The following is a 57,671-nucleotide window of genomic DNA, read 5'->3' on the forward strand; positions in this document are numbered from 1 at the left end:
GAACGACGTAGCGGCTACCACTTTTGCGTTTCCCCGCAAATCCCTTCGGAGCGGACAGTCCCAACCCTCAGCGGGACGGAGCACTGAGCCTAGACTGGAAATATTCTTCTCCCCACCGTAGCCACATCCAAAAGAACTCCATAAAAAAACCGCTAATCTCATCCTAAGTAGATTAGCGGTTCTATGTATCTAGAGCGAGTTATGGCAAACGCAATGTCTCTCCTGGCTTCAATGCCTTGCCTCTGATGTCTTTCTCAGCCAGCTCAGCTACGAACGCTTCCCCATCCTGTTTGATCGGTGGGAATGTATCGTAATGAATGGGCACAACAAAATCGGCTTGTACCCACTCGGCAGCCACGAGTGCATCCTCAGGTCCCATTGTGAACACGTCTCCAATTGGCAGGAACGCCAAATCGATGTTATGACGCTCTCCGATCAGCTTCATGTCACCGAACAGTCCTGTATCCCCTGCATGATAGATCGTTTTTCCACCCAGCTCGATCACAAAGCCTCCTGGCATCCCCATGTACACGATTTGTTTCTCATCATCCAGCACGACACCAGAGCTGTGGAACGCTTGTGTCATTTTCACTTTTCCAAATGGAAGTTTTACAGAGCCTCCCAGATTCATCGAGATGGTCTTGACTCCCTGCCAGCTCAAATAGGTAGCCAGCTCATGGGTTGCAACGATTGTCGCATCGTTTTTCTTGGCCAATTCTACTGCATCCAAAATATGATCCAGGTGTCCGTGTGTCAAAAGGATGTACTGAACCGAGATGTCTTCCAGCTTGGTTGCTGCCACTGGGCTTCCTGAAATAAATGGATCAATCATGATCGAATGCCCTTCACTTGTTACCTGCACGGAAGAATGTCCGTGAAATCGAATGTCCAACATAGTGGTACCCCCTCTATTCGCAGCGTTTTTTCAGTCCCTTTTATGTTACCATGCCGCAGGGTGTAAAGAATAGGAAAGGCCGTCGATCACTCGACAGCCTGAGAAACAAATCCTACTTTTCTACAATCACAACTTAGCAATCGTCGCCGTCATGCTCTGTAACGGCAACAATTTTCGAATCACGAATAATGGTGCGGCGATTACCATTTCGCTCTTCCAAAATAATGGTGGTCGATTTTACTTGTACCAGACGACCGAAAAAAGTACCGTCTACAGTGGCAACCCTAACATTTTTGCCTTCGAATTTTTTTACTTGGTCTTTAAATGCCATGGTTAATCCCTCCTTCTCATGCATCCTATGAACATTTGGCATAGCCCTACTGAGCAAAAGCGGAGTCAAAGAGAAAATGTACTTGTACCCGTCCGTCATTTGTCCTCATTTTGCCCAACAACTTTGTCGACTGGTGACAAATTGACGCCAAACCAGTACGTTGCTTACGAACACTGTGAGATTTTGTCGCACGATTCCAAAAGGAAAACCTTTTTCACGTACAGAAACGGTATAGCAAGAGATGAGCGGACTTACGCCAGAGGAGGGATTTCCATGGGAGAGGTTATCGAGTTATTGGCACGGGAGAGAACATACAGTGGCAGAGATGTGGCAGGACTGTTAGGGATTGGGGCTAGCACCTTGCGCAAGTGGAGCATGCTCTTAGAACAGCACGGCTACTGGTTTTTGCGGGATAGCCAGAATCGTCGGGAGTATCGACAGGCAGATATTACGTGTCTTCAGCGGTTTTATAGCTTAACAAAGGATCAGCTCATTCCGCAAGATGAAGCTGCCCGAATGGTTGCTACGCAGAGCTCACCTGAACCCGCCCGAAAGGAAACGGCCGTTGCGGTTGCATTCCCTCCTGCCCCTGTTTCCTCACATCCGGCTTTGAACCATCCTGTTGTCCTCGAAGAGCTGGATGAAAAGCTACATGCCTTAGCTTCCCATGTCCAGCAACAAGACGCCGCCTACTTAGCGCTGTTAGCGCGTGTAGAAAAGCAGGAAGCCTATATTACCAACAATCTGAAGGAACGAGATCGCCGCTTGACCAAGGCGATGAATGACATTATGGATGCCAAAATCGAGTTGGCAAAGATCAAGGATGCGAGTAGAAAAACTTCCTTTTGGCAAAAGCTGATTCGTCTGTACTAGTTGGGCTGCCACTAGCTATAAAGAAAAAAGTTATCCCCTATTACACCATGGTGGAATAAGGAATAACTGGTCTTTTTACTCGTTGTCTTGAAACAACCCTTCTGGTATTTTAGCATCCCAATTTTCAGGCAATTCCAACCGAAGCGCATGGGCTACTACGGCGGCAGTGTCTATGTTTCCTACCTCTGAGAGCTCTGTACCAGGCGTGATGGAGCCACCTTTTGCCGCCCAGAATATCGTCTGTTCTCCCGGTGAAGAACCCCCATGCCCTGTTCCTTTCCCACCGTGGTCAGTCGTAACGATAATCAGGCTATCCTCCATCAGTCCTTCCTCTTCTAGTGCCTCGAGGATATTCCCTACATACTCATCTGCTTTTTGGAGCTTTTTATAAAATGCCGGTGTGAAATAGCCTTGATTATGGCCAGCACCGTCCACTTCATCTAAATGAACGAAAATGTTACGAGTATTTTCACCCTCTTTTTTGATATAATCGACTACTTTTTTCGCAGTCTCTTCATCCGACTTGCTATTTTGCTTGTAAGAACCTGCTGAATCTTCAATGATACCGATATTGATCGGGCCCCATGTAGCGAAGGAAGCTTGCTGGAGCTTAGGACGCTCTTGTTTCAACAGCTTCAAATAGGAAGGATACTCGTTTTTCTCCGGATAAGGAGTAGCCGCTACGCTATCGTTAGTCAATTGATGCTTGTCAGGAGTGACGCCGTGCAGGATAGATCCCCAGTTTTGCGCACTGATCGTGGGCAGCTCTGCTTTCGCTTCAAATGTTCCAGCACCTTCTTCGATCAGTTTCAAGATATTCGTCGCTTTTGCTTCCGGATCTTTGACTGCATTCCCTGCACCATCGATGCCGATAACCACGACACGTCTGTAAAGGAAATCGTTCTGATAAGGAGCCAGCTTTTCTTTCATCATCTCCACATCGGCTTTGTCCACTTTCTTGTCATTGTTAATATCCGCATGTTGCGCTTTTTCCCAACGCCGATCACCGAAGCGGCTTTTCTGGTTGTCCATGATGACGTTCAAATCTTCCTCGGTTATGAGACCGTCTCCCGATACGTCAATCGAATTCGTAACGGTTACTTCCGCTTTCGCTGTTTTGCTTCCATCGACAGTTTTCACTGTGATTTTTGCTTTGCCCGGCTTGCCTGCTACAACAGTTGGGCGTCCATTGATCATTTCGACCTTCGCGACCTCTTTGTTGTTGGAACTCCATCTGACATCCTGATCGGACGCTTCTTTCGGAGAAATCTCGACTGTAAGAGGCATCGTTGCTCCAGCTTTCAATTTGAGCTCCTTCTGATCCAATGAAACGCTCTTCACTGGAAGTTTCGGAGCACTTGCGTAACTATCAGCTACTTCTTTATCTGTAACGGTGCGACTCAGAATCTGCAACTGGTCCAGCTGCACGTCATAGCGGTTTCCAAAATGGTTTCCAGCGCCATCTACTCCAATCTTGGTAGTAAAGCTAGTGTCGATTGTTCCCTTGGATTGGCTGATATCGATTGTTTTTGCTACCTTACCGTCGACGTAGATCGTTGCCAGTTCATCCCGATCATGAGAAACGACGACATAGTGCCATGCATTATCCGCAATGTTTGGAATCGTTGCATCGAGACGGGAGCTATCGGATGTGCGCCAATTCCACTTTAACGTAGACCCTTGCAATCCGATGAACCACCCCACGTTACCACCGCTTGACCAGTTTTTATTGGAGATAATGCCAGGATCAGCATCAACGCCAGGAGATTTCACCCAGAAGGCAATGGTGAAATCTTGTGTTTCCCCAAACTTCATCTCGTCATTTTCACCTAAATCTATCCAGGTTGCATTGTCTTTTGAAGTCGACTGGAAATGAATGGATTTCCCCAATCCTGCACGTCCTTCCACGAACGTTGGTGTTCCGGACACTTGCACAGGATGATGAGATTCTGAGCTATCCTCTATGCTATTTTCAAACAGGAAACGATAGAGTTGCTTTTCAGATGAGAGTTCTTTTGCCTCCTTTGCTGCGGCATAAACTGACGAATTCAGAAATGGAGCTTGTACGATGACTCCACCGGTAACGAGAGTTGTAGCTGTTAAAAGCGCAGCAATTCCTTTTGGGTTCAGGATTTTTTTCATGGTGTCTCTCCTCCTCGGATCTCAATTCATTTTCTTTTCATCGTCTTGATTTTGCTTCATCACTTGTTTACGTAATGATCTAGCCTCCCTTTTCTGTCCCGATCCCTATCACTTAGAAAGAATCCAGATCTGTTTGCATTCATTTTATAGCTGCATTGTTGAGGGTTTATTAAAATCAAAAGAAAAAACAATGAATTCCAGGTTAAATACACAAATCCTCAACCTTAAACACAACTAAATACACTTTACGTACCACAACTTGAGTCCCAGATTAGAGATAAACGTAAAAAAGCAGCTTGCCGCATTGACAAGCTGCCTTACTTTTGGATTAGTTTACGCCATTTTTCATTTTGCCTATTCCATCACGATTTTTCTTGCCGCGTTGACGAACATTTTGACGCCGACTTCGAGTGCATCCTCGTCGATTGTAAAACGTGGATGATGGTGCGGATATGTGATGCCTTTTTCTTTGTTTCCGGCAGCGATGTAGAAGAAGCAGCCTGGCGCTTTTTGCTGGAAGGCCGAGAAATCCTCGCCACCCATGGTTGGGCGCATATGCTCTACCCATTCTGCTCCCAGTGATTCCTCCACGACCTCTTCCATCCATTTCGTCACTTCGGCATCGTTGATAACTGGGCGATAGCCAAATTCGTATTTGAACTTATATTCCGCGCCATGTGCTTCTGTAATGCCTTTGATCACGCGTTCCATGAGTCCTGGAACAGACTCGCGCAAATTTTTGTCAAAGCTGCGGACTGTCCCGCAAATCTCTACCGTACCCGGAATGACGTTATGTGTCGTTCCCCCCACAAATTGCGTGACAGAGAGAACCAGATTATCGAGCGGATCGGCATTGCGGGATACGATGTGCTGGAGATTGGTCACCACTTGTGCCGCAATTGCGATGCTGTCGATCGTTTCATGTGGAAGCGCCGCATGCCCGCCTTTTCCAAGAACAGTGATCCAGAATGTATCAGGAGCGGCCATCATTGGACCTGGGCAGATACCTACTGTCCCAAACTCCATCGTCGACCACAGATGCGTACCAATTACCATGTCTACGCCGTCCATAACGCCTGCCTGTACCATTTCCTCCGCTCCGCCTGGGTATACTTCCTCTGCATGCTGAAAGAAGAAACGAACCTCTCCCTTGATCTGATCCTTCATCCCAGACAGTAGCTTTGCCGTTCCTAGCAGCATGGACGTGTGACCGTCGTGTCCGCATGCGTGCATGACACCAGGATTTTTCGATACGAATTCAAACGTATTCTCTTCCGTAATCGGCAATGCGTCCATGTCAGCGCGCATGGCGAGCACTTTCCCAGGCTGGGAACCGATCAATCTGGCCATCACACTGTTTTTCGTCGGTCTGGATATTTCCAGATTGCCAAAAGAAAGAAGTGTCTCGTATACAAACTGTGCAGTTTTTTCCTCATGGAAGGATAATTCAGGATTCTCGTGCAAATACCGTCTCCATGCGATTACCTGATCCTTGATTTCTTCGACCGCCTTATTAAGCGTTACCACTGCTGTTGCTGTCATGCCGCTCTCCTCCTGATTTACGTGGCTCCCCCACTTACTATTTCTTATGCCTATTTTGCTAAGGATAAAACGGTGCGGTACAGTACTTGTGCGCCGTTCGCACAATCCTCTTTTGTCGTGAACTCTGCCGGGTTGTGGCTAATGCCATCCTTGGACCTGGCGAAAATCATGCCAACCGGGCACAGCCCAACGAGCTGCATGCAATCATGCCCTGCGCCACTCGGCAGTCTAAATGCTTCCAAGCCTTCTGCCTCACACGCTTCGGCTACAGCATGCTGGATATCGTCCGAGCATACAGCAGGAGCTATGCGTTGCAGTAGCTCTACCTTCAACGTCACATTGCGCTTTGCACAGATCGCTTCTGCCCGTTCGTAAATGCGCTGTTCCACTTCATCGCGGATCGCTTCATCCACATCGCGCAAATCAAGCGAAAACTCGACTCGTCCCGGAATGACATTCACCCCGCCCGGGAAAGCTTGCAGCCTTCCAACCGTCCCTACACTGGTCCCTGTCCGTCCGGCTTCTTCCTCGATGACAAGCATCACTTGAGCGGCTGCTGCCATCGGATCACGGCGCAAATTCATCGGCGTTGCCCCGGCATGACCGGCTTCTCCCTCCAACACGAAATTCAACCAGAGCGGGCCCGCCACTCCTGTCACGATCCCAACAGATAGCCCACGGCTCTCCAGTACCTTGCCTTGCTCGATATGTAGCTCCACATACGCTTTCACACTTCCAGGCGTTCTCGCGGCGAGACTGGTGCGGTCCGGATCAAGCCCCGTTTGCCGCATTGCTTCGGCAATCGTGACCCCATTCTTGTCTGCTTGTTCCAGCTCGTCACGCTTGATCAGACCCGCGATACCACGACTGCCGATCATCCCGTAACCAAAACGCGTTCCTTCTTCATCCGTGAACGCGATGACTTCGATCGGATGCTCTGTTTCGATTCCCTGTTCCTGCATCGTCTGTAAAACTTCTACCCCAGCCAGTACGCCAAGGGGACCGTCATAATCGCCGCCATTTGGTACGGAGTCGATATGCGAGCCAACCAAAACGACAGGAGCGGCTGGATTTTTCCCTTCTTTTCGGCCAATCAAGTTCCCTACCTCATCTTCGCGAACGGTGAGACCCGCTTCCTTCATAAAGCCTGTGACGAGATCTTTTGCCGCCCGTTCCTCAGGCGTAAAAGACAACCGCGTAATGCCGCCCGCCTCTTGCTTCCCAATGTTGCCAAGCTGTCCCAATCGATCCCACAATCGATCCGAATTGATCATGACGCGTCACTCCCTCTTCTATGTAGAGCCAATAACGGTTGATTAACGGTTATGTCCTTAATTGTATAATAGTCTGTCTATTTTGAAAAGGAGGCATAACTCGTCAAGAAGTGCCACAAACCTCAACATTCTTCTACGTTATAATTGATTTCCTCCAAAGCCTCTGCGGCAGCTTGCCTGATATCTTCAGTAGTGGAATGTAAGTACGGCTCGATTACTTTTATAAATTTCCGGTTTTTTGAACAACCAAGAATGCTTAATGCATAATCAAGGATAGCGTCGTCTAGCGTTGGCAGAACGTTCGCTAATGGATCCCATTCTACATTTCTTGCGACTCCTTGAAATGTTACGGCATTCATAAGTAGATGAAACAAGCTTTCCTTTACTTCAAAGTCCTCTTCTGCAATCGCAAGTTCTAAGGCATACTGTGTAAATGCTATAACGTCCTGCCGATTAGGGTTTCCATACTCCAGCAAATCCCCCATATCACCCAACCTGAGATGTAAATCTTCCCTTCTATTTAGGAATAATCTTTTCAAATAAGTAACTTCGATCATGTTAATCTCCTATCAACCTTACTCAATTCCCCTTTCAAATGCCTAATCGTCCCTACTCGATCCTCTTCCTCTTGCTCATCAAACAAAAGCTGCTCTAGCAGTTCACATATATCTTCCAACCTACGCCGGATTTGATAGAATTCCAGGGCTTGTCGATTGACGACATAATTTGTATGTGTCTTCAGATAGGTAGCCATAAACTCCTCTAAAAACGGCTGATCTACCAAAAACATCAGATCTGCTTCAACCGGAGCCAGCTTCAATCCTTCCCAATCTATGAGAATGAGCTGTTGACCAGATTGTATTAGGTTCCAGTTGTGAATGTCCGTATGGCAGAGCTTCATTTCCACCTCACTGCCTCGCAATTTCTCGGCAATCATCTCCAAATCATTCATGCGAGTAGCCAGTATGCTGGCAAAAGGTTTGACGATTTCACTCACATCATCAGGCAGACGATGAATATCTTCGTTCAGCATTTCTCTAAACTGCTCGGCAAATGGGATGCGGAAATCTTCCTTAATCGCAGCCGTACTGACCGGGATTTCTTCCCCGTACAAATGCAACTGCGCGATGATTTCTGCTAGCTGGTGGACTTGCATCGTGCTTAATGCTTGGCTCCCAATGGTTTTCCCCTCCATATATTCAAACAGTTGATAAATGCCCATGTCGTCTTCATGTTTATACGCTGCATTTCTTGTCAACAGCGGCACTGGAAGTTTGCCTTGTAGTCCGGTCTGGCGTGATAGCCACTGGATAATGGGAACGTACTTATCGATCAGCGCTGTCCACTTGGGCGTAGATGCTCTGCTTTTTTCGTAGACCTTCAGGAAATAGGAATGCTGGTCGCTGATGACTTTATAAGCAAGTGCAGACCATCCTCCTTGTTGAGGGATAACATCAACAGCGTCAATATCATAATGGTGTTGCAATATAGTTTTGAAATGATCCATGAGCTACTCCTTTCTAACTCCATATTCACACGCGGTAAATTACCACTAACATACAAAAAATTGCCTTGCCCCACAAGGAGCAAGACAATTTTTAATAGTATGAAAATTGTTTCGCGTCACGAAATATCTCAGTAATTATTGCACGCCTACTGCATCATACGCAGCTTTTACTGATTTTACTTGTTGGGAATTAGCACCGAAAAGAGCTGTTGCGGATTGAATGGCTGCTTGTCGCATAGCGGAGAAATTAGAGTTTGGATTGAGGTAGTTTGTTAGGGCGTAGTAGTAGATTTTTGCTGTGTCATTGCGACCAATGCCTGTTACGGTTACACCGGTGTGTGTGCCACCCTCTGCGAGGAGATATGCTGCTTTGTTGTTGATACCGCTGTTCGTGTGTACGCCTCCGTTGTCATTTGGACCTGTGTATCGCTTGCTGTAGTGATCAGGATCACCAGCAACAGTTGGATCTTCGAGAGAGCGCAGTGCATCTCCAGGCGTTCCTGGCGTGTATACATCTTCACCCATGAGCCAATCGTCGTCGTCAATCATGGCCCCGAAGATATCAGAAATGGATTCGTTCAGTGCACCTGACTCGTATTGATAGATCAGATTGGCTGTTCGTTCTGTGACAGCATGAGTTAATTCATGAGCAACGACATCCAATCCAGCGGACAATGGGCGGAATACGCTTCCATCTCCATCCCCGTATACCATTTGCGTACCGTTCCAGAATGCGTTGTTATATCTGTTGCTGTAGTGGACTGTGGAGATCAATTTTGCACCATTGTTGTCAAAGCTGTTGCGGTTATGTGCGTTTTTGTAGTAATCGTAGGTTTTCTGTGCATACGCATGTGCGTCGACAAGCGCTCCATCTGTCCAATTGTTATCTGTGTCAGAACCAAGAGTACCTGGCAGGCTGGTTCTATTGCGTGCAGTGTACGTCTCAATTCCCTTGCCGCGAGTCGTGTCTTTCGCCGTGTAGTTGTTATTGCTTACTTTCGTTACTTCGAACGATTTGGTGTCACCCAGTACTCCTGTACCCGTTCCTGTAATCTCATGAAGCATATTGTATTTGTTAATGACTTCACCAGAATTTGCATCGATGAAATACTTCCAACGCCCTGGCAGCGGATCGAGGAAATTCAGTTCCACTTCGTAAGCCAAATACGATTCATCTTCGTGGATGTACACGTAGAGGTCCCCTTTTGGCTTTACTTCGAACTTCTCGATTTTTTCGTTAATCTCATCCTCCAAATCCTTGATGGCCTCTTTGACCGCCTTGTCTGCCTTGAGTTTTGGTTTTTCCGTCAGCGTATCATTATCTGACAGGTCAGGCGCGTAGTTTCCGAGGAATGCCGTTACATTTCCATCCTCGTTTACGTGAATCGTCTGCTGGTAACCATAGACCGGGATGCCCTCGTACATTTCTTGTACACGGTAGTGAGTCATGTCTGTCTCTTTGTCTGTCACTTCATCTAGCACTTTAAAGTGATCTTTCACATCTCCATCAATCCGGAAGGAGTCTTGATACTGCTCCAGGAATCCCCAAACTTTTTCTTCGCCATCCAGCTCTTCTGCTTCGAACTCTTCTCCGATAAATTCGGGGGTATCCCACTCAGCGCTATACACGATGCTTTCGGACGCGGCCTGCGTTGCCAACGGAAGGAATGTAGTGGTACCTAATGCGAAGCTGAGTGTTACTGCAAAAACCGATTTCTTCATACTTGTTAACTCCTCCTTGGAAAATATTGTTTTTTATGTAAGTTCATAGTTGTTTACATCTCTTATTATTTGTCATAAATGTGAATTTGAGAACAATTTTTTAACGACAAAAAAATCATTTCCTGAAAGAAATGATTAATTGGTAAATTTATTACAATTACGATTCCAAGATGATCCGATACACCTTGCGCGGTCTGCCCCGCGGGTGCGGATTTTCTTCTCGGATGACCTGCGCAAGGCCCTTTGACTCCAGCTCAATCAGTATGCGTCTGGCACTTCGTGGCAATATTTGTAGATGCGATGCCAATTCGTGGGCATGAATCTCCTGAGACCCGCGCTTTTTCAGGATGGATTCAAGCTTCGCCAGTGTCATGACGCTGAGTGAGGTAAGCTGGCTGAGCGCTTGCAGCTTCTCTGAGTCGTACCGATACGTGAGCTGTTCGTCTCTCCCGAGCGGCCCCACGACGCTTTTGTCATCGAAAAAGACCATCCAATTGCCGCTCCCTCGCTCTTTGGCGTGTAAGAGGGCCGCGCCACCGTGGATTTCTGCTTCATAAGCGGTCTTGCCAATCCCGATCCCGCATGTTACCAGATCAGCACGAATGTCGAACATCTCATCCAAGTCGGGAATTGTCGAATAATCACGAGTAACTTCTTGCAAATTCCCCCGCGTTGTAAAAATAACGTAGCGTCCGGGACCCGCTGTCTTCAATGAGCCCTGCAAATGCTTTGCGTAACGCAACAGCTTTTCCATCGTCTTGATCTCGGCATTTTGCCATTCATCTGTAGAAAAATTGCCACCAGCAAGTTCGCGAAAGGGATCAATCTCCATCATCTGTACGGCAATCTGGGTATCTTTGAAATGAAGCATTTCGTTTGTTCGCAAGAGCATGTGAATGACTGAATTCACGCCTGCACGTGTCGGCACGACACGATGTACAGGGACACCTCTGCGTGTCAGCTCTAACTCTGCTGTCCGCAAGCAGGTGACAGCCACCTTTGTCTTGCCTGCTTTCCAGAGCTGTTCGTGGTAATCCGCCAGTTCATCGGCTGAAATCGCTCCCTCGTAATGTTTGAGCCACTTGTAGCCGCCAGCGATGCCCGCTTCGTCCATAAAATGCTCCAGTTCTTCTGGTGAAAATGTATCAAAGCTCACTTCGTCCACCCGGACTCCCCATTGATGGGACAGATGAAGCAAGGTTCTGTACAAACTCGCACCGAGATGAGGCACATACGCCATCGGCACTTGAACCTTGCCTGACTCGCTCACCATGGCATAAGGGACCTGTCCGGAGAAAAGCCACATATCTACCTCATCCACATGTGGCATGACCAGATCAAGGATTTCCTCCTCTTTCCAATAGACAATCGGCAAGTATTCAATTTCAGGAAACTCTCGCATGACTGATTCGATGATGGCAAGTGAATCATCCGCGCCTATTACGCCTAGTCGCAGCTTCAACAAAACTCCCTCTTTCACACCAATCTCTTCCTACTAGGATAGCATACTCCCTTTCTTTTTCTCATCGGGGGATCATTTTACCTGCTGCCTCCCCAATCCGGTGTGCCACGTACAAAACAGGTATGATCAAAAAGCTGTAAGGCAATGTACTCCATAGTAACGTCCACGTCACAAGGCCAGCCTCAAGCAATCGATCATATGTATATAAACTATACGGCAAAACGAATAGCACAGCCGTTACCACACCAGGTGTGTACGTGCGAAGGACAACGGTATGACCAACATGTATGAACACATGGAGAAACATCACATGCAGACAAACCAGGAAAAACGGAAGGTACGTTCCAGACGAAAGTGTCGTGACAGTCAGGATAACCGCTGCCGATAAAACCGCGAAAATACAAGAGACTGCGACGGCAAATTGCGCCGTGTTCATCGAAAGCGACGGCTCCAGCATCTTCATAAGCCGTTCTGGCACAGTCTGTCTGATGATGTCTTTCTTGGCTCGCACCCAACCTTCTACCATCACGATCTCCTCGAAATCATGAAACATGAAAACAACCAAAAACAGCCAAATCAGATGAGACAGCTCCAGCATGCAAGCACCCTCTTCCTATTCGTTTGTCTGCAAAATTCCATATGCCAAAAAAGATACCGCGGCATCTGCAAGCTGTTCCGCTGTTTTCTCGCCCGTCAGCAAATACCTCGTCGTCATCCGGTCTACGACTGCGATCATTGCCTCTGCCGCTACCTCCACAGACAACTCGACACGAACATGCCCAGCAGTCTGATTTTGTCGCAAGTTGACAGCAACAATGGAAGCCAGCTTACGATGCAGCTCTTCACCCTCTTCTGCCTGATACAACACAATCCGGGTCAAGTCAGGCTGCTCCTGAAAAAATTGGAACAAGGCGAGCAAGTTTTCCCGTACCTGATGGAAGACATCTGCCTTCGTCAAGGCCGTTACCTTTTGACCGCCGTTCGCCAATTCCCACAGCTTGGTGATGAATGTGTCCGTCAACTGCTGATACAGACCTTCCTTGCTGTCGAAATACTGGTAAAACGACGCCTGTGTCAAGCCTGCCGCTTTCACGATGTCACTCACCCGTGTACGATGAAAGCCTTTCGCCGCGAACTCAGAAGCTGCCGCCGTAAGCAACCGACTGCGACTCAACTCTCCTTTTGACAGTTTGTCATTGGTCATTTTTCCACCCCAAAAGTAACTCATCAGTTATGTAACTCTCGAGTTATTTTTACAACTTCTGGATTTCCTTGTCAAGACCTACTTGCTTTTTTATTCCACTCTATGTAAAATGTTTGCTCAAAGGGTATCATTTTATGGCAATGAGGAAGAAGAGTAGTCATTTTGCGAGACTTCAGAGAGCTGATGGTTGGTGCGAATCAGTGTTAAGGAAATGATGAATGGGCTTCCGAGCTCCAAACCGAACCCGCTACTCATGGCGGCAGTAGGCTTTGGCGTTACGTCCGTACGTTACAATGGACACCGTATCAAGCTGTCTTACACAGAAACGGTACGGATCAAAGAGATTTTGCGTATGGAGATTCCATGCGTGAAATAACAAGGGTGGCACCACGGTTCATTCGTCCCTGTCCAGGGCGGATGGACCTTTTTGTATTTCCAAAAACTCATATCTAACATTGAAAGGAGCAACTTCCCATGAAAACCATCTTTTCCGGCATTCAACCGAGCGGCATTATGACACTCGGCAACTACTTGGGCGCAATGAAGCACTTCGTTCCGCTTCAAGATCAGTTCAACTGCTTTTACTGCATCGTAGACCAGCATGCGATCACCGTTCCACAAGAGCCTGCTGTCCTGCGCGAGAACATCCGTCGTCTCGCAGCTCTCTATTTGTCCGTTGGCCTCGATCCGAACAAAATGACGCTGTTCGTCCAATCCGAAGTACCGGCCCATGCCAAGCTCGGCTGGATCATGCTGTGTACCTCTTACCTGGGTGAATTGGAGCGTATGACTCAATTCAAGGACAAATCCGATGGACGCGGCGAATCCATTCCAGGCGGTCTGCTGGCTTATCCTCCATTGATGGCTGCTGATATTTTGCTGTACGGCACTGATTTCGTTCCTGTGGGCGAGGATCAGAAGCAGCATCTGGAGCTGACTCGTGATTTAGCCGCCCGTTTTAACAACCGTTATGGCGACATTTTCACCATTCCAGAGGTTCGCCTGCCGGAGACTGGCGCACGCATCATGTCTATTGCTGAAGGCACCAAGAAAATGAGCAAATCCGATCCAAACCAAGGCGCCTTCATCTCCATGCTGGATGATGCAGACACCATCACGAAAAAAATCAAGCGCGCGCAAACGGATTCCGACAGCGTTGTGCGTTATGACAAAGCAGAGAAGCCTGCTGTCTCTAACCTCATGACCATCTACTCCCTCTGCTCTGGAAAAACGCTGGATGAGATTGAAACGATGTACGAGGGCAAAGGCTACGGCGCATTCAAAACCGAACTGGCAGAGGTTGTTGTAGAAACGCTCCGTCCGATACAAGAACGCTTTGAGCAGCTGTTCCACTCCTCTGAGCTGGATGATATCCTGACGGCCGGGGCAGAAAAAGCGAATAAAGTCGCAAACGAGATGTTATACAAAGTTGAAAAAGCGATGGGGATGGCACGCATCTAATCCATTTCCACAACAAAAAAACGGGCTGGGAAGCTTTCTCCCAACCCGTTTTCTTTTCGTTAATTGCTCTTAACCGTGACAGTTACCTTGGCTGTTTTGCCAGCGTAGCTGATCGTGATGGTCACTCTTGTCCTTGGTTTGGCATCATCCAAGACAAGAATACGTCCAGATTCATCAACCTCTACCAGTTCGGGCTTGCTGGATGTGAACTCGATACCCTCCGCTTCAGTAACGTCTTCTTCTGCATCATTACCAAGAATCGCCATTACCTTGAGCTGGGCTTCCTCCCCTTGGGCTAGCTTGAGAGATTTCGGCTCGATCTCGATCCTTTTCAAGGCACTCTCCCCAACGACATAAGAGGCCGCGGTCGTTACTGAAAAGATCCCTAGATCGTCTTCTTTTGTCACCTGAATCGCTTTACCCTTGAGTCCAATTGCTGGTCTCCACATATTGCTCTTGTATGAGAAAGCTTGGAGCTTGGAGCTGGCGTCATCGGCGACTGGCAGACCCAGTGTAAAAGCTGTTTTACCGAAGCTCGTCACCTTTTTGCCGTTGCTCCACACTTGCAATTGATACGCTTCGCCAGGGTTCGGCACACCTTTCCACCCGTTCCCATTTTCTTCTGTCAGAGCGAGGGCAAACTTCCTTGCACGCTGAGCCGAAAAATATGCGCTTGGTACCTCTACCCATGCCTCGCTCTCCAAGGTTACGCGAATGCCCACCTCTTTTTCCTTTAATTGTTCAACGAGCTTCTGTTCCAGGGTCACCGTCGGATCAGCAGATTCTCCCTTGCGAGAACCCTTATCGCTCGCATCGTTATCGCCTTTTTTCACCTGAACGAACAGCACAGGTGCAAAGCCGATCTTTTCTTTCACGGACTCGACTGCTTTCATGAATTCCCCGAGTATCTCCAGAAGTTCATCTACTTGTTCATCATCTGCCTTGATCTCATCCCCATCATCTACGACGACAGTGCCAAGCTTTTTCAAAAGCTCTTCTGCCAGTGTACGGACATGCTTGGCTAGCTCTTTGGAAATATCCTTTTCATCGAGCGGCTCCAGTGCTGTTTTTGCCAAGCTCGTCAAGGAGGCAAGTGCCAAGCGGGCAATCTCTTCATCCTCGATGCCATCTTCAGTGAGCGGGTCAAATGCTTTGTCCAAAAAGCTCTTCGTCACATCTTGGAGTGTCTCTTCACTGATGGTTCTTCGCTCGGCCTGCTCGGCTACTGCCTCGAGTACGGTCTTGATTGTATCCGTGACCGTCTCCCATTTCTCAGTTGGCGTCCATTGCTTGGCATCCAGAAGTTTTTCCAGATGGCTGAGTACTTGATCCACCTGTCCTAAAATGGTTTTCTCCTCGCTGCTTGCAGAGATGACCTGAGCTGCTTGCTTGTTCAACTCCCGCTGCGAGTCCGGTGTCGGTGTTCTGTCCGGCGGTGTCACTGGCGGTGGAGAATCCGGCTTGGCTGGAACCTGCACGGTCAATGCTGTAGTTTCTGCTGTCGATTGATCGGACGCTCGTGTGACCTCCAAAACAAGGTCTACATTCGTCTGGCGATATGGCGGTGTAATTTTTCCGTCCAGCGCAATGACTGCTGGATCACTAGAAGACTTGATTGCGATAGTAAAGCCTGTAGGTACTTCTGGCAGCTTCAAGCGCGTCTCACCTGCTGCTGGCTGTGTGAGCTGCGTAATGCTTTCCGCCACTTCTTGTGCTGTTTTTTCCGGCGTGCCGCGATCCTTCAAGTCCAGCTGGACAAGGACAGGATTATGATCACTCACACGTCCCTCGTTCTCAGTCAAGCCAGCGTTGATGTGAACGATGTCAGCCTTCGTGTCATCCTCCAAATGGTTGCTGACCAAAATTTGATCCAAGACTTGAGAGTTCCCTTGGTACACGTACGTATACTGGTCACCCTTCGGCAGTTTCTCCACCATATTGGTCAAAACGCCATCTGCCAATTCCTGCACCGGGTTTGAAAACGGGAAATCATTGAGATCACCCAGCACCACAACATTTGCTTTTGCTTGTGCTGCATGAATTTCTTTTACAAAGCTATTTAACACACGGGCAATTTTCATGCGTTGTACTTCACTGACCAGCTGCGGCGGCTGATCTTTCCCAAACAGCGCTTGATCTCCACCCTTGGAGTTGAAATGGTTGGCAATGACAATGACTGGCTCGCCTTGGAAAACGAACTCCGCTGCCAGTGGCTTACGGCTCGAAGCAAACGCCGCGTTGGTCGGATCTACCCGTCCCGGATTGTGTGACAAATGCGCTACACCATCTCGTGTCTCGATTTGCACCGCATCAGTCGCACCTCCTCGCGTTCCTTCTGCCAGCTGTACCCGTCCTGGGTTGTAGAAGAAGCCGACACGGATGTTTCCTCCTGGCTGTCCACCATCCTGATTGTTCTGTGGCGCGATATCAATGTATCGGTAAGTCGGGCCATTTTTGTTTTCCATTGCTTTGATTAATGCCTCCGCAGATTGCGTAGCATCTGTTTGCCCATTGTCCGTTGGTCCATTATTATCCTGCATTTCCACCACACCGATAATATCCGGCGCCTTCATGTTATCCACGATCGTCTCGGCGATGCGGTTGATTTTGGCGGAATCGGTTTTTGCCGAAAAATTCTCGATGTTGTACGAAGCGATTGTCAGCTTATCTTCTTTTGGCGAAATACTTGTCACTGGCGGCTCATAATGGCTTGGCTGTACCGTAAATGACCGTGTATGGAACAGCTTGTAATTCGCAAAGCTGTAGTCAATGATGCCTACCAGCGGTCCGTCAAATTTGTCGCCGACTTTTACCTCTCCGGTAATCGATTCCAGTTTGTCCGATACCGTAATACGCTCAGGGTGAAAATCATTGGCCTCCAGCACGACTCCGCCACCTGGCGTACGCGGCTGACTCAGATGGGCTCGATCATCGATGACGACAAATTCCGTTGCGCGTGGATTGGTAAACGTCTTGGTTTCGCCAACCACGATTGGATTGTCGATTTGTACCAGCATGCCCTCGAGGCTTTCCCAGAAGTCGATGCCGTCTTGGTCTGGATCGAATTTGCCAAGACTGTCGTTGTCGATAATTCCTTTCGGATATTCGTAGTTGTCTTTGCCCAGGATGAGTGGTTCTGGGAGTGATTGACCTGGCTTGACAACTGCGTACGAGGTTGCATCAATTTGCGTCTGGGTGAGGTCTGTCCCCGCCCTGTTCGATGGTACGTATTCCTTGACAGTGCCGCTAACCGTTACTTCATCACCAGGGGCGACCGTTGCTTTTGGCTCGTAAACGTAAATGCCTTCAGAGGTAAAGGGGTCTGCGTCCGGTTGCGGATCTTGCATATAAAAGCCTTGTACATTGCTGCCGCTTCTAACGATAGCCGTTACGATTCCCGGAACATTGGTCACCGTTCCATCCGCCATCGGTGAACGGTGCGAGGCTCCTTGAATGTCATGGATACGAATGCTATCTTTTTGAATCACATAGCGGAAGGTCGCTAGATTGCTGTCTGTGTAACCATCCTTGACAGCTATGGCTGAAAGGGTCGTATCCGCATCAATCTGGATCGGTCCCGTATACTTGATGCTCCCTCTGCTCGGCGTTGAACCATCTACCGTATAGAAGATCGTAGCGTCAGCCATCGTCGTCGAGAGCGTGACTTTTGTTCCTTTTGTCACCATAGGACCAGCTGGGCTCGCTGTGACCATCGGGACTTTATTCTCGTCCTCGACGAGATCAGCCACAGTGCGCGGCACCAGCTTGTAAACATTGCGGTCGTAGTTCACCACGCCTGTTATAGCTGCATAGCTCTTGTTCGCTGGAAGCGTCAGAGAGGCATCCGGTCGAGACACAAACGTACCGTGCTGATCCTCTAGCGTGTAATTGCCACTTGATGCTGTTTTGACAGTAACCGCCTTCACAGTTACAAGCTTGCCTTCCAAAGCCTCTCCTGTAGCAGCTGCAAAATCAGTAGAAGTTACAACTTGCGGGCTAGGCACACCTGCTTGCTTTTGCACTATTTCCACGTTATCGGTGAGCGCTTCGAGTTGAGCAAGTCCATAATAATCACTCATTTTTCCGGTAGCTCGGATCTTGTCTCCCACCTCAATTTTGCCAGTCAGCCCTGGCGCACGAAGTACGAGTCCTGCCGTATCGTCTTGGAAATACACGTTGTTTTGGCCGCCCGCTTCAAACATCGCCGTCACCGTTCCGACGACAATCACATTCGTGCCTACCGGGGTGTTTCTTGCTTCAGCAATCGTAGTCGAACCTACGGCTGACTTGGTAACACTAACTTCCGGGCTCTCAAACGACTTGCCATATTCCCCAGCTGTTTGCTGCGTTACGAGAATATGATCCAACTGATCGATGTTTGGAATTGTAAAGGAAAATGACCCGTTGGCCTGTGCTGTTCCTGTTTCTTTGTTACTTAGCATCAGCGGTTGTTTTTGCGGATCGTATGCACGCAGGATCGCATTCCCTGCTGCCGCACCTGCTACTCCTCGCAGCTCGCCCACACCGTTCCATGCTTGCAGGCTGACTTTATCCTGAATCATAACTGGGCTGGCTACCGCTGGCCTCAGCTCGATGCTCGTGCTTTCCTTCTTGCTCCCTTCCGTTGCTGTAAGATAGACTCCCTGCGCATTAGGATCGGGGTTGGCAAAAGTCAGCTCGATCAGTCCAGACGCATCCGAATCTAGCTGGGCCAAAGGAGTGTCGCTACCTGTTCCTGTAGGCTGACTCGCATAAACCTTAATAGTTCGCCCCTGACCGACATAGCCGCGAATTGTTGATTGGATAGGATCAGTATGATCAAAAATAAGTTCTGTAGCGTTCAACTTATCGGTCACGTCTGTTGGTAGCGGCGGTTCTACTGGGCTTTGCGTGTTTTTTGGAGTAGGTGCCCCCGTGATAAAATCATTGCCGTTGTTATTCGTATCCCAGCCATTTCCTCCGTTCGGCACAATGCCGCGCTCGTCGCTAATGCGTTGGACGCTGGTCGTATTCGAGGGAGCGGGTGCTGGTGAGTTGCCCTCAGATGAATTGGCATCACCAAATCCAACCATATCAGCAACACCTGCTTGGGAGGATACATCTGTCCCAGTTAAAGGTGTTGTATGGCTGACGAGAGCGACTTTCCCTTTAGTACCTGACAAATCAGTCTTCCCAGTATCATCAGGAGAAGGGAGTTCTGTCCCTCCACCTTGTCCTGCTACTTGCTGAATCAAATAAAATCCATAGGGGGCAATGCTTCCAGTCAAATTAGTTGCCTGCCATTTCTCACCCGTAGCAGAAGCATACTGAACAGACCACCCTACAAGCGAAACAGCCTTGTCTGTCGGGTTATACAGTTCAATGAAGTCATTCTTGTAATGGGCACCAGAGTTTCCCCCACCCCCATACACCTCACTGATCACCACATGATCAGCCCGTGCAGCTTTTGCCTGTGGCATCCACCCGGTCGGTAAAACCGTTCCCATCATGACTGCAGCTAGTAACGCCAGCTTCGGCCATCGGGAAGCACTTCCTCTTTTTTTCACCATTTTTGCATCATTCCTCCTCACATCATTCCGAAGTAGCTACTATAAGATGGTAAACGTATAACCTGAATCTTATGTAAATTTGATGTAAAGTTTGTATAATCCTTCTAAACATGGAAAAACAAAAACCACCAAGCTTCATCGTCCTTGGCGGTTTTTCTGTGTTTTTGTCAATTAGCTTTCGTCTACTTTCATACTGCGTGCGATATATAGAACCGGTGTCGAAGCTGCCGATACGACAAACTTGATCAGGTAGGTAGTCAATAGGATTTGCCACCATACGTCCATCGGGAATTCTCCTAAAAAGGCAATCGTACAAAAGGTAACGGAGTCAAGCATCTGACTGACGAGCGTGCTTCCATTATTGCGAATCCAGAGCTGATTGCGGCCTGGACATTTTTTCTTCAACCACGTATAGATTTTCACGTCGACAAATTGGCTGACAAAATACGCACACAAGCTCCCCAATGCCACTCTTGGCATCAAGCCAAAAATCGTTTCCAACGATCTTTGAATCTCTGGTCCCTGTGGTTGTGGTTCAAACACCAGCACGAGCTGCATGATGATCGTTGTCGCAATTAAGGTAAAGAAGCCGAACCACACGGCTTTTTTCGCTTCTCTTTCTCCATACTTCTCGTTCAATAGATCGCTTACCAAATAAATAGATGCATAGATCGTATTGCCTAGCGTCATGACCAAACCGAACATCTCGATTGTTTTGACCACTTGGATGTTGGCTAGCACGGTAGCCATCCCGATCCACGCGTACAGTCCCATTCTGCCGAACAATCGGTAGCAGAGCAGGAACAGCCCGAAGTTAACCAGAGCAAAAATCACTCCGATCCAAAAATTAAACATATGATTTCCTCCTAGTTTTGATAACGCGGGAGTTTACGAACCGCGGCCCGTTTTGGGCATTCAATCATTTTACTTGCATTCGCTTATTTTATCAACCATTCTCGAGGCATGCACAGCAATTGACATGCGGGACACCAACACTATTCCCTCATCGACTAAACTAGCTAATGCTAATGAAACGGTTTCTCTGGTCGCCCCCACCATGTTGGCAATCTCCTGATGGGAGAGAGCTACGGTCAATTTCCAAAACGGCTCTTCTGCTTTTCCAAACCGCTGACATAATTGAACCAACAGATGCAATACGCGATCCCTAACCGATTCCAAGGCCAGCTTTTCCATCCTCTCCTCTTGTTCCCCCAATCGTTTTGACAACTGCAACATCATTTCTTTCAGGCTTGGTGGACATGCTTTCAGCATTTCTTCCATCCGAGTCGCACTCCAATGAGTAAGGGTCGTTTTTTGCATCGCTTCAATGAAAACAGCGCGTGACCCTAACACCATTTCCTCAATCTCGCCAAAAACAGCTCCTGGTCCCAACAATCCTACGGTAAAGGACTTTCCATCCTCGTTCAGCCGAGAAAAACGCAGGAGTCCCTTTTGAATGAAGAAAATGCCCATTTGAGTGTCGGTCGGTGTCTGAAACACCGTTTTCTTGGCTAGAACGATTTGCTCACTCATGATGCACCCCCCACCATCGCAAATACCTAGTTACCTATACTTTTATGTATTTAAATTCATTTGTCAATCAGCTCTTTCCCTCTTCCTCCAAAATGAAAAAATGACCACCTCATAAAAGGCGGCCGTCTCTTACCTTGTTGATACTGCTATACCCAAAACACAGGATAAGCACGTTTCTTATGCATGTTATTAACGAAAAGAGCTATCAGCACAACCACTACTGCACCTATGAGTACCGGAGACAATAAAAACTCCCATCCCTTGCCATCCATGACAATGACGATCGGATTGGCACCCGCAGGAGGATGCGTCGTTTTCGTCACATGCATAATGACAATCGCAAGACCGACACTTAGAGCTACTACCCACAGCTGCGATCCGCCTATTTGATAGAGCAGCACACCAACCAAGCTGGTGAAAAAATGCCCTCCGATGATATTGCGCGGCTGAGATAACGGCGAATCCCAGGCCACAAAAGCAAGCACACAGCTTGCTCCAAATGAAGCCATCAACCAGACCGCAGTCGTTAATTCCGTCAGCATGCCCAGTACCCCTATCGTCACTAATCCGCCAAGGCCCCCAATCAACGCAACCGAGCCAGATATTTTCAAGGGCGTTCTACTTCTCCCCTTCATTTTGGCTACAAAATCCTTTATGCTCCATCCACCATTCATCAGAGCCACCTCCTGCTCACATCGTAGCAAGTGACCCTTCCTTGTTCTGTAAGCTATCTTACAAAAACATAAATAATAGCTAGTTACCTAGATATTTAGTAAAATAAAATACAAACCCCAAACTGTGAGGCGAATATCCATGACTCAATCACTTGTGCGGCTAAATGCGGACTTTCCAATCCCGATCCATGTGCAAATCAAAGAACAATTGAAGCTTCTCATTGGCTTAGGCCACCTTCAATCGGGCGAAATGCTTCCACCTGCTGCCCAATTAGCCGATCAGCTGCAAGTCAACCGCAACACCATTAATGCTGTATACACACAGCTACGGGATGAAGGTCTCGTCTATTTGCAAAAGGGTCGCGGTACCTCTATCGCAGACAAACCTGCGATTACTGCCTTTCGCATGCGTCAGCAATCGCTTTATGATCACGCCAAAACCATCATGACTGAAGCACAGCAGCTTCCGTTTTCGCTGGATGAGCTTATGCTTGCTTCCATTGCTTACGGACACTTGTTTCTTTCCCAGTCCAAAAAAGAATCTCGCTGGCTCTTAGTGGAATGTCACGAGCATGATCATCCTTTTTATCGTAGGAAAATAGAAGAGATCATCGGTCACTCCATTCAGGTTGCCTATCTTGAAAACCATTCAGATGTCCTCTCTGCCTTACAAGATGCCGACCAAATTGTCACTACGGTCAACCATGCAGAAGAAGTAAAAGAATTAGCTGCTCGTTATCACAAATCAGTCCTCATCATTGGAGCAAATGCCCAGACGAGCACCCTGCTGGAGATCGCTCGCTTGGAGGCAGGCCGTACAGTTGGGTTTGTTTGTCTCGGAAAGAAAGGCGGGGAATGGATGGCGGGACGCGTACAAGAGGCAGGTATCGAACAGATTCAACACATGACCGCAGGATTCGCTGATGAACGCTCCTTGCAGCAGATTATCCATGATTCTGATTTGCTCTATGCCTCCTCTGCGGTATATGATCAGCTCCTCGCGATAGCTCCAGACAAAACACGTCTCTATCCTATGCTGTTGGAGCAAAGCAGCGAGGCACTGCTAAAAGAAGCGAGCAACCTCCTAGCACCTTAACCTTTACCTGTTACTGATTTGTAGGATTTATGTCGATAGTCTGTAACCAATGCATCCGCCCTATCGTACATAATGAACGTATAGCAAGGACAAGCACAAAATACAGCACACGACACTTTTCATCATGATCAGTCAGCAAGACTGGGGAGGAGATTCATCACATGAAACACATGAAACACTTGAACAAACTCGTAACAGGGACGGTACTTACTTCTGCACTTTTCACTGGTGGGTATGCCATTACAGCAGATGCAAGCAACACAATTGCTGCACCAAAAGGCTTGCAAGAGATTACGAAAATAACATCAGACGTAACGGGTGACAAGACAGTAGACACAGTGGTTCTGTACGGAAAAAAAGAGAAAAACAGCCCATACGTGAAGGATCTCACTATCAAAGTAACAGATGGCAAAACGAAGAAATCTTTTAACATTGACGTGAAGGACAGCGGCTACGAGCCGAAGCTTTCCGTTCAAGATTTCACTTACGATAAAAAAGACGAGATCATGGTTACTGCAAGCACGGGCGGAAGCGGCGGCTACACAACCAATCACATCTACACCGTTAAAGATGGAAAAGCGAAAGAGCTCAGCCTGCCAGGTCTGGATAAAAACAAAGCAGGTGTAGTCGGAGCGGACTTCGTCGAACTGAAACCAATCGATCTAAACAAAAATGGTCTCTACGTACTGGAAGGTACAGAGCGTCTGACTGGTGATTACAATGCAGATGTTCGCGGCTACCTCAAATCCAAATGGAAGTGGAACCAAAGCAAATGGGAATTGATGAGTGCCAACTTCGAACCAGCTGTAACACCACTCGAAGTCTATCATGATACTTTCAAAAGCCAAGACTCTGCCTTTGCTTTTAAAGGTCCAAAGTCGTGGAACGGCAATATCCTTATCGAGGAAAAAACTGGCCCACATGCAGACGAATTCTTGCCAGAAGCAAAGAGCGTAACCCGCTTCATCTTCAATACTGACAAAGCAGAAGATCGTGCAACTGCTGTCGTTATCACTGCGTTTGACCTGAATGACTGGAAAAAACTGAACAACCCGGACGAGCCGCCAATCGGTGTCGAAATTACACGTAACCAAGCAACCAACACGGTTTATGTCGTAAGCTTGCCACAAGACTCCGTATTTGACCCAGCAAGCAAAGAAGGGAAGAAATTCATCCCGCTGATGATGTCTCTGGATCAAGTAAAACAAGCGTTTACGCTGGTAAAACGATAATTAATCCGCATCTCTCCACGAACAATCCCTTTGCCTCTCTCATAGGCAAAGGGACTTTTTTGTATTTATGGAGGTTTTCTGACTACAGCTTCGCAAGTCTTTTTTGCTTCTCCTCTTTTTCAGCCGCATCCAGGTACTCAAACAACCCAAGACGATTTCCCCATGGATCGGCGAACGTCCCCCACTTGACCGGTACTTCTTCTCGTTGAAAAATTTCAAACGGTTCGATTTGTAGCTCGTTAATCAGTCTTTCTTTTTCCGCCTCGATATCTACCACGGCAAAGCGCACGGGACCGCTACCCTCCGCTGGCGTCCCCTCTGCCAGTTGCAGCCAGCACCCAGGCAATACTTCCCACTCAGCAAATCCTTCGTGCGGAACAAAATCCGGCTCTCTTTGCAAAAAACTCTGGTACCAGGCTTGTCCGTTGGCGAAATCAGAAGTACGCAATTGAAACGTCATCTCATGGATCATGGAAAAGTCTCCTATTCTTCAACTTTCCATCCATTATTTCACAAACCTTGCGCCACTTTCTAGAGAACAGAACATAAAAAACCCCCGACTCAAGTCGAGGGAAAACTACTCTTTTATGTGAAGATCGGCAGCATGAGATTCAGCAAGAACAATCCCGCGATGACGTACATGAGCGCAGGCACTTCGCGACGTTTGCCCAATGCGAGCTTCATGAGTGGATACGCTACGAATCCAAACGCAATTCCATCTACAATGCTGTAGGACAACGGAATAATTGCGATGATCAAAAAGGCAGGGAAGCCTTCCGAGAAGTCCTTCAAATTGATATTCTGTACGTTTTGCAGCATCAGTGCGCCAATGATGATGAGCACTGGAGCAATCGCTCCATCTGGAATCATTTTGATGACAGGAAGCAAACCAAGTGAGAGCAGGAACAAGGTGCCTGTTACAAGTGCGGTCAGTCCCGTCCTTCCTCCCGCTGCGATTCCTGCCGCAGTCTCCACCGTCGAAACCGTCGGACTGGTTCCCAAAATGCCAGAGATAGCAGCGGACAACGCATTTGCTTGCAGCGAACGTCTGAACTTCTGCGGCTGTCCAAGCATCGAGGTATGCCCATGAATCAAGCCAATATTTTCAAAGACGATGACCATCGCCAACGAGAAGGTCGCGATCCAAAATGGCAACGCCCAAATGGCTGAAAAGGAAAAACCCGCAAATACGTTTCCGTAATCCGCGAACGAGAACGTTCCTCCCCCTCCTGGTTCGACAATCCCGAACAAAAAGCCAAGTCCTGTACCAACCGCAATTCCGATCAGAAAGTTGGCCGGTACATTTCGAACAAACAAAATCAACGTAACAATCAAAGTAATCAGCGTGACGATCACATGCGGGCTGGACAAATCACCCAGCGCGACAAATGTAGACGGATTCATGACGATCAACCCGCCTTTTTGCAGACCGATGAAAGTTAAGAACAGCCCAATCCCTACGGTAATCGCTTCTTTTAGTGAAGCGGGTATCGCATTGGACAATATCGTCGCGGCCTTGGTAAAGGCAATCACAGTAAAGATCAGACCCGAAACAAAAACAGCAGCCAACGCTTGTTGCCAAGTGAGGCCCATCGATTGGCATAATGTGAACGTAAACAGAGCGTTGATCCCCATGCCGGGAACCAGAATAATAGGAGCATTTGCCCAAAAGGCCATGAGAAGTGACCCGATAAATGCCGTCAAAACAGTCGCCAGAATGCCTGCTTCCATCGGTATTCCAGCATCATTTAAAATCGAAGCGTTTACGGCAACAATGTAGACAATGGTGACAAAGCCAATAAATCCGGCGATGAGTTCCCTTTGAAACGTCGTGTCGTAAGCACGCAAGTGAAATAGCTTTTCCATCCACGTACGCACAGATATTCCCTTCTTTCCTTTATGTCTATTCCATGAAGTGAAGATTCACAGGAAACATGCTATCATAGCTTCATCAATATGAAAAATATCCATAAAATCTAATTTTCATATCGTTTTCATATGGAACCATTCTCGTAAGGAAAGAAGGGCGTGTGTGTGGATATTCGGCAACTGCGTTACTTTATTGCCATAGCAGAAGAAGGTCAGATAACGGGGGCGGCTAAAAGACTGAACATGGCCCAGCCGCCTTTGAGTCAGCAGCTGAAGCAAATGGAGGAGGAGCTCGGAACCATGCTTGTTGAGCGCTCAGGAAAACAAATGGTCCTGACAGAAGCAGGCATCACTCTTTATAAACAGGCGCTTAATATCGTTCATCAAATGGAGGAAGCCCTCTCCGAGGTAAAAGAAACAGGCGAAGGCATTCGTGGGACACTTTCCATCGGTGTCAGTGCCCTGTCGGCCTATCGCCTGCCAGAACAAATTCGTGTATTTCAGCAAAAATACCCACTCATCACCTATAAAATTTGGAAAGGCGATACGCAGCTTCTCAATCAGTGGCTGGAGCGCAGAACCATAGAAGTCGCTATCGTACGCCTTCCCCACTCGCTAAACAACTGCACCATGATTCCGTTGGAGGAAGAGGATTTCGTGCTCATCGTTCCAGCCACCTCCCCCTATGCCGATCGAAAAGAAATCGAAATGCGCGAAATCGCCGAGCTTCCACTCATCATGCCGAGCACGCCGGGATTGGGCATTTACGACTTGATTATCAAGGAATTCTCCCGTCTAGGTGTGGAACCGCACGTCATCTGCGAGTGCCCGGACATCTCTCTCATCGTCAGCATGGTGGCCTCCTCAGTCGGTTCCTCCATCGTCCCCATCTCAGCGTGGGAAACGCATCAGAGCGAACAAATTCGCGGGATTCGACTTTCCGGAACTTCCATTTATTCTTCTGCTGCTGTCGTTTGGCAGTCTGGACGCCATTTGTCCAAAGCAGCGAATCGGTTTATCGAGACGTTTTCATCGTAATTCCATTCAAGGGCGGTCCATCCGGAATAATCTTGGAAATCCCGCGGGATGATAACTATTACCATTTCTTGTAGATTCCCGGGAGGATAAAGATGACTTTCCTGATATCCTTGGTCATTGTATTTGTTATTGTGCTGTTCGGCGCGATTTCTCCTGAGCTTTTCGCCGCTGCGGCTTCTCAAGTCCTGAAAGTGACCACGACGAATTTTGGCTGGTTTTATTTAATCGTGACTTTCGGTTTTCTGATCTTTTGCATTTTCCTTGCCTTTAGCAGATACGGACAAATCCCTTTGGGGAGCGACGATGACGAGCCGGAATATTCGCTCCCTACCTGGTTTGCTATGTTGTTTTCTGCTGGGATGGGGATCGGTCTTGTCTTTTGGGGAGTGGCTGAGCCCGTCTCTCATTACTTCGCTCCGCCAGCAGGTGTGACTGGACAAACGACCGAAGCCGCACAAACTGCTCTGCGCTATGCGTTTTTTCACTGGGGCCTGCATCCTTGGGGGATCTACGCTCTCATCGCGCTCTCGCTCGCGTATTTTCAATTTCGCAAAGGGGCGAAGGGCTTGATTTCCTCCACCTTTGGCCCGCTGCTCGGTGAACGCATCCACGGACCGCTCGGAAAAGGGATCGATATTTTGGCTGTCATCGCCACGGCATTCGGTGTCGCAACCTCACTTGGCCTCGGAACTCTGCAAATAAACGGAGGCTTGTCTCACCTCTTTGGACTGCCGTCCAGCACCACCGTGCAAATCGTCATTATTTCCTTGATTACAGTGCTATTTTTGCTCTCCGCTACGACCGGACTGGATCGGGGGATCAAGTATTTGAGCAATACGAATCTGGTATTCGCCTTGTTGCTCCTCCTGCTAACGCTCGTATTGGGACCAACCTCGTTTATTTTTGACGCCTTCACCAGCACGCTGGGTAGTTATTTGAACAACCTCATCTCGATGAGCTTGCGGCTGACCCCTTTTACACAAGGGACATGGGTAGCCAACTGGACGCTGTTTTACTGGTCGTGGTGGATTGCCTGGGCGCCGTTCGTCGGCATGTTTATCGCACGCGTCTCCAAAGGTCGCACGATTAAGGAATTCGTCATTTGCGTGATGCTCGTTCCGAGTTTGTTGAGCTTTATTTGGTTTTCGGTGTTTGGCGGGACTGCACTTCATCTCGAAATTTTTGATCAAGCCCCTATAGGAGCGGCGGTACAAAGTGACATCTCGACTGCGTTGTTCCTCGCACTGGAGCAGTTGCCTATGGGATACATTCTCGCTGTCGTTGCGATTCTGTTGATCATCACGTTTTTTATCACGTCAGCGGATTCAGCTATTTTCGTGCTCGGCATGCTGTCATCTGATGGCAACCTGGACCCGTCAAATCGAGTAAAAATCACCTGGGGCGTCCTCCAATCCGCAATCGCGATCGTTCTATTGTTAAGCGGCGGCTTAGAAGGACTACAGACAGCCTCCATTGTGGCAGCGCTGCCCTTTACCGTCATCATGGTCCTGATGTGCTTTTCCCTTGTCATGGCACTACAGGAAGAAGACCGGATTGCGAAAAAGAAACGGAAGGATCAGCAGAAGAAGCTGGAGCGGTTGTTGAAGGAGTTGTAAAAAGGGGACGCTGTCCATCGCGTCCCCCCTTGTTATTCATTGGTTGCTTTCCTCTCAGATGTTACCTCAATCCCGTTTCTGCGAAACAGCGCCGCCGTCAGCCCGACACCCGGCACTTTTTTCCCGGAAAAGCTGCCATCGTAAACGAAGGAGCTTCCACAGGACGGGCTGTTTTCTTTTAAGATGGCGGATGTGGCTCCAACCGTTTTCGCCAGCTTTAGCGCTTGGTTCGCCCCCATCAAAAATCCCTCGGTGACGTCTCGGCCCGTATCGTCTATGATGCGTGCTTTGCCATCCAGAACATCTTCTCCAGTTCCCCCGATGATTTCTGCTGGTGGTCGTGGTGTTGGCAAACCTCCCAGCTGTTCAGGACAGACGGGAATGGCCTTTCCTTCCCGGAGCAATTGCTCCAGCTCCTGGTCCAAGCATGACTTCTGATCGTAACGGCATTCACAGCCGATCAAACAGGCACTAATCACTTTCATGACAACCGTCTCCCCCCCTTTTTATCTATCTACAGCTTTCGCAGCTTCACGCTTTGCACCATATGATTCTGCCCTTTATCCAAAATCAATTGCGCGCGAACACGCGTCGGTAAAATGTTTTGGCGCAGGTTGGCTCCATTGATCTCCGTCCAAATCCCGGTGGCTACCTCAGTCGCCTCCTCATCAGACAAACTCGCGTAACGCTTGAAATACGAGGATGGATCGGAGAACGCAGTCTGACGCAGTAGCTTGAATCGCTCTACATACCATTGCAGGATGTGCTTCTCTTCCGCATGCACGTAAATCGTGAAGTCAAAGAAATCGGAAACAATGACCTCGGAAATACGGGCATCGTTTTCGTCGCCTCTAGGCGGTTGCAGCACATTCAAGCCTTCGACAATCAAAATGTCAGGCTGTCTGACGGTCTGCCATTCGTCTGGCACGATGTCATATACAAGATGGGAATAAACTGGCGCTTTCACTTCAGGCAAACCCGATTTTACATCGGATAAAAAGTTGATAAAGCGGCGCAAGTCATAACTCTCCGGAAATCCCTTGCGCTTCATGATTCCTCTGTCTTCTAGAACCTTGTTCGGATACAGGAATCCATCGGTCGTTACCAAATCGACCTTCGGATGATTCGGCCAGCGGGATAACAGCGTCTGCAAAATGCGAGCCGTTGTACTTTTGCCCACAGCCACACTGCCTGCGATACCGATAATGAATGGAACCTTACCATCCTGGTTCCCTAAAAAAGTGTGGGTCGCCTGGTACAGCTCCTGCGTGCCCCCGACATACAAATTCAGCAGACGGGATAAAGGAAGGTAAATGTCGGAGACTTCGGTCATAGACATTTTCTCGTTCAAGCCCTGCAAAAGGGAAAGCTCGTTATCAGATATGGTCAACGGCGTGGAAGCCCGCAGAGCACTCCACTGCTCGCGATTAAATGTAACATAGGGTGATGCCATGGGAATGTACATCCTTTCCATCATGAAAGTGCTTTCTTTAAATCAACACAAAGTTAGTTTACACCAGCATGTCTCTCTTGGGAACAAGGGGGTTGTCCCAAATCAGACCAGCTCTGCACTTTGCCTTCCTGAGTACATAAGAAAAAAGCCGATACCCCATGGTATCAGCTTTGCTTGCAAAGAATTTCTCGTTATTTTCCCAAGTGGGCTTGCAGCATCCACACATGCTTTTGCAAGCTGTCCATGATCCCTAAGAACATATCGCCAGTCGCTTCATCGTCCCCTGCTTCTGCGGCTGTAATCCCTTCTTTAAGCTCTTTGATCAGCAGTGTAAAATCGCTTACGACTGCCTCTACCATCTGATCCGCAGACTCTCCACCTGTCGCTTCCTTAATGGATGCCTGCTCCATACAGGCCTTCAACGTCGAAACAGGCTTGCCCCCAACCGTTAACAGCCGCTCCGCCAGCTCATCTACATTTTTCGCTGCCTCGTTATATAGCTCCTCAAATTTTTCATGTAGGGTAAAAAAATTTGGGCCTTTGACATACCAGTGATAATGATGCAGCTTCATATACAACACAGACCAGTTGGCCACCTGTTTATTAAGTACGTCGGTCACGGGCCGACTCATTGTCATACTCATCCGGACGCTCCACCTCTCATGATATAGGATAGCGTTTGTAGTATGTGGTGAATTGAGCGTTTCTATTCTTTTCATATCAGTTCATTCTTTCTACCCAGCTCATTTCTTGCTTTTTCTAGCGTCTGTAAAATTTCTTCCCGCTCTGAATCCTCGTATCTGTCCATAACATCTTGCAAGCCACATTCAATAACCTGCAAGTATTCGTCATAGGTTATACAAGCTGTTTCTTCGGGATAGCCGGGGAATTCCATGCTCAGGACAACTTGGTCGATCGCACATCGCTCAGGATCATCCAGAGCGTACGTCCTGTATGTCGCAATCATACAAACATCATCAAAAATGACGCCTTCTCTTGTAAAGATGATATTTATGCTTTTCAATATTCGCCGTTTATTGATGAAAACGCCTCCGATGAACCGCTGATTCCAGTCGTGATTAATCATTTTTCATACATGTTACGTACTTTTTTAATCCGCAGGGTTAACTCTGCTTTTTCATCTAGCGAAAGTTGCTCATTTAATTGATCAGGTTGAAACTGTTGTATCTCACTTTTAAGTAAATGAAACCGTTCATAATTCGTTATGTTTTTACTGATTAAAAACTCAGCTATAGTTGTTTGGACATTCATATTTTCTCCACGTGTATTTTTGCAGTCCCTTTGAAATCTTTCTTGTGCAGCAAAAATAATGATATCACCGTCATGGCTTGTTTCTTGCGTGAATACATTCAGAAATTTAATTACCTCGTCCTTCATTTCAGAATAGTACCATCTAACTAGCGGATGAGCATCGACAGGTTTGTGTTCTATATTTTGCAAAACATGGTCCCTACGCCTCATCAGATCTGTCAATTGCTCGGTTGTTAACACCTGTTGCAGTTCGAACATATTCAACTGATTTAATGCTTCTACAGTGTGCTTTTTGAGGTTAACGAAAATCTTTGCTGGCAATAGAGATAGTTCACCGAAAGCGACATTAACAACGATCTTCTCCATTTCCCCCATGTTTTCCACATTTTCGTATACATCCCATGTTCTAGCGAGGCATTCGGACAGACTCATGTTCCTTGCTCTGTACGCTAAATAATCTTTATTAATTTCATCAAAAAGCTCTTGGTATTCCCACTCCAAGCTTTGTTCCATTTTACTTTCCCCCTTGCTCTAAACTTTCAAGCTTTGTTCCACGTATTTATAACGAACGAGGGGAAGATACTCTTCCAAATATTCCGTTCCATCTCCTGACTCTATCTTTTTTACTACATGTAAAACCATTCGATTTCGCTTCCCTTCACTTGCAGCACTCATATGGAAAAGAAAAGCCATCATACACGATTTGCTTCATGACTCACGGTTGCATCCACAACCATTGAGACAGCTCTCCGTAATTTAGTAGCTCAATAAATGAAGCTAACTAGCCATGCATTTTCACAAGGAAATCCTCTAATACTCCCCTAGTCGCAACGCCAGCTCTGGGAAGCAATTCATTTACGCGAACGAGCATGGCAGGATTGTCACGTATCATTTGTTTCGCTTCTAGAGTCGTATAGCTTCTCAACGTATCTACACAGATAACGAAAAGCTCCTCATCATCCGTATCCAGCAACGATAGTAGAATGTTCAGTTCATGCTCGTTACAAGAACTGTCCAGACAGTACGCGAGTTTTCGCTGCCATTCTAACGGCTTCATCAGCACATGACTGGACAGGTCTTCCCAATCCTTTTGGCTAAACTTTGCTAGCATGTCAGACGCTATTATGCAGCCATCGTCATACCAATAATCAACGGTATTTTGGCAGCCTGTTATGAAAACATCTAATTCTTTGTACATGCTGATCACCTTCATTCAATATTCAAGTTTTTTCTCATGTCTTCCAAATACACTTACAGTAGATGACCGTAAAAATACTTTTGACCCTTCTCCCATTTTCTGTTTGCAAGACCTTTCACATAGCTTACATAATCTCTATAATTATCAGCCGTGATTACGGTGTGGTAGTCCCCAGGTACTTTTTCACCTGACCAAGTCGACAATAAAGATGGAATAAGTTCCATTCCGAGCTGTTGTTCATGATTGGCGGCAATAAATACCCTTTGCATGAGTATCTTTGTCAGATCCCCAGGAAAGGCCAAATTCTGTAAATAGTAATACTTCCCCGCATCGCAATCTTCCATGAAATCTATGTAATACTCGCCAATCTCATCTACTGTCGCATTATCACCCAGGTGTTCTTTGAAATTGATAAAGCAGTCAATCGAATCTCTGATCATTACCGAAGTGTCACAAATGGTGTCCCACTCTTCCAGCAAGGCCATCAAATATGGAATGACTTCAAGGGAAAGTGTCGTAATAGCCTCAGCCGCAAAGGTATCCACTGCCGCTTTGTTTCCTTCTCCAAGAAAAAGAAGATGATTGGGATCCTGCAAATCTTCGTGTGTTGAAATGGAACAAAACACTCTAATACAAAGGTTTAATAGAGCCTCGTCATTCGTGTAATTCATGAGCTGAATAAGTAGTCGTTTTTGCGTGAAATCTCCCAATTTGAATAGTTCAATCAGATGAAATAAGGCTTCGTGCTCTGTGGTTGCACGTAACAGGTTTTCTTTTATAGTAGATGGGCTAGAGGATGATGGTTGCCCAAACCAAATGTTGTTTGAAATGCTGGTGAATTGTTCCATTCCCTATTCACCGTCCTCAGTCCATTATCGTGGCTTTTTGATGTACGTTGCTGTGTGGATATCATTCTGCACTATCCACTCCTCAACCCCTTTTGCATCTACAAATCGTGTTTTATAGAGAAGCGCTCCATCTAGGACTGCACCTTTTTTCCAGGACGGGTTATTTCCATACAAAGTCACCGAGTTCATCTATAACTGAGCCTTTTTCCATCCCTCGTTCTTCACTGCATCATCATGATATTTATCCTATAAACCACTCTACGACTAAATCGTCAAAAGTGTGCTTAGGGAAAACAACTAGGACCTAGAATGAAATCTGTGTCTTTTCCATGTAAAAAAACCACAAATTACTCATTTCCCTTTTTACTGTCAATCATAAGCTAATTCGAGATTGACAAAAGGAGGATTACTATGGCGAATAAAGCGAAAGCGAAGGTTAGCCCACAATTCAAAAGGCTCTGTACCCGATTTGGAAAAATATTAGGGGGCGAGTCGGAAATTGATAGTGGGCCGGTTTGTTTTGTCATGCGGCTTACAAATCTTCGAGAAACCATCTTGGGAAGACGTACGCTTTCCCCTTTAGTTCGAGCTCAAATGTTTTCGTTTGAATCTCTTGATAAGTCGGGTCGTGCCCTTTGTTTGGGAGAGACTGCCGTTCACCAAAATCAAGTGAACCGCTTGATGTCGAATCTCCGCAAACGCGGGATTAAAGTGACAGCACTTCATAACCACTGGCTAAATGAAAATCCGCGCTTAATGTATATGCATTGGGAAGCGATAGAGAATCCTATCGTATTCGCCAGGAAAACCAAAGAGTCCATCGCATTCCTGGGTTAAATGATGGAGCTATGAGGTTTTCATTTCATCATAATCGAAAGGATGACGAATATGGGCAAAGTAAAGGCAAAAGCAAAGGCAAGTCCTCAGTTTAGAAGACTATGTAACCGGTTCTCTTCTATTTTAGGTGGAACTGAGCATGAAATTACAAGAGGTCCTGTTTGTTTCGTCTCCAGAAATAGAAAATTCAATGCATCCATATTAGGCAGAAAAACAACATCCCCGTTGGTCCGCTATCAATTGTTCTCATTTGAATCCTTGAACAGTTCAGGACGTGCACTATGTTTAGGGGAAACGGCTCTCTTCCAAAATCAAGTAAATCGTTTGCTATCAAACCTTCGCAAAAACGGGATAAAGGTAACAGCGGTCCATAATCACTGGCTCTTTGACAACCCGCGTCTTATGTATATTCATTGGGAGTCGATTGACAATCCCATTGCATTCGCAAGAAAAGTGAAGCGTTCTATTGCGTTTTTGGGGTAATCATTGGTATTGATAATAGAAAACAGCGGCAGCTTAAGACGTGGTGCAGTTCACAAGTCCTAGACTGCCGCTGTAGCTTCAAACCCAAAACCTGAGATTTCCTACAACGGCAATCTATGAATAGTATCCCCTGAATCTCCGTACAATTGCGGATTCACGGGATATTGCCATTTTCGTTACTACTTTCACCTTTTCTTATTATCTCGCGCGTTTTGTTTCACGAGCTGCTGTGCAATTGTATTTCCAATCAGATAGGCTGGTGCAGACGTGTTGCCATCCACCGTGAATGGAATAATCGAATCATCAGCAACAATTAAGTCCTTTACTCCGTGGACTTGACCATAGCTATCCACCACTCCGCCCTTGCTGAGAGGCGCCATGCGAAGCGCACCTTGTTCGTGATGATTATGGTCAAAATTATTTTTGATGAACTCTTCAAGCTTGCGATTATTATTGATGATGTCAAGAGTCGGCGAAATAAGCCGGTATGATCGATCGATCGCAGCTAATTGTGTGGCTATCTTCTTGATATATACCTTATAGCAGTTTTTAACTGCTTCAAGATCTGCGGGATTATGGAGATATCCTTCATCAGCCAGCACGATTTTCAACGGATCATTGCTTTGTATTTTTATGGAACCGCGGCTTTTTGGTTTTAGGAAAAGGATAGCGATCGTCAGTTTCCCTTTTGAGCCGATTCCAATCAGTTGGACTGCCCGACGAGTTTTGTTTGAGCCTGGAGTGGGATCTGGCAAAAAGGCCCCACCTGTAAAAAGTGCATTTGGATCATCCTCAGGCAATGGATTATCTTTCGGATTGGCACTAAACTCAGCAAAGTTGAGCGTGTGGTTTCTAAGGCCTTTGCCTACATGGGGATTGGCGAAAACAACTGGGATTCCTTCGTCCTTAAGCATTTTGGCGGGACCGATTCCAGAAAGCATTAAAAGCTGAGAACTATGGATGCCTGCTGAGATGATTACTTTTTTTCGAGAGTAGGCTCGCACGCGTTTACCCTCTTTGAGAAATTCTACGCCAATTGCTCGCTTATTCTTAAATAATACCCGAAGAACTGTTGATTTAAAGAAAACTTGCAGCTTTCGACCATTGACTCCTTGACCAGCAGTAGTCATGATATCTGATGATAGAAAAGCGGTGGAAGCACTTTCTCGCTGTCCATTGGGTTGCTGAAATAATTGCCAACGCGTAAAGGGTCCCAGGGGAGTTTTCGGGTCATTGTAATCGAGAATTTTTCGAAATCCTGTTGCTTTCTCGATGGCTGACACTAATTTTTTGGACATGGGTGTTGGATTTTCAGGTGCTTGCCGAATGTCGATCAATCCCTTATAGCCACGAACCTCTTTATTATTTGTCTTTCCATTGTAATTCTCCATTTTTCGGAAAGTGCGAGTTGCATTCTTTGGGGACCAAAGGGGTCCCAGCAGCTTCTCCCATTGCTGAAAAACTGCTGACGTAGGTCTTACATACTGCTGTGTGTTAATAGAAGAGCCTCCACCCAATAATCGACCCGTCGTCCATTCAAAACTTCGTTCATTTACTTTTTCCTGAGGTACTCCTTCTCCTTGCCAAAAATATTGAGGAAGATACATCTCCTCCAGCTCTAAAGCAAACGTTGAGTCGCTGATTGGCGTGTCCCTATCATTATTTTCTCCTGCTTCCAGTACGAGAACGGATGTTTTTTTATCGTCCGTTAGTTTCTTTGCAATAACAGAGCCTGCTGGACCGGTGCCTACAACAATGTAATCAAAAGTGATTTTCCCATCTTTCTGTTTGCTTCCGCTCATTCGCTACTCCCCTACATGTACAGTTTGGATCATCCCATGAACTCGAAAGACACGTGTGATCTAAAGAAATTGGGTTAATGTAGGGTATTATTCATGAATGATGATGGTGAATGATTTAAAAAAGCTCATTCCGTCTACCACGACAGACGGAATAAGCCTACTTCACTTCCTATGCTGTTTCTATTTTTTCGGTGTTGGACTTGGCAAACTTTCAAATGCATATCCATTAATCCCGGCAAAATCCATCTTTTTACGCAAATCACTGACAAACTGCGTAAAATAAAGCCCACGATCCATGCTGCCCGCATATTTTCTCAGGTCGTAATCGTAGGATAATGAATCGTATATGTGCTGTAAATCATCGACCAGTACCTTTTTCATATCCGCTTTTTTAATAGATGGATCGACACTGCATTCGTTCACGAGCGCCTGTAACGTTTCCTTGAGCGAATCGTTGTCAAAGGACGGGTGTGAGAGTAAAAATTTCAAATCGTACAAGTCTTTAAACCTCGGCCTTACAATCGTTTGATGCAGCTTCCAAGCAACCTGGATGGACAGGGGCACAGTGTACGGAACCAAGAAGCTTTCCCCAATGGCAGGTTGGTACTGTAGCGGAACCGGTTCTGCATCCATTTCCAGGTTAAACGAAATATCCAGATCAAGCTCGCTATAATCATTCGCTTCCCTTGTTTGACCTGTGAAATAATAGGCAATATCCGTATTGATCGTCGGAAAATCATCTGCCATTGCGTAATCGATATATCTCCAAAATGCATTTTTTCGAAAACTTCTAAACACCACGCCGTCGTTTAGATCCATTTCGGTTACTTGGATCATCCATTGTGTAAATACTTCATGGGCATGTTCAACGTCCCTGATCTTCCCCGCATACAATAAGTCGATGTCATTCGCGTCCCGAATCTCTCGGTTGTCCAAATATTGTCTGGTTAGAAGACTGCCTTTTAATACAAAGGGCATATTCACAAGAGCAACTCTTCTCAACAGTGCTTCCAAAACAATGAGCTCTCTCGCCTCATATTCCAACTCTGCTACATCGTCGTATGTAATCATCATGATCCTCCCTCTACTCATTAGGAAATCCAGCCACTGTCCAGTTCTTCTCGGCTGTCATAAATGCATAGTTCGTATTGTTCTTTAATTAGCCCGATCTGATTTTCTTGCAAAACGGTATGAATCTTTTCTACTCGATCGTAAAACTGTTTCGGGCTTTCATATTCTCGGACGGTGATAAATCTCACTTTTCCATTCGCATTCAAAGAGTTTCTCGAGATATGTCCGCCATGACCCTCACATAAATTTCGTAACGCCGCGACATCATCGACCTGTACCTTGCCATGCCATTCGAAGTAAGGCTTCGAGTTTTTTAGGATGGGCTGGTAAAAGTACGTTTCTTCTTTTGGTGAAATCTCTACTTTTTTTCGGACGATGGTAAAACCGTTGTTTTGAAACGTAGCTGCAATCTTTTCCATCTCTTTATTCGCTTCCTGAAAATCTGCTCGCTTGATTACTCCTGTTATCATCGGTTGATTGATGTAATTTCCCTGATCCAAAACGATCATGACCGGTTTCACTTGTTCCGATTGGCAAAGATCGATAAAAGCTTCCTTTTCATCAAGTTGGAGATCGTTGAAGGTAACATGAAACTCAAATTCCATTGCTTCACTCCCTGACTTTCTTGTATTGCACATTCAATTCAATTCATTTCCTTTTCTTCCTATTTGTATCGTCATAACTTTTCTATTTCTTAACCGTTTCGTTTAAATAAAAAAGTAGAGGTACGTTGAAAATCATTTCTCAACATATCTCTACTTTGTATGAGTGCTAGTTGCTAACCATTTAGCTTGGTGGTTGCTGAAAAGTCCAGAGAGTGTACTTTTATGGACCAATGCCCCAAGATTTCATCGAGTTTTAAAGCGTAAGTCCTGAGCCTTGAGCCTAAAGAGCTTTGATACGTAAGTTTTGAAAGCTGAGCTCTCATCTTTGAGCTTTCATCCTCATATCCGCCAAATAATTATAGGATGGCCTAGTTAACCCACTAGGCAGGGGACTCTCGTTTATCAGCTATTCAAATGATTAGCAAATTACACGGTTAATCCACAAGATTGATTTTGGTAATCGTATTGGATTCGCTTAAAATAAAATCGACTTCACACTCAAACTCGTCAATTTCTTTACTAAGCGTATCCATTTTCTCTTTTAATTTCAATGGGTCTACCAGCTTCGCTTCATTCTGCTCTTTAAACGGTTTGGAGATCGCCTCCATTTCCGTATCCTTCACCTTGGAGTCTTTGCCAAAGTTCGCTTCGAGCAGCTTTTCTAATCGCAGCTGTACTTCTTCATTTTTCTCTTCAACCTGCGTGACAGCGTGGTTGTAATCTCTTCTCATTTTCTCCAGCAGTGATTTCTCATATTGAATGGAGGTTTTTCGCTCGATTGCTTCGGCTACTGTCATTCTCTTGCCGCTTATCGTTACCATTGTCTTCGCGTTGGATTCGACGATTAGCGACTTAATTTTTTGTCTTCTTTTTATTAGATCAATGGTGGATTGGTAGTTGCGCTCTGTTGTTTCCACATACAGCTCTGTTGACGTATAGCCAGATACTGGCTTCGGTCCAATAGCCGAAGATATGAAAGTCGTTTCATTGATACCTTTTTGGATTCTTTTATCGAGTAATTTTAATTCTGAGAGTCCTCTTGTGATAGACATTTCCATCGTGTCGTTCCTCCTCGTGGAGTTTTGATAGGAGAATTGTAATGTATATTTTGGGTACATTTGGTAGTTTACTATACAACTTTTTGAAAATGCCTGTCAAATTTCAGCCCTATTTCATAACCCAGTTTCATAGTCTTCTACCAGCTGTGACTAACTCATTACTGTTCTCCATTATTTTCAAAAGCTCATTTCTCCCTAACGTCAGGGTGAAATGAGCCTTTTAAAGTTTATTCGTTATTACCAATATCAAAGTTGCAAATATAGTCGATACAGCATTCGGGCAGCTTCCCCGCGAGTGACAGCCTCACCAGCCCTAATCTGTTTATCAGCAGGGACATCGATCAAGCGCTGCTTCACAGCCAAAGCCATCGTTGGTCTCGCCCATTCGGAGATCGTGTGTTGGTCTGTGAATTGACTCAAGTAGTCCTCCGTATTCGAAGGGTAGTAATAATTTTTCTTTTCATGTAATGATCTTGCACCAATCGCAGCCATTTCTTCCCGGGATATGGTATGATCCGGGCTAAACGTGCCGTCCGGATAACCTTTGACGATATCCTTTTTTTCGGATGAAGCGATAAATGGAACATGCCATTGCGGCGGGTTCACGTCTGAAAAGCTCTCCGTCGCCGTTTCGTCCAAAGCGTAAAAAGCTCTTACAAGCATCGCCGTGAACTCTGCACGGGTAAGCGGTGAATCAGGCTCAAAGTTGCCATCTTCTTTTCCCGTTACGATTCCTTTCGATCCCAGAAACTGTACGGCTTGCTGTAACTCAGGATCCTTATTGTCAAGATCAGGGAACGATTTAGTGTTATCGTCCACGAAATAGGTTCCGGAACGGTTTATTTCGGCTTCCATGCCGTTATTGTACGGATTGAACTTTCCTCCGATAGGCTGCGTTACTTTCCCATTCGTATAGAACATGCTAGTATGTGTCGCGTCTGCCTGATTTGCAGGCAGAATGAGCCTGATGTTGCTTGATACGTTCGAAAGCTCCTGCCCTTGCTCATCTAAAAATTGTACGTGATATCCGCCGTTATTGTTTTCCACCAAGCGAATAACGATAACCGGGAGCGAACCGAACAGGCGATTTACGGTCTCAAGGTTAAACGTCAGTTTCGCATCCCCCGTATGAACGGTAAGATAGTCGACATCCTTACGATTCGTGAAGCTATCCTTATACAGTTTGACTGTAAAACCTTTTTGTTCAGGCAGAGACGCTAAAATTTCCCCATTTACGACTAACTCTCTAGCAAGGGCAATGTTGTTTTCCGATAGCGTCTGCTCCACGGCAGTCTTAGCCTTTCGCGCATTGTCAGCTACGCGGTCAATCAACTCGGGCGTGATGACGAGTTGGCCGTCAACAAGCTCCGGCTTTTCGCTACTTGCGGCTGTAATAACTAGCTCTCCTGCTTGGGTCAGTCCCTCCACAATAAACGGACGCTGTCTGTCAGCGACAGGAACCGACTGGACGGCCGTGTAATACGTCTCGGACAGCCTATTACTGTCGACGACGTACAACAAAAAGTAAGCAGTCACGTCCGGAGAACCAGCTCTGCTTGCCGTTGCCCTCACAATGGTCTGCCCGGGCTTGTTCGCTTTTACAACCTGTGTACCATTCACATTCGCTAAGGTTCCTATACTCGGATCGTCAATGGTGTACGTCATTTTTGTCCCGGGAAGCAAATTATTTACCGCAATGAATTGTTTGTTCCCAGGTTGTAGCATCGTGACATACGGATAGAGACTCATTTCCGGCGTAGTTCGTATCACAGCCTGGGCAGTTGTTCCAGAGCGATTCCCCGTTGGTTTGTCTGCTGTCCCAGGGCGTTCGGCTGCTGGTTTATCTGCTTTCTCTGAACGATTACGAGCTACCGTTTCATCCATGAAAACAACTAGCTTCGGCAAGGCAATCGAATCTGCCCAAGCCCACAAAGTCTGATCCTTTTTTAATACATAGTAATACCTGGCTTGTGGGGAATAGTCATTTTGGTATATAGAAGCGATGTCCGTAAACTCTGGGAAAACTTTATCGTTGTTGTCCACTGACCAAAGCTGATCGTCTTCTCGGAAGGCATACGTTTTATCGATATTCCGATCTCTCATGGAGTCAAATTGCACGATCGTTCGTGCGTCTTTTGCTGCGTGTAAATACAAAGGGTATTTTTTCGTGTCAGCGGTTGACCAAGACAAGACTGTGCCATCTTTCATATAGGCATAGCTGGTAGAAATGCCCGGTTCTATCTTGACGATATCAGCAAATCCGTTCATCTGCTCTGGACTTGTGTTTTTCGAGCGGTTATTCGGCAGATACGAATTTGCCTTCCATCTCCAAACCGTACCGTCCTTTTTCAAAGCGAATACGATGCCGTTAGCCATTTTTATGGATACGACATCATCTAGCAGCTTTGTTCGAACTAGAACGGGTGAGACACCCTTCATGGTACCTATCTCACTTCCCAAACTCCACACGGAACCGTCTGATTTTAATACGAACAATACCTTATAGGCATTGTTATAATACGCGACTAGTGACGTTACATTTTTTAAATCTTTGATTTGCTTCGGAGCACTAGCCGTACTCGTTTCAAGAGTGGTGACGGGGTCGGCGTCCCAATACCACACCGTTCCGTCTTGTTTTAGGGCCGCGTAGTTAACAATATAGTTTCCCCGGGCCGACTTCCTTTTGACTGTCATCTCCTTCACATTCTGCAAGCCCGGAATTTGCATCTTCTTGGCTTTATAGAATGGATCTGAAGAACTAAGAGGATGTCCATAGATGTACCAAGTCCATACGGTTCCATCTTTTTTCGACAGTAGCACATTATCGTTAAGGATGTGGTAATCCTCTCCGATACGTGTATATTGCTGTTCGTAATCAACTCCTGTGTCATTCCCATTGGCTTGAACCGTATTAAATTGGGCCGTCAGGATTAACACAAGGCTTAACAATGCTGCCATCAATCGTTTCATAGTTGTCCTCCACCAAATATCTCCCCGATAATCTCTTTGCTCTGTCTCCCAATTACCATATTTTGCACTAAACTTCATAGTAACAGAACAAGAAATATTTACAATAAACCTACTATTTTTAGCAGAATGCATTGGCCCTCCATCTATTAGGACAGGAAAAAGCAAAAAAGCCAGGACCTACCTCCCTGGCTACACACATCACACAAGTCCTTCCATTTTCCCTTTTTGTACCGCGTCATCCCGATTCCGCACGCCGAGCTTGTCATACAGAGCAGACGCATAGTTACGCACGGTCCCGTCTGACAAATACAGCTTGGAAGCGATTGTTTTATAACGCATGCCTTGGGCGAGCATCTGCAAAATCTCCTGCTCCCGCTTCGTTAAACCATAAGCATTCTCGTCTTTTTCGCTTTGTTTCGGCGCAACCAGCAAATCTTCCTGTCCGTTTACTGGCTGTCCATCCAGCATTTTATGAAATAGGTCCTGTGCAATCATCGTACCACCGCGATGGACGAGGCGAATTGTTTCCGCTAGCTCGCGTGATTCAATCGATTTTAAGAGATAGCCGTCTGCACCACTACGCATGATTTCCTTGGCTTTTTCCGTATCCTGAAACGTAGACAGGACAAGAATACGAATACCGGGCCATTTTTCCTTTATTCGTTTTGTCGCAGTAATCCCGTCCATATTCGGCATCTCCAAGTCCATCAGCACCAGGTCTGGTTCCAGCTCCTCGCACAGCTCCACAGCCTGCGCCCCATCCTCGGCTAACCCGACTACCCGCAGGTCCCGCTGTCCCTCGAGTATCGAGCGCAAGCTTTCCCGAATAAACGAGTGATCATCTACGATAACCAAACGAATGATTTCGTCGGCGCTCTCGACCATCCTCGGCACCAAACAAGTAACGAGCGTTCCTTCTCCTCGCTCTGAGAAAACGGATACTCTTCCTTGCAAATGAGCCGCCCTCTCTTTCATCGTCGTGATCCCGAAGCCATCCTCCCAATTTTCTACCCCGTGACCGTTATCCTGTACTTCCAGCCTCGTCTGTTGCTGCTCAAAATGCAAGGAAACGACGATGTCCGTAGCGTGCCCGTGACGTACGGCATTCGTCAATGATTCCTGCAAGCAGCGAAACAAGGTCATTTTCACCTGTTTACCTACAGGATACTCTTCTCCAATCGCACGAAAGCGCACATTCACTTTTGCATGTGTCTGAAACTCCTCCGCAAGCTGCCTCAGTGAATGACCCAAGGGAAGCGTCTCTTGCGGTGACCCCATCTGATGCAAGTACCCTCTCACTTCCTTCATGCCTTTTCGCGCAAGCTGCAAGAGGGATTCGAGCTTTTGCACCCCTTCCTGCGACGCTATATCCTGACGTAAGGTTTCCATCCCCATGATGATCGAGACATAGGAATGCCCCATCGTATCATGCAGGTCCTTGGAAAGCCGATCCCGCTCCTCCAGCAGAGTTACTCTCTCGATTTGGGTGAGGTATTGCTCCAGCACACTGTTTTGCTTGCGAATAATTTCATTTTGTCGATGATTGACAATGAGCAAATGAAAGGCAAACCCCATCACATAAGCAAGTCCGACTTGCGGAAAAATCACGAAGGCATCAATTTCCCGCGAAAAAAGCACAAGCAGCAGTGGAAGGATTACAATCGTAATGGGAGCCGCCCAGCGATACGATTTCTCCGCACTATTGGCGGCAATCAAAAAAGCAGGCATCAATAAAGTAAGGTACGCCTCCGGAAACATAGACGTGAGATAAATCGATAATCCGCCAAACAAGAGCATTTCTGCTATTAGATAGTAACGATAGCTCAGCATTAAACAAATCCACGGTACGGAAAAAACCATCATTTCCCAAAGGATAACCATCCATAAGGGCAGCGTGAGATAATCTCCAAATTGTACAGTCGTAACGGTGAGTGAAAAGCAAACGATCAGCCGTAAAAAAAACATCACCCAGTCATACCAGGCCCATTGTTTTACGATATCTAACAAACCATCATCTCCTAATTGCTTTGAACATCAAGCGCGTGTACCCACCAACTAATTGTACCAGACCGTTCCCTAGCTTGGAGCATCCGATCATGAGTATGAATCCTAAACTCATGATTTGCAATGCCTTCAGCTCTGAATCCACTACGCTCCCGAAAAAATGTATCTCCACGAAAGGATAGAACAACGGTACGATCACAAAACATACGGGTGCAATGTAGATGAGCACTCCGATCACCAGGCAGATACAGCCTAGGACAAATTTTTTCATCAGCCAATAAACGGATATCCAGTTTCTCACATCCATTAATTCCGCCTTTGCCTGCTTCCATTGATTTCCTTCTATTCTTTGTCTTGTTTCCAAAGGTTCTATCGAAATATCCGTATAAATCTTCGTCTGAATACGTTCATGCTGGACAAAGGTTTGAGTTGTACGCAACACATTGGTGAGCAACGGAATTCCCACTACGGTAAATGACAAGGCCAAGCCAAGCACGATACTGACCATGTAAAAACATAAATAAAATACTCCCGAGACAAATGTATACAGCAAAAAGATAACATTTTGAACGTTACGCATGATCGCTCTTTTCATGTAAGCTAATTCTCTCCTATCTATCCCTTTTCCGACACACTGATGACGGTCTGCCCTTACCGTAATCCACTAGGCGTCACATGAGCCAGTATCAAAATGTCATATGACAGGCTAAATCATGTCATTTCATCAAAATCATTTTGTCAGTCGGAAAAGTGATGACAGGAAGTAACTACCGAGTATGACACAAGCTTTGCCATACTGTGCTCAAGCACTCACTCTTAGAGTCGGTGCGTCAAACCGTGATGCTAACACAAAAAGGAGAATCGCACATGAAAAAAGTGATACAAAAAATGAGTCTCGTCGTTTTTCTTCTCTCCACAACCTTGATTTCCGCATGCACGCAGTCACTCGGTGCTGTGGAATCCACTCAGACTGCTTCCATTGCTGCCCAAGGACCGGTGGATGCCAAAGAAATAGAAGCGTTTGCCGATCCACTGTTTGCAAAAAAAATGAAAGAATATAATGTCGCTGGTTCCAGCTTTGTTGTCGTCCGTGATGGCAAAGTCATCGTGAACAAAGGCTACGGCTTTGCTGACAAGGAAAAGAAAACCCCTGTTGATAAAGACACGGTGTTCCAAATTGGCTCAGTATCGAAAACCTTTACAGCCTTGGCTGCCATGCAGCAAGTCGATGCGGGTAAAATTGACCTGCATGCCAATATAGAGGAATATCTCGGTGGGCTAAAAATTCCGAATAAGACAGGAAAACCAGTCACCATGTACGACTTGCTCGCCTACACACCCGGCTTCGAATTTCCGGACGAAACTACCTTTACCGGTCCACAATACATCGGGCAGGACATCTCTATGGATGAATTCTTTCCAAAGCACATGCCGGTCATCGTCCGACCACCTGGCGAAGTCTATACGTATGATAATACAGGATTCTTGCTCGCTGGCTACGCTGTGGAAAAAACAAGTGGAATCCCCTTTTACCAGTATATGGATGAGAAAGTGTTCAAACCTCTCGGAATGTCCTCGACCAGTGTACGCTTGAAGCCTGAGCTCATGAAGAGAATGGCTACCAATTACTTTAATACTGGCGAGCAACGTCCGCTAGAAGGAACCAATCCAACTGATGGTCCGCAGGGAAGCATTATATCAACAGCAGATGACATGGCAAAGTACATGATCATGCACCTGCAAAACGGAAAATTTAACGGCAAGGAAATCGTCAGCCAGAAAAGCTTGGATTTGATGCATACGCACCAGTATTCCGCGGGTGACATCCCGATCACAACCTTAGGCTTTGAAAACTATTTTCCAGAGTATGCAAATGGTCAGAAAGTTGTTTTGAAGGGCGGAAACATGCCAGGCCATTCTTCCCTGATGGTATTGATCCCGGAACATAAAACCGGCTTTTTCATGTCCTACAACAATGATTCAATGGTTAGCGCTGATATTTACAAAGAATTCATGGATCATTATTTCCCAGAAACAGAGAAAAAAGCTGAGCCTGTTTACATGACCTTGAGTGAAGCGGATGCACAAAAATATTTCGGCCTGTATCAAAATACACGTGCCTATTGGACACGCACTTCTATTACCTATGAGAATGGATCACTCGTGCTTGAGAGTGAGGCAACCGGAAAACAAAAACTGCGAATGATTAAACCATTGCTATTTGAAGATGAGACAGGCGAAAAAGTCTCGTTCAAGGAAGACAAAAACGGTAACATCAACTACTACTATTACACAACAGCAATAGGCGTTAACATTGCTGGCGAATCTCAAAGAATGGAAATGGAAAAGACCTACTCAGACGTCCCTAACACTAGCAGCTATAAGACCCCTATCAACAACCTCAGCGCCCTTTCCATTATGGGAGCGAAATCAGGAAGTAAATTTGATCCTACAGGGACCATGACACAAGGCGAATTTGCTGACACCCTGATCAAAGCAGAAGGCCATTACGTAATGGCCGGGAGTGAAGACGTGCTTAGACAGCAATTGGCCGCAGGCATCCCTAATTTGAACCCAACGGCACCAATTACAAGACAAGTCGCTGCTGCCATGATCCAAAATTTAAAGCAGCTTGAACCAGTGGCAACCAGCAAAGTGACGCTGCAAGACAACGCCGACGCGTGGGCAAAAGATGCGATCACTGCTCTCGTTTCACAAGGCATCGTCGATCCTGACACGAAGGTAAACGCAGATGGCTCATTCAATTTCCGCTCAAAAGATTTACTGAAGCGTCAAGAAGCCAGTGCCTTGCTTGACTTAGCATTTGGTTACTATTCATTGCCGATTAAACGATAAGCATCCTTTTCCTCTTTTTGGGATAAAGTAGGAACTTGTTGTATACCCTACTCCTTTAAGGGAGGTGACTGGTCGTGGAAAATAGCGATAAACACAGGGGACAAGCTGAGCAAAAAGTTTCAAGTGACTTGAATGAGAAGGAAATCGAGCTTCAGCATCAATTTCAAATGTTCCCTACTCCGGATGAAAAACGCGCTTCAAAAGTGATTACTGAGTTGAAGGATTAATAGCTACTCTCCCCCACTTTAAGGCTGTCGAGAAACTTGGCAGTCTTTTTTTCAAGAATGCTCGAAGCTGAGATGAAATATAGCCGTAATGGACACAGTAAAAGAATGTCCGTTCCCGATTATGGCGAGGTGGACATTCAAGTTCCACGTGATCGTGAGGGTGAGTCTGAGCTTGCAAAAACCGTGATCTCTTTCGTATGCGAATATATGCCATTTGTACGACTTTCGTCATAAACGCAAAACGGATGGTAAAGCTCATAGAAAAAATGCAGCCCGCCTCCTAAAGGAGTTGGTCTGCATTTTTGGAATCGTTAGAGAAGACCCTAGCTTCAACCAGAACACTAACTTTTGCAGTGCTCTCATTATGGCCCTACTGAGTGGCTCTGCATGGACAGGTGTTTTATCGATATTGGGGATTCAGCCATATATTATTAGAACCACCGTACGAAACCCTTACAGGTTCTTTTATATCCTGCCCTATCAAGTTATCATTATAATCAAATGCACCAACCCAAACTCTATATGGGCCTGTTGGCACTTTAGGTACACTTCTGTAATCCGTAAACACCTTAAAGCCGTCATAATAGGCATCAGTATCGAGAATTTGATTAGTATCCGTATTTCTTATGGACAATTTGTAATATTTGGCTCCCGACTTTGTACCCCATGAAACATAAAGATTGGCTGTTTGTTGTTGAATACTCCCAGCAAGAGGTGCTTTAGCCGTTGATACACGATCTCCCTGAGAAGCAAATGCAGCACCAGTTCCCAATGATAGTACCATAGCTGCCGAAAGAACAGAAAAAGCAAAACGTTTCAACATCAGAACAACCTCCTCAAATTTTGTAATACTCATTCCGTGATATCAGATCAACCTGTAAGGCATCCAGCTATGCTTTTCACCTCCTTCAGTACCTTCAACCTCTTCTGATTATTATCGTAATCCATATTTTTCCATTTTTCACCGAAAACGCTATTTCGGAATCCCGTATTTCTTTTGCGCTCCCCGCAATCATTCTTCCAAAATAGAAAAAGAGCGCTCGACTTTTCACAAGTACAAACGCTCTTCTCTCCAAACGACTACCTAACTACCAACTCTGTTCAGGGATGATCCCCCTTTTGATCGCTTCGCTAATCGCCTCTGCCCGCGACCGTACCTGTAACTTTCCAAAGATGCGCGTCAACTGGTACTCCACGTTGCGCTGGCTCATCAGCAAGATCTCCGACAGTTCTTTGTTGCTTCGACCTTTTGCAATTTCGAGCAGAATTTGCTGCTCCCGCTCGTTTATGGACACCTCTTCCAGTTGATCCTCTCCTGTACATAGCCGTACACTATTTCGTCTTAATTGCTTGAACAAAGGAATCGGAATAACGGTTTCATTGCGCACTGTGCATCGGATGGCTTCGATCATCTGCTCTCTTGTGGCCGTTTTGCTGACAAAACCGGAGACACCCGCCTCTACCAGTTTGTTAAAGTACGGCTCAATTTCAAAGCCTGTGTAGATGATGATGAGCGGATTGGGTTTAATGCTCATGATGCGCTTGGTCAGCTCCAAGCCGTTGATTATGGGCATGTGCAAATCAAACAGCATCACATCAAAGTCAATGATTTTGACCAGCTCCAATGCCTCCATCCCGGAAGACACCGCGCTTACTGCAAAATCTGTCTCCTCCTCAAACATGACTTTTGTTCCTTCCCGAACGGAGGGATGATCATCGACCAACAACAACTTCATCATGGATAAATCTCCTTTCCATCCAATAAAAGTGTATCGGCAATCCTATCTACGGGCAGTGTGACATGAACATCAAAACCTTTTCCCACATCGGTTTGAAAAAGGATACTCCCCCGTAAACAGCGCACCCGCTCTTGAATCCCCACGATGCCCATGTGAGAAAAGGTTGATCGTAGCTCAGTTTCAGCCATGCCTTGTCCGTTATCGGAATAGTGCAGGATCAGGTGTTCGTTGTTGCAATCCAACGTGATGTGGACGCTGGATGCACAGGCGTGTTTAGCAGCATTTCGCAACAATTCCTGTACAATCCGATACAGACTGATCGAGATTTCCGGATCGAGATCAGAAGGAATCTCACATTTCGCAAACGTGATCGTAAAATTCTCTTGTTGCTGGGTGTAAGAAATCAAGCCCTCCAGCACTTCTACAATGCCCATCTCCTGCAAAAATGGCGGGCGTAACTCGTTGCAAACTTGACGGATTTGATAGATGACATCCAAGAGTCCTTCTCGAATATGTGTTAGCTCACTGGCGACCGCTTCTGGTGTATTCGTGTCTGTAATCAGCTTATCCAGTCTTCGGTACCAAACAATTTGCTCCTGTAACGCAGAATCGTGCAGATCGCTTGCCAGTCGGCGCCTTTCCTTCTCGGACATGCGAAAAAACAAGCGAAGGAGCCACGGTGACACCCCTTTTTGCTTTTGCAGTGATTCCTCCAGCTCGTCTGACAGCTTCTCAATCAAAAAAAGATTTTCATAAACAAGACCTACATATCTGATCATTGTTTTTATCCATATGATTTCGTCGATATTGAATTGTGTCTGGTTGGGCTTGTTTTGCAACCAGACAAATGCCAAATTCTGATTCCGCTCCCCCATATGGATAAACACACCGCTCTCATCGGTAACGATGTCCCCAATCTTCATGACGCTATTTTTTTGAAGAACCTGAATAATATTCTCCGTTGGCGGAGCTGGATAACCTTCCAGCCAATGTACCTTCCTCTGGTTCGGTTCAATCTCTGCGATGGAAACGGCTTTTACTTGCAACGTGTCACGTATTTCAGCAAGCAAGCGTTCATCCAGTTCTACCACCTTCATCACTCTCATGATCTCTCGTGAAAAACGATCCAGGCTTGACTGGAAATTGAGTTTTTCTCGAAACAAAATGTGCCTTAGTTCATAGTCCAGCGTCTCTTTCGCAAAAAAGAGCAGCGTAATAATCAGATAAGTCGCCAGTGACAGCTGAAGCCAGCTCACCATTCCATTAGGAGAATAGCCGATCACATACATGCAAATCAGCAAGATCAACACCGACGGCAACAGTGACAGCAGGAGATAATACTTTAATCGGTTCAACAAAAAATCAATATCAAGAAGCTGTTTCGCTGTCACCAAATAATAAAAAGAGACAGGCAAGTAAAACAGAAACGAGACCGCTACCTCCGTCTGGATCAATTCAAAACCAAAGAGCGTTTTCGGCAAGGTCACCAGCCCTACATAAGGGAAATAGGATACACATATCCCGGTGAGCATAACCTTCATGATCGCTTCTTTTCGTGTTCGTCGGTAATGGAAATATTGCAATAAAATAACAATGAGATTAATCAAGAATACAATGGAGTAAAAGGTCAGCTTGACTACATACACCGTCAGGAAGTATTCCTTCATCTTTGCAAATGAAGCGAAGCTTTCGGCAACATAGAGGAGCGTGCTTGTGAAGTATACGAGAGTCAATAGGATGCGCCCTCTCGTGTGGAGGAGGTCAAAATAGCTAAGAAGAAAATGCAGTAATAAAACGAGGCAGAACAAAACACCCAGCGTATTTCCAAGCCGAATGATCATGTCCCCCAAGCCAGCGGTAGCGCCTGATACATAGCCACACCCGGTCGCCAGAAAAAACAGAATTAACGTGATCGAAGGAACATTTTTCGCCTCTGTCTTCTGCAGCAAAAATATAGAAAAGAGAAGCAGCATGACAAAAATAATGCCTGGCAGAATCACACAGTACACCAGATACGAAATGCTGTGCTCATTTTGTACGTGATGCACAATCCGCTTCCCGTCTTTTATGACTTCCAGTATATCTGCCGTACCAATCTTCCCAAACCGTGAAACGGAGATGTCCTCATCGGGAGAATGACCATCTATTTTTATAATCCTATCGCCTGTAGCTATGTCATTCTCCTCTGCCCACTGACTTGCATTGTACTCCGATACGACGTTGTCTGAAACGATCCAAGCCCCGTCAGGCATTTTCTCTACATATATGTTCACGAGCGTTTTGGTAAAGGCTAAATAACTCGCATAGCTTGCAAAAAAGCCTGCCAGTACAAAAAGGACGATAAAAAGCCATTGCTTCTTACATAATTGCATTCGGCTGGATCTCCTTTACCACGATCATTTTGAATCAATGTACTTTTGTGAAACATAACATAAATTACCTTATTTTACCAATTTCTCCCCATAAGGTCTACTTTCCTTCGGCTGCACATAAAAACAGGTCAATCATGGTGGTATCTGACCATAATCGACCTGTTCGATGCAATACTATTACGTTAAATAGGGTATAAAATTCAATCTCCATGTACGTACAACTGAAATGAAGAAATCTCTATGCGGGTATTACATGGGCTAAGTCTGCCCCTGAGCTTAGCCACCCGATGCATTCCGCACTGGGTGGGTTCTATCCATCAACCGCTGAGACGGTGACAGAAACAAAGAAGACCACAACACGGCGGTTAGCTCGCATTGTGGCGTTTTGGGTTGTGTCATTCTAAATACACTTCTTTGAAATAATAAAATGATCTATAAATTTTGAAGTTTAGTTAAGACTTCCTTAATTCGCATAGAAAGATCCAACTTTTCATTTTCCGACAATTGTTCCCCCACATCATTCATATCGAATTGCTCTAATTCATTTTTTATTTTCAAAAACTCCCCTTTAGCATTAATTCTATATCTGATAAGTAGTTCTGCAAGTGTTGTTCTAACAACTATTTTTTCACTTAATGTACTCCTACATTCACGCTCGAATCGTTCCATTATTTCCTCAACAAGCTCAATTGCATCTTTCTTCTCATTGAATAAAATCCCAAAGTAATTTTTAACTTCCTTTTCTATTTCAAAGTAGTAATATCTTGCATACGGACTATAATCTACAGGTATACTTTCAATTCCATCAAGCACCATATCTCTTCGTTCTAATATGTCCTGATAATCATCTGGAGCTATTTCATGTTGTAACTTATTTAAATCTAGAGAATTTAATGCATCAATTATCTTTTGCTTCGATTTAACAAAAATTTTCGAATGTGTTAAATGAATTCTCCCTTCCGCAATAGACAATACTGCTTTTTCCATTTCACCTCTTTTATCCATACCGAAGTATGCCTCACATGTGCAAGCAAGAGCTTCAGGACCACTCATTCCCTCACTTTTAAAATAAAAATAGTTTTCATAAAAAGCTCCAAATAAAGCCTCATAATTTCGTTTCACTTTATGTCCTCCTAATAAATTCCTTATGGTTCAACTAATTCATCACCGTTATGAATTACCTCAATATCAATATTGAGATAATCTTTGTGGAACTTCTCAATGATTCCGCTACAGCTTGCACAGGTATCTAATTCAGTAAATACTTTTATTTTCCCACGAACATTTGATGGATCTGGTAATTTATCTAATCTGTCAGCTAAATCATTTAGAATTTTATACTCCGTATCCATGTCTCTTTTAAAAAGTTGACCACTTTGCTCAAGATAAAGTTACCCACTGGAAGACTGAACACACATCATCTTTTTTACACCTATTAGCAAATGTTTTTGCTGAGCCGAGGATCGTCAGGGACTTGCGTAGCAAGGGGTTTACCCTTTATCCTCGACGAGCATTGGTGCAGGAAATAAAATGCTACTTTGTGTGAAATGAAGCATCCTAGGTGGTCAACTCGAAGATGAGCGTCTGCCCCAAAAATGGTCAACTTTTTGATTAGCATTCACATGCGTACAAATAAAATGAAAAAGTCTTTATACGAATACAACTTGAGTTAAGTCTACTTAGATTCATCTGCCCTACTCATTCGGCACTGGGTGGGATGTTCAACCAATAAGTCTCAAATATAACAAAAGACCACAATACGTTCGGCTATCTGGCATTGTGGCTTAGTCGATTCTATTACATTATCTTTTTGTTGTGGTATAAATCTATACAAATATCTTGACTATAGTTTTCTCAACACATCCTTAATTCGACTAGATAAGTCTCTCTTCTCATCTTCCGATAATTGTTCGCCAATATCATTCAAATCGAACTGCTCTAATTCACTCTTTATAACCCTAATATATTCATTTGCTCGTATATTATTTAGTAATATTAATTCAGCTAAAGTTGTTTTGACAGTTATGCTTTCACTTGACGTATTTCTACAATCCCTCTTAAATCGTTCCAAGACATTATTAACAATATCTTCTTCACTACATGCTTCAAAATTTTGATTTTGAAAATACTCCCTAACGTTATTTGTCATTTCAAAATAATACCATCTTACTACAGGATAATAATCCAATGGCTTTGTATCTATTTCTTGTAAGATTCTATCTCTACGGATTAGTAAATCCTTAAATTGCTCATCTGTTACTTCCTCTTTGAGCTTATTTAAATCTAATGAGAGTAATTTTTCTTTTATTCTTTCTTTTGTAATAAATAGTACCTTTGATTGCTTTAATAATAACTCTGAATATACAATATAGATAATTGCCTTTTCCATCTCTCCTTGATTTAGAACTGTTACATATACATCGAATGTTCTTGCAAGTGATTCCCTATCACTCATGTTTGTATTTTTATATGAAGTATAATCTTCTATAAAAGACTCAAATAATTCCTCATACTCCCATTTCAAACTCATTCTATAATTACCACCTTTTTTTTATTATTTATCGGGTTCTTTAGGAAGTTCTTTAGGGGGTACTAAATCACCACTATTATGAATTACCTCAACTGTAATTTTTCGATATCTTTCTTTAAATTGACTAATTATATAATTACAGCTTCCACATGTATCTCTTTCGGTAAATATCTTTACTTTCCCTGTAGCATTAAGATTATCCCCAATCTTATTGGCTAAATCATTCAATATTTTATATTCCGAGTCTGCAACCCTTTTAAATTCTTCCCCCAAAAGATCAGGAGCTTTTGTAGCATTAAATACGATGTCCTCGGGGTTCTCTGACTCCGGCATCTACTACCACATTCCACAAGCCTAACAAGGTATCTCCGAGAGCATCTAACTTCCCTTTCGCCTCAGCGTTGAAGGCTCTGCGGGCCATGACAGCAGTCTGATCGTTTTACTGCATATCCTGTTTAAAAGCAATCTGTTTGCCTTCTATTACATACAGGAAAAAGCTTATTCCTCCTCATCATTCGAGTTGGAATAAGCCTTTGACGATAATTTTTGTTCCCGATAAGTTATCTTTTTTTCACTTTGGTTGCTGCTACAATGTCAACGCTGCGTGGTAGTTTAGCTGAGTTTTTCTTTCTGTACGATAATGCAGTAAACAGTAAGAAACCTAGACAAGTAGTGAGTACTCGTTTGGGACATAACCAGACTATGATTCTAAAGCTTATTCAATACCTCATTGATTCGGATAGACAGGTCTAATTTCTCATCTTCTGATAATTGTTCACCTACATCATTCAAATCAAACTGCTCCAACTCACTTCTTATTTTTACAAACTGTTCATTTTCCTTTATACCGTGTCTAATTAGTAATTCTGCAAGTGTAGTTTTTACAACGATATTTTCACTGAGCGTATTCTCACAATCACGTTCAAAACGCTCCAATATTTTTTCAACAAGTTCATTTTCATCTTCCAAGTCATTAATTATTTCTCCGAAATAACTCTTCACTTCTTTTTCCATTTCATAGTAATACCATCTTGCAAATGGATCATAATCTAGTAGTAGATTATCAATTTCATCTAGTACTAGATCTCTGCGCTCTAATATATCCTCGTACTCATCTTTAGAAATTTCAATTTGAAGTTTCTCTAAATCTAATGAATTTAAAACTTTAACCAATTCTTCTTTAGCTTTAATAAATATTCTTTTGTTTGATAAACTAATATTTCCTTTTGCAATATACACTACTGCCTTTTCCATTTCACCCAAATTTACTACACCTTCAAATTCATAAGCTGTTCTAGCAAGAGCTTCAGAATTACTCATATTTTCATTTTTGAACTCAAAATATTTACCATAAAATGCACCAAATAAAGCTTCATAATTTCTTTTCATATAAACCTACCTTTATAGTTATTTGGGAATGATCATATTACCATCGTTATGAATTACCTCAATATCAATATTGGTATAATCTTTGTAGAACTTTTCAATGATTCTGCTACAGCTTGCACAGGTATCTAATTCAGTGAATAATTTTATTTTTCCACGAACATTTGATGGATCTGGTAATTTATCTAATCTGTCAGCTAAATCATTTAGAATTTTATACTCCGTATCCATGTCTCTTTTAAAAATTTGACCACTTTGCTCAAGATAAAGTTACCCAACTGGAAGACTGAACACACATCATCTTTTTTACACCTATTAGCAAATGTTTTTGCTGAGCCGAGGATCGTTAGGGACTTGCGTAGCAAGGCGTTTACCCTTTATCCTCGACGAGCATTGGTGCAGGAAATAAAATGCTACTTTGTGTGAAATGAAGCATCCTAGGTGGTCAACTCGAAGATGAGCGTCTGCCCCAAAAATGGTCAACTTTTTGATTAGCGTTTACATGCTTATAACCATATTGACGAAATCTTTATACGGTTATTACACGGGTTATATCTGTTATTGGTTGAAGTATGTGTTCATTAGGCACTGAGTGGGTTATTTTTGAATAGCCGCCACTTGTATGACTATTTTTTAGCATGAAGCGGCGGATAAAAAAGAAACCACAACACGGCAGTTAACTCGCATTGTGGCGTTACATTGTAGTAAGAATATACATATACATATACATTATTTAGAGTTGCTTGTATAAAATAAATTACATATCTAGAAAGACCCCCACGGCTTAAAACCGCTACCCCCAATTAAACTTTCCCATGCTTCTTTTGCATTATCACCTAATTTCCCTGTACTGCAGTACACTTTTCCACTTTCTGATACAAATAGCACAAGATTGTCACTATCAATAAAACCCACGGGCACTAAATTTTCTTGAGCATATTTCTCCTCTGCTTTGAAAGCTCCCTGGCTTCTGAACTTCACACCTGTATTGTGGGTCTCATCGTTTATAGTATCTTCTATTACTAGATTACCAAACTCTGATAAAAATTTTTTCACTTCCGGATAAATGGTGAAACCTAATTTTCCCAAATTCTCTTCGATTTCTTTAGTGTCTATATTTCTTCCCTCATACCAACCAGAATTTCTTAAAATCTTCATAGTTTCATTACTCATACGTCATTTCTAAAAGTCTTGTAATCATTTTTATGTTACATTCAAATAAAATGTTATATTTGCATATTTCACTATTTTTGTTACAACCTCATCTGAAGTAATTTTTATTTTATATTCACATTTTGGATACTCTAACCCTACCTGAGAAATTTTTATTTCTTCAATACTTATGCTTTTTGCTCCTATTAGTAGAGTAACCAATTCATAAATCAACTCAAGAATTTCTTTATGAGACTTGTCTCTTAAACTTCCTTCATAAACGACATTACCATACGTATCACTTGAAGTATATTTTTCCTTTATCGCATCATCAATCAACATAATTTCCTCATTTAGGAAAAAAATAGACGTTTGATGACGGTAGAAACTAACATGAAAATCTTCATTTTCTCCATCTAAAACGACGTATTCTATCATTTTCCCTGAAGAAGGTAAAAATTCTTCATCATCTGAAAGAATTCTAAGTTCTGCCTTCGGATTTTTGCTTAAAGGTTCTACGAGATATGAAATAATCTCCTCATTTGAGAAATCCATACAAACTTGACCTTCTTCATAAACATAGCTCATTACAATCTCTCCTTATAATTTAAAATTTAAATTTTTAATCGAATGTTGTCCCTGGTATAAAGTTTTCTCTCATAAATTTAGTTTGACATATTAAGCAAACGGGAATTACATCTCCTGTTCTAGGCCTTATTGCAGGTGTCATAACTATATCCTTAATATTCTCATATCCACCTAATTGTTCAACAACTAAATCTTCAGCA

At 45.1% G+C, this 57,671-nt stretch carries 53 protein-coding genes, 2 pseudogenes and 1 other annotated feature (1 of these 56 running past the window's edge); of the genes and pseudogenes, 11 read left to right on the forward strand and 44 right to left on the reverse strand.

The features are described from left to right. Positions 1-199: 199 nt before the first annotated feature. Positions 200-895: a metal-dependent hydrolase gene (locus HPY31_RS18515; protein ID WP_172141912.1), complete on the reverse strand. Its 696-nt coding sequence runs from the start codon at positions 893-895 to the stop codon at positions 200-202. Positions 896-1,028: 133 nt separating this feature from the next. Then, a complete protein-coding gene (locus HPY31_RS18520) occupies positions 1,029-1,226 on the reverse strand; it encodes a hypothetical protein (RefSeq protein WP_172141913.1) in 198 nt (65 codons plus the stop codon). A gap of 273 nt (positions 1,227-1,499) precedes the next feature. On the opposite strand from HPY31_RS18520, the gene HPY31_RS18525 reads away from it, so the two are divergent. Then, on the forward strand, positions 1,500-2,099 hold the full coding sequence (locus tag HPY31_RS18525) for a MerR family transcriptional regulator (protein WP_172141914.1): 600 nt from the start codon (positions 1,500-1,502) through the stop codon (positions 2,097-2,099). Positions 2,100-2,174: 75 nt separating this feature from the next. Here HPY31_RS18525 and HPY31_RS18530 read toward each other — a convergent pair whose 3' ends face one another. The 9 genes from HPY31_RS18530 to HPY31_RS18570 all read right to left on the reverse strand — a co-directional run bounded on the left by HPY31_RS18530 (position 2,175) and on the right by HPY31_RS18570 (position 12,976). After that, a complete protein-coding gene (locus HPY31_RS18530) occupies positions 2,175-4,241 on the reverse strand; it encodes an alkaline phosphatase family protein (RefSeq protein ID WP_172141915.1) in 2,067 nt (688 codons plus the stop codon). Between the two features lie 354 nt (positions 4,242-4,595). Then, positions 4,596-5,783, reverse strand: a complete 1,188-nt coding sequence (locus tag HPY31_RS18535) for a M20 family metallopeptidase (RefSeq protein ID WP_172141916.1) — start codon at positions 5,781-5,783, stop codon at positions 4,596-4,598. Positions 5,784-5,833: 50 nt separating this feature from the next. Beyond that, a complete protein-coding gene (locus tag HPY31_RS18540; RefSeq protein ID WP_172141917.1) occupies positions 5,834-7,057 on the reverse strand; it encodes a Zn-dependent hydrolase in 1,224 nt (407 codons plus the stop codon). A gap of 122 nt (positions 7,058-7,179) precedes the next feature. Continuing rightward, positions 7,180-7,614 (reverse strand): hypothetical protein, encoded by a 435-nt coding sequence (locus HPY31_RS18545; RefSeq protein WP_172141918.1) that lies wholly within the window; start codon positions 7,612-7,614, stop codon positions 7,180-7,182. Further along, on the reverse strand, positions 7,611-8,564 hold the full coding sequence (locus HPY31_RS18550; protein WP_172141919.1) for an aminoglycoside phosphotransferase family protein: 954 nt from the start codon (positions 8,562-8,564) through the stop codon (positions 7,611-7,613). The genes HPY31_RS18545 and HPY31_RS18550 overlap by 4 nt, the downstream gene beginning before the upstream one ends. Positions 8,565-8,699: 135 nt before the next feature. Next, complete coding sequence (locus HPY31_RS18555; protein WP_172141920.1) at positions 8,700-10,286, reverse strand: M4 family metallopeptidase; 1,587 nt, start codon at positions 10,284-10,286, stop codon at positions 8,700-8,702. 157 nt (positions 10,287-10,443) lie between these two features. After that, on the reverse strand, positions 10,444-11,766 hold the full coding sequence (locus HPY31_RS18560) for a helix-turn-helix domain-containing protein (protein WP_371811738.1): 1,323 nt from the start codon (positions 11,764-11,766) through the stop codon (positions 10,444-10,446). 43 nt (positions 11,767-11,809) lie between these two features. Beyond that, complete coding sequence (locus tag HPY31_RS18565; RefSeq protein WP_172141921.1) at positions 11,810-12,346, reverse strand: HXXEE domain-containing protein; 537 nt, start codon at positions 12,344-12,346, stop codon at positions 11,810-11,812. Between the two features lie 15 nt (positions 12,347-12,361). Continuing rightward, positions 12,362-12,976 carry a TetR/AcrR family transcriptional regulator gene (locus HPY31_RS18570; protein ID WP_172141922.1) on the reverse strand — a complete coding sequence of 205 codons (615 nt, stop codon included), beginning with the start codon at positions 12,974-12,976 and terminating at the stop codon, positions 12,362-12,364. Positions 12,977-13,083: 107 nt separating this feature from the next. Beyond that, positions 13,084-13,361, forward strand: a binding site (T-box leader). Positions 13,362-13,426: 65 nt separating this feature from the next. On the opposite strand from HPY31_RS18570, the gene trpS reads away from it, so the two are divergent. Beyond that, positions 13,427-14,413 (forward strand): tryptophan--tRNA ligase, encoded by a 987-nt coding sequence (gene trpS / locus HPY31_RS18575; RefSeq protein WP_172141923.1) that lies wholly within the window; start codon positions 13,427-13,429, stop codon positions 14,411-14,413. Between the two features lie 59 nt (positions 14,414-14,472). Here trpS and HPY31_RS18580 read toward each other — a convergent pair whose 3' ends face one another. The 4 genes from HPY31_RS18580 to HPY31_RS18595 form a co-directional block, all read right to left on the reverse strand. Then, a complete protein-coding gene (locus tag HPY31_RS18580) occupies positions 14,473-19,962 on the reverse strand; it encodes a chitobiase/beta-hexosaminidase C-terminal domain-containing protein (protein ID WP_172141924.1) in 5,490 nt (1,829 codons plus the stop codon). 171 nt (positions 19,963-20,133) lie between these two features. Continuing rightward, on the reverse strand, positions 20,134-20,817 hold the full coding sequence (locus HPY31_RS18585; protein ID WP_016741826.1) for a queuosine precursor transporter: 684 nt from the start codon (positions 20,815-20,817) through the stop codon (positions 20,134-20,136). A 69-nt stretch (positions 20,818-20,886) separates the two neighbouring features. Beyond that, the gene (locus tag HPY31_RS18590) at positions 20,887-21,495 is read right to left on the reverse strand and encodes a Crp/Fnr family transcriptional regulator (protein WP_172141925.1); all 609 of its coding nucleotides are present in this window, start codon (positions 21,493-21,495) and stop codon (positions 20,887-20,889) included. Positions 21,496-21,641: 146 nt separating this feature from the next. After that, positions 21,642-22,169 carry an HPP family protein gene (locus tag HPY31_RS18595; protein WP_172141926.1) on the reverse strand — a complete coding sequence of 176 codons (528 nt, stop codon included), beginning with the start codon at positions 22,167-22,169 and terminating at the stop codon, positions 21,642-21,644. A 139-nt stretch (positions 22,170-22,308) separates the two neighbouring features. Here HPY31_RS18595 and HPY31_RS18600 point away from each other — a divergent pair, with 139 nt between their 5' ends. Then, entirely contained in the window at positions 22,309-23,265 is a 957-nt protein-coding gene (locus HPY31_RS18600; RefSeq protein ID WP_172141927.1) for a GntR family transcriptional regulator, read from the forward strand. Between the two features lie 161 nt (positions 23,266-23,426). Further along, the gene (locus tag HPY31_RS18605; protein ID WP_172141928.1) at positions 23,427-24,497 is read left to right on the forward strand and encodes a hypothetical protein; all 1,071 of its coding nucleotides are present in this window, start codon (positions 23,427-23,429) and stop codon (positions 24,495-24,497) included. 82 nt (positions 24,498-24,579) lie between these two features. On the opposite strand, the gene HPY31_RS18610 is transcribed toward HPY31_RS18605, so the two are convergent. Further along, a complete protein-coding gene (locus HPY31_RS18610) occupies positions 24,580-24,969 on the reverse strand; it encodes a VOC family protein (RefSeq protein ID WP_172141929.1) in 390 nt (129 codons plus the stop codon). A gap of 113 nt (positions 24,970-25,082) precedes the next feature. Beyond that, positions 25,083-26,375, reverse strand: a complete 1,293-nt coding sequence (locus HPY31_RS18615) for an NCS2 family permease (protein WP_371811739.1) — start codon at positions 26,373-26,375, stop codon at positions 25,083-25,085. Between the two features lie 156 nt (positions 26,376-26,531). On the opposite strand from HPY31_RS18615, the gene HPY31_RS18620 reads away from it, so the two are divergent. Both HPY31_RS18620 and HPY31_RS18625 read left to right on the forward strand, forming a co-directional pair. Continuing rightward, on the forward strand, positions 26,532-27,404 hold the full coding sequence (locus HPY31_RS18620) for a LysR family transcriptional regulator (protein ID WP_087344571.1): 873 nt from the start codon (positions 26,532-26,534) through the stop codon (positions 27,402-27,404). Between the two features lie 92 nt (positions 27,405-27,496). Beyond that, complete coding sequence (locus HPY31_RS18625; protein WP_172141930.1) at positions 27,497-29,020, forward strand: glycine betaine uptake BCCT transporter; 1,524 nt, start codon at positions 27,497-27,499, stop codon at positions 29,018-29,020. Positions 29,021-29,052: 32 nt separating this feature from the next. Here the strand turns inward: HPY31_RS18625 and HPY31_RS18630 are convergent, their stop codons facing one another. The 8 genes from HPY31_RS18630 to imm47 form a co-directional block, all read right to left on the reverse strand. Beyond that, complete coding sequence (locus HPY31_RS18630) at positions 29,053-29,505, reverse strand: 2-thiouracil desulfurase family protein (RefSeq protein ID WP_172141931.1); 453 nt, start codon at positions 29,503-29,505, stop codon at positions 29,053-29,055. A gap of 29 nt (positions 29,506-29,534) precedes the next feature. Further along, positions 29,535-30,473 (reverse strand): type I pantothenate kinase, encoded by a 939-nt coding sequence (gene coaA / locus HPY31_RS18635; protein ID WP_231850569.1) that lies wholly within the window; start codon positions 30,471-30,473, stop codon positions 29,535-29,537. Positions 30,474-30,664: 191 nt separating this feature from the next. Beyond that, positions 30,665-31,117, reverse strand: coding sequence for a Dps family protein (locus HPY31_RS18640; protein ID WP_172141932.1), 453 nt, complete (start codon positions 31,115-31,117; stop codon positions 30,665-30,667). A gap of 71 nt (positions 31,118-31,188) precedes the next feature. Next, positions 31,189-31,560, reverse strand: a complete 372-nt coding sequence (locus HPY31_RS18645) for a hypothetical protein (RefSeq protein ID WP_172141933.1) — start codon at positions 31,558-31,560, stop codon at positions 31,189-31,191. After that, positions 31,557-32,258: an Imm3 family immunity protein gene (locus tag HPY31_RS18650; protein ID WP_172141934.1), complete on the reverse strand. Its 702-nt coding sequence runs from the start codon at positions 32,256-32,258 to the stop codon at positions 31,557-31,559. Before HPY31_RS18650 ends, HPY31_RS18645 begins: the two co-directional genes overlap by 4 nt. An 18-nt stretch (positions 32,259-32,276) precedes the next feature. Next, positions 32,277-32,441: a hypothetical protein gene (locus HPY31_RS18655; protein ID WP_172141935.1), complete on the reverse strand. Its 165-nt coding sequence runs from the start codon at positions 32,439-32,441 to the stop codon at positions 32,277-32,279. Between the two features lie 85 nt (positions 32,442-32,526). After that, a complete protein-coding gene (locus tag HPY31_RS18660; RefSeq protein WP_172141936.1) occupies positions 32,527-32,943 on the reverse strand; it encodes a hypothetical protein in 417 nt (138 codons plus the stop codon). A 53-nt stretch (positions 32,944-32,996) separates the two neighbouring features. Beyond that, complete coding sequence (gene imm47 / locus HPY31_RS18665; RefSeq protein ID WP_172141937.1) at positions 32,997-33,791, reverse strand: Imm47 family immunity protein; 795 nt, start codon at positions 33,789-33,791, stop codon at positions 32,997-32,999. A gap of 411 nt (positions 33,792-34,202) precedes the next feature. Between imm47 and HPY31_RS18670 the strand changes: the two genes are divergently transcribed. After that, a complete protein-coding gene (locus HPY31_RS18670; protein ID WP_172141938.1) occupies positions 34,203-34,628 on the forward strand; it encodes a DUF1259 domain-containing protein in 426 nt (141 codons plus the stop codon). A 51-nt stretch (positions 34,629-34,679) separates the two neighbouring features. After that, positions 34,680-35,111: a DUF1259 domain-containing protein gene (locus tag HPY31_RS18675; RefSeq protein ID WP_172141939.1), complete on the forward strand. Its 432-nt coding sequence runs from the start codon at positions 34,680-34,682 to the stop codon at positions 35,109-35,111. Positions 35,112-35,296: 185 nt separating this feature from the next. Here the strand turns inward: HPY31_RS18675 and HPY31_RS18680 are convergent, their stop codons facing one another. From HPY31_RS18680 to HPY31_RS18710, 7 genes are all read right to left on the reverse strand, one after another. Next, on the reverse strand, positions 35,297-36,913 hold the full coding sequence (locus HPY31_RS18680) for a GMC family oxidoreductase (RefSeq protein WP_172141940.1): 1,617 nt from the start codon (positions 36,911-36,913) through the stop codon (positions 35,297-35,299). A 180-nt stretch (positions 36,914-37,093) separates the two neighbouring features. Continuing rightward, positions 37,094-37,987: a nucleotidyl transferase AbiEii/AbiGii toxin family protein gene (locus tag HPY31_RS18685; RefSeq protein ID WP_253901866.1), complete on the reverse strand. Its 894-nt coding sequence runs from the start codon at positions 37,985-37,987 to the stop codon at positions 37,094-37,096. A gap of 17 nt (positions 37,988-38,004) precedes the next feature. Further along, positions 38,005-38,589, reverse strand: coding sequence for a hypothetical protein (locus HPY31_RS18690; RefSeq protein ID WP_172141941.1), 585 nt, complete (start codon positions 38,587-38,589; stop codon positions 38,005-38,007). Positions 38,590-39,023: 434 nt separating this feature from the next. Next, the gene (locus HPY31_RS18695) at positions 39,024-39,647 is read right to left on the reverse strand and encodes a hypothetical protein (protein WP_016741808.1); all 624 of its coding nucleotides are present in this window, start codon (positions 39,645-39,647) and stop codon (positions 39,024-39,026) included. Positions 39,648-39,893: 246 nt separating this feature from the next. Continuing rightward, positions 39,894-42,617, reverse strand: a complete 2,724-nt coding sequence (locus tag HPY31_RS18700) for an S-layer homology domain-containing protein (protein ID WP_253901867.1) — start codon at positions 42,615-42,617, stop codon at positions 39,894-39,896. 198 nt (positions 42,618-42,815) lie between these two features. Next, the gene (locus HPY31_RS18705; RefSeq protein ID WP_172141943.1) at positions 42,816-44,624 is read right to left on the reverse strand and encodes a helix-turn-helix transcriptional regulator; all 1,809 of its coding nucleotides are present in this window, start codon (positions 44,622-44,624) and stop codon (positions 42,816-42,818) included. 4 nt (positions 44,625-44,628) lie between these two features. Continuing rightward, positions 44,629-45,216, reverse strand: coding sequence for a sensor domain-containing protein (locus HPY31_RS18710; protein WP_172141944.1), 588 nt, complete (start codon positions 45,214-45,216; stop codon positions 44,629-44,631). 272 nt (positions 45,217-45,488) lie between these two features. On the opposite strand from HPY31_RS18710, the gene HPY31_RS18715 reads away from it, so the two are divergent. The 3 genes and pseudogenes from HPY31_RS18715 to HPY31_RS29305 all read left to right on the forward strand — a co-directional run. Then, complete coding sequence (locus HPY31_RS18715) at positions 45,489-47,477, forward strand: serine hydrolase domain-containing protein (protein WP_172141945.1); 1,989 nt, start codon at positions 45,489-45,491, stop codon at positions 47,475-47,477. 74 nt (positions 47,478-47,551) lie between these two features. Next, the gene (locus HPY31_RS18720; protein WP_172141946.1) at positions 47,552-47,704 is read left to right on the forward strand and encodes a hypothetical protein; all 153 of its coding nucleotides are present in this window, start codon (positions 47,552-47,554) and stop codon (positions 47,702-47,704) included. An 81-nt stretch (positions 47,705-47,785) separates the two neighbouring features. Next, positions 47,786-47,875: pseudogene (locus tag HPY31_RS29305) on the forward strand (transposase); the annotation flags it as partial. 229 nt (positions 47,876-48,104) lie between these two features. Here the strand turns inward: HPY31_RS29305 and HPY31_RS18725 are convergent. From HPY31_RS18725 to HPY31_RS28875, 12 genes and pseudogenes are all read right to left on the reverse strand, one after another. Next, a complete protein-coding gene (locus tag HPY31_RS18725) occupies positions 48,105-48,527 on the reverse strand; it encodes a hypothetical protein (RefSeq protein WP_172141947.1) in 423 nt (140 codons plus the stop codon). 265 nt (positions 48,528-48,792) lie between these two features. Then, a complete protein-coding gene (locus tag HPY31_RS18730; RefSeq protein ID WP_172141948.1) occupies positions 48,793-49,443 on the reverse strand; it encodes a response regulator transcription factor in 651 nt (216 codons plus the stop codon). After that, positions 49,440-51,815 carry a sensor histidine kinase gene (locus tag HPY31_RS18735; RefSeq protein ID WP_172141949.1) on the reverse strand — a complete coding sequence of 792 codons (2,376 nt, stop codon included), beginning with the start codon at positions 51,813-51,815 and terminating at the stop codon, positions 49,440-49,442. Before HPY31_RS18735 ends, HPY31_RS18730 begins: the two co-directional genes overlap by 4 nt. Positions 51,816-52,247: 432 nt before the next feature. Then, positions 52,248-52,937, reverse strand: coding sequence for an Imm3 family immunity protein (locus HPY31_RS29055; RefSeq protein WP_172141950.1), 690 nt, complete (start codon positions 52,935-52,937; stop codon positions 52,248-52,250). Between the two features lie 23 nt (positions 52,938-52,960). After that, positions 52,961-53,170, reverse strand: a pseudogene (locus HPY31_RS18745) (deaminase domain-containing protein); the annotation flags it as partial. A 488-nt stretch (positions 53,171-53,658) separates the two neighbouring features. After that, entirely contained in the window at positions 53,659-54,345 is a 687-nt protein-coding gene (locus HPY31_RS18750) for an Imm3 family immunity protein (RefSeq protein ID WP_172141952.1), read from the reverse strand. 24 nt (positions 54,346-54,369) lie between these two features. After that, positions 54,370-54,678 carry a deaminase domain-containing protein gene (locus HPY31_RS18755; RefSeq protein WP_172141953.1) on the reverse strand — a complete coding sequence of 103 codons (309 nt, stop codon included), beginning with the start codon at positions 54,676-54,678 and terminating at the stop codon, positions 54,370-54,372. 375 nt (positions 54,679-55,053) lie between these two features. Next, positions 55,054-55,734, reverse strand: a complete 681-nt coding sequence (locus HPY31_RS18760) for an Imm3 family immunity protein (RefSeq protein WP_172141954.1) — start codon at positions 55,732-55,734, stop codon at positions 55,054-55,056. A gap of 18 nt (positions 55,735-55,752) precedes the next feature. Continuing rightward, entirely contained in the window at positions 55,753-55,977 is a 225-nt protein-coding gene (locus tag HPY31_RS18765) for a deaminase domain-containing protein (RefSeq protein ID WP_371811745.1), read from the reverse strand. Positions 55,978-56,496: 519 nt separating this feature from the next. Next, on the reverse strand, positions 56,497-56,904 hold the full coding sequence (locus HPY31_RS18770; RefSeq protein WP_172141956.1) for an SUKH-3 domain-containing protein: 408 nt from the start codon (positions 56,902-56,904) through the stop codon (positions 56,497-56,499). 30 nt (positions 56,905-56,934) lie between these two features. After that, positions 56,935-57,471, reverse strand: a complete 537-nt coding sequence (locus tag HPY31_RS18775; protein WP_172141957.1) for a hypothetical protein — start codon at positions 57,469-57,471, stop codon at positions 56,935-56,937. A 34-nt stretch (positions 57,472-57,505) separates the two neighbouring features. After that, positions 57,506-57,671, reverse strand: the 3' end of a protein-coding gene (locus tag HPY31_RS28875; RefSeq protein ID WP_253901868.1) for a hypothetical protein. The gene runs 707 nt beyond the window's last position; 166 of the gene's 873 nt are visible here — the last part of the coding sequence; its start codon lies off the right edge, out of view; its stop codon occupies positions 57,506-57,508.

Origin of the sequence: Brevibacillus sp. HB1.3 (genome assembly GCF_013186635.1) — a bacterium.
GTDB classification, from domain to species: domain Bacteria; phylum Bacillota; class Bacilli; order Brevibacillales; family Brevibacillaceae; genus Brevibacillus; species Brevibacillus brevis_D.

Excerpts from the sequence above, each read along its gene's own strand:
- HPY31_RS18660 (WP_172141936.1), bottom strand. The coding sequence starts at position 32,943 with ATGTACAAAGAATTAGATGTTTTCATAACAGGCTGCCAAAATACCGTT.
- HPY31_RS18695 (WP_016741808.1), bottom strand. The coding sequence starts at position 39,647 with ATGGAAATGTCTATCACAAGAGGACTCTCAGAATTAAAATTACTCGAT.
- HPY31_RS18530 (WP_172141915.1), bottom strand. The coding sequence starts at position 4,241 with ATGAAAAAAATCCTGAACCCAAAAGGAATTGCTGCGCTTTTAACAGCT.
- HPY31_RS18640 (WP_172141932.1), bottom strand. The coding sequence starts at position 31,117 with ATGAGTATGACAATGAGTCGGCCCGTGACCGACGTACTTAATAAACAG.
- HPY31_RS18645 (WP_172141933.1), bottom strand. The coding sequence starts at position 31,560 with ATGATTAATCACGACTGGAATCAGCGGTTCATCGGAGGCGTTTTCATC.
- HPY31_RS18590 (WP_172141925.1), bottom strand. The coding sequence starts at position 21,495 with ATGAGTGAGCAAATCGTTCTAGCCAAGAAAACGGTGTTTCAGACACCG.
- HPY31_RS18550 (WP_172141919.1), bottom strand. The coding sequence starts at position 8,564 with ATGGATCATTTCAAAACTATATTGCAACACCATTATGATATTGACGCT.
- HPY31_RS18600 (WP_172141927.1), top strand. The coding sequence starts at position 22,309 with ATGACTCAATCACTTGTGCGGCTAAATGCGGACTTTCCAATCCCGATC.
- HPY31_RS18770 (WP_172141956.1), bottom strand. The coding sequence starts at position 56,904 with ATGAGTAATGAAACTATGAAGATTTTAAGAAATTCTGGTTGGTATGAG.
- imm47 (WP_172141937.1), bottom strand. The coding sequence starts at position 33,791 with ATGGAACAATTCACCAGCATTTCAAACAACATTTGGTTTGGGCAACCA.
- HPY31_RS18725 (WP_172141947.1), bottom strand. The coding sequence starts at position 48,527 with ATGTTGAAACGTTTTGCTTTTTCTGTTCTTTCGGCAGCTATGGTACTA.
- trpS (WP_172141923.1), top strand. The coding sequence starts at position 13,427 with ATGAAAACCATCTTTTCCGGCATTCAACCGAGCGGCATTATGACACTC.
- HPY31_RS18525 (WP_172141914.1), top strand. The coding sequence starts at position 1,500 with ATGGGAGAGGTTATCGAGTTATTGGCACGGGAGAGAACATACAGTGGC.
- HPY31_RS18595 (WP_172141926.1), bottom strand. The coding sequence starts at position 22,169 with ATGAATGGTGGATGGAGCATAAAGGATTTTGTAGCCAAAATGAAGGGG.
- HPY31_RS18650 (WP_172141934.1), bottom strand. The coding sequence starts at position 32,258 with ATGGAACAAAGCTTGGAGTGGGAATACCAAGAGCTTTTTGATGAAATT.
- HPY31_RS18680 (WP_172141940.1), bottom strand. The coding sequence starts at position 36,913 with ATGAGCGGAAGCAAACAGAAAGATGGGAAAATCACTTTTGATTACATT.
- HPY31_RS18710 (WP_172141944.1), bottom strand. The coding sequence starts at position 45,216 with ATGAAAAGAGCGATCATGCGTAACGTTCAAAATGTTATCTTTTTGCTG.
- HPY31_RS18750 (WP_172141952.1), bottom strand. The coding sequence starts at position 54,345 with ATGAGTTTGAAATGGGAGTATGAGGAATTATTTGAGTCTTTTATAGAA.
- HPY31_RS18555 (WP_172141920.1), bottom strand. The coding sequence starts at position 10,286 with ATGAAGAAATCGGTTTTTGCAGTAACACTCAGCTTCGCATTAGGTACC.
- HPY31_RS18580 (WP_172141924.1), bottom strand. The coding sequence starts at position 19,962 with ATGGTGAAAAAAAGAGGAAGTGCTTCCCGATGGCCGAAGCTGGCGTTA.
- HPY31_RS18735 (WP_172141949.1), bottom strand. The coding sequence starts at position 51,815 with ATGCAATTATGTAAGAAGCAATGGCTTTTTATCGTCCTTTTTGTACTG.
- HPY31_RS18585 (WP_016741826.1), bottom strand. The coding sequence starts at position 20,817 with ATGTTTAATTTTTGGATCGGAGTGATTTTTGCTCTGGTTAACTTCGGG.
- coaA (WP_231850569.1), bottom strand. The coding sequence starts at position 30,473 with ATGGCATCACCCTATGTTACATTTAATCGCGAGCAGTGGAGTGCTCTG.
- HPY31_RS18610 (WP_172141929.1), bottom strand. The coding sequence starts at position 24,969 with ATGATCCATGAGATGACGTTTCAATTGCGTACTTCTGATTTCGCCAAC.
- HPY31_RS18565 (WP_172141921.1), bottom strand. The coding sequence starts at position 12,346 with ATGCTGGAGCTGTCTCATCTGATTTGGCTGTTTTTGGTTGTTTTCATG.
- HPY31_RS18700 (WP_253901867.1), bottom strand. The coding sequence starts at position 42,617 with ATGAAACGATTGATGGCAGCATTGTTAAGCCTTGTGTTAATCCTGACG.
- HPY31_RS18715 (WP_172141945.1), top strand. The coding sequence starts at position 45,489 with ATGAAAAAAGTGATACAAAAAATGAGTCTCGTCGTTTTTCTTCTCTCC.
- HPY31_RS18540 (WP_172141917.1), bottom strand. The coding sequence starts at position 7,057 with ATGATCAATTCGGATCGATTGTGGGATCGATTGGGACAGCTTGGCAAC.
- HPY31_RS18535 (WP_172141916.1), bottom strand. The coding sequence starts at position 5,783 with ATGACAGCAACAGCAGTGGTAACGCTTAATAAGGCGGTCGAAGAAATC.
- HPY31_RS18630 (WP_172141931.1), bottom strand. The coding sequence starts at position 29,505 with ATGAAAGTGATTAGTGCCTGTTTGATCGGCTGTGAATGCCGTTACGAT.
- HPY31_RS18760 (WP_172141954.1), bottom strand. The coding sequence starts at position 55,734 with ATGAAAAGAAATTATGAAGCTTTATTTGGTGCATTTTATGGTAAATAT.
- HPY31_RS18625 (WP_172141930.1), top strand. The coding sequence starts at position 27,497 with ATGACTTTCCTGATATCCTTGGTCATTGTATTTGTTATTGTGCTGTTC.
- HPY31_RS18730 (WP_172141948.1), bottom strand. The coding sequence starts at position 49,443 with ATGATGAAGTTGTTGTTGGTCGATGATCATCCCTCCGTTCGGGAAGGA.
- HPY31_RS18545 (WP_172141918.1), bottom strand. The coding sequence starts at position 7,614 with ATGATCGAAGTTACTTATTTGAAAAGATTATTCCTAAATAGAAGGGAA.
- HPY31_RS18655 (WP_172141935.1), bottom strand. The coding sequence starts at position 32,441 with ATGATGGCTTTTCTTTTCCATATGAGTGCTGCAAGTGAAGGGAAGCGA.
- HPY31_RS18670 (WP_172141938.1), top strand. The coding sequence starts at position 34,203 with ATGGCGAATAAAGCGAAAGCGAAGGTTAGCCCACAATTCAAAAGGCTC.
- HPY31_RS18515 (WP_172141912.1), bottom strand. The coding sequence starts at position 895 with ATGTTGGACATTCGATTTCACGGACATTCTTCCGTGCAGGTAACAAGT.
- HPY31_RS18520 (WP_172141913.1), bottom strand. The coding sequence starts at position 1,226 with ATGGCATTTAAAGACCAAGTAAAAAAATTCGAAGGCAAAAATGTTAGG.
- HPY31_RS18775 (WP_172141957.1), bottom strand. The coding sequence starts at position 57,471 with ATGAGCTATGTTTATGAAGAAGGTCAAGTTTGTATGGATTTCTCAAAT.
- HPY31_RS18755 (WP_172141953.1), bottom strand. The coding sequence starts at position 54,678 with ATGCCGGAGTCAGAGAACCCCGAGGACATCGTATTTAATGCTACAAAA.
- HPY31_RS18685 (WP_253901866.1), bottom strand. The coding sequence starts at position 37,987 with ATGATGATTACATACGACGATGTAGCAGAGTTGGAATATGAGGCGAGA.
- HPY31_RS18570 (WP_172141922.1), bottom strand. The coding sequence starts at position 12,976 with ATGAGTTACTTTTGGGGTGGAAAAATGACCAATGACAAACTGTCAAAA.
- HPY31_RS18675 (WP_172141939.1), top strand. The coding sequence starts at position 34,680 with ATGGGCAAAGTAAAGGCAAAAGCAAAGGCAAGTCCTCAGTTTAGAAGA.
- HPY31_RS18605 (WP_172141928.1), top strand. The coding sequence starts at position 23,427 with ATGAAACACATGAAACACTTGAACAAACTCGTAACAGGGACGGTACTT.
- HPY31_RS18690 (WP_172141941.1), bottom strand. The coding sequence starts at position 38,589 with ATGGAATTTGAGTTTCATGTTACCTTCAACGATCTCCAACTTGATGAA.